Below are 56,536 nucleotides of genomic sequence, written 5' to 3'. Positions count from 1 at the left end.
CGGGGGTCACCCGCGCGGGCCCGCTCCACCAGCATCGGTACGTCCCGACTGCGGCGCACCGATCCGGTGGCCGCGGCCGGGGCGTTCTCGACGGTTTCGCTCACTGTGCCGCCTTAGTTCGCGACTGCGGGGCTCGCAAACCCGGCTCACTCCTCACGCTCACTTTGCCGCCTTAGTTCGCGACTGCGGGGCTCGCAAACCCGGCTCACTCCTCACGCTCACTGGTCAGCGGCACCCGAGGGCACGTGGATGATCAGCGCATCGCCCTGGCCGCCGCCGCCGCAGAGCGCGGCCGCGCCGGTGCCGCCGCCCCGGCGCTTGAGCTCCAGCGCCAGGGTGAGCACCAGCCGGGCGCCGGACATGCCGATCGGGTGGCCGAGCGCGATGGCTCCGCCGTTGACGTTGACCTTGTCCGGGCTGACGGCCAGGTCCCGGGTGGACTGGATGCCGACCGCGGCGAACGCCTCGTTGATCTCGATGAGGTCGAGGTCGGAGACGGTCAGGCCGGCCTTCTTCAGGGCGTGGTTGATGGCGTTGGACGGCTGCGAGTGCAGGGAGTTGTCCGGGCCGGCCACGTTGCCGTGCGCGCCGATCTCGGCCAGCCAGGTCAGCCCCAGCTCCCTGGCCTTGGCCTTGCTCATCACCACCACGGCGGCGGCGCCGTCGGAGATCGGCGAGGAACTGCCGGCGGTGATGGTGCCGTCGGAGGTGAACGCCGGGCGCAGCTTGGCCAGCGACTCGGCCGTGGTGTCCGGACGGATGCCCTCGTCCTCGCTGATCACCAGCGGGTCGCCCTTGCGCTGCGGGATGACCACCGGGGTGATCTCCTCGGCGAAGTGGCCGTTCTTCTGGGCGGCCGCGGCGCGCTGGTGGCTGGCCGCCGCGAAGGCGTCCTGCTCCGCGCGGGTGATGCCGTGCTTCGCCCCGAGCCGCTCGGTCGACTCGCCCATCGAGCAGCAGTCCCAGGCGTCGGTGAGGCCGTCCAGGGCCATGTGGTCCTTGATCGTGACGTCGCCGTACTTGTAGCCGCTGCGCTGGCCGAGCAGCAGGTGCGGGGCGTTGGTCATCGACTCCATGCCGCCGGCCACCACGATGTCGAACTCGCCGGCCCGGATGAGCTGGTCGGCCAGTGCGATGGCGTCCAGGCCGGAGAGGCAGACCTTGTTGATGGTCAGCGCCGGGGTGGTCATCGGGATGCCCGCCTCGACGGCCGCCTGGCGGGCCGGGATCTGGCCCGCGCCGGCCTGGAGCACCTGCCCCATGATCACGTACTGCACCTGGTCGGGGGCCACGCCGGCGCGCTCCAGCGCCGACTTGATCGCGATGCCACCGAGCTTCGTCGCCGAGAGGTCCTTGAGGTTGCCCAGCAGGCGCCCCATCGGGGTCCGCGCGCCGCTGACGATCACCGAAGCCATGCCTGCCTCCGAGGGGGGTGCCGACCTGTACGCCTTAACGATTGTTCGGTCAGACTAGCGCCATGGCTGAGAACTCCCCCGTCGAGCCCGCTGCCGACTATGTCACAGACATCGGCCTGCGCCGCATCGACCATGTCGGGATCGCCGTGGCGGACCTGGACGCCGCGATCGACTTCTACCAGCGCACCTTCGGGATGCGCTGCGTGCACACCGAGACGAACGCCGAGCAGGGCGTACGCGAGGCGATGCTGGCCGTCGGGCCGACCACCGAGGGTGGCTGCGTGCAACTGCTCGCCCCGCTGTCGCCGGAGTCGACGATCGCGAAGTTCCTGGACCGCAACGGGCCGGGGGTGCAGCAGGTCGCATACACGGTGGCCGACATCGACGCGGCCTGCGCGGCGCTGCGCGAGCGGGGCGTACGGCTGCTCTACGAGACCCCGAAGCGGGGCACCGCCGACTCCCGGATCAACTTTGTGCATCCGAAGGACGCCGGCGGCGTCCTGGTCGAGCTGGTCGAGCCGGCCACCCGGTGAGCCGTGGGGGAGGGTCGACCGGCCCTCTCCCACCCGCGGGAACGCGCGGCGGTGCGCGGTTCAGCGGTCCCACGGACGCCTCCACGCATCGGCGGATGCAGTTTTTCACAGGGGGCTTCCGGCCCTAGCTACCGTTCAGTAACGTCCGGCCCCACAGGAGTGCGACCGGTGCCGGATGTGTCGATTGCCGACATGGCGGACCCGTCGCACCGGCGCCGACGATGGCAGCACCCCTGCCCCGGTGTGGGTGCGGACGAACGGGAGGTCACCGTGCAGGACATCCTCGATGCGATCATGGCGGCGGAGGGCTCCGCGCAGCCGGAGCGGGAACTCGCCGGCCTCGCCGGCCTGCCGGTACCCGAGAGCTACCGGGGCGTGGTCGTCCGCGCCGAGGACACCCGGATGTTCGACGGCATGGCCACCCGGGACAAGGACCCGCGCAAGGCGCTGCACCTCCAGGAGGTGCCCACCCCGGAACTCGGCCCGGGTGAGGCGCTGGTCGCGGTGATGGCCAGCGCGATCAACTACAACACGGTCTGGACCAGCATCTTCGAGCCGCTGCCCACCTTCAGGTTCCTCCAGCGCTACGGCCGGGTCTCCGACCTGGCCCGTCGGCACGACCTGCCGTACCACGTGGTGGGGTCGGACGCGGCCGGCGTGGTGCTACGGACCGGGCCCGGGGTGACCAGGTGGAAGGTCGGCGACGAGGTGGTCGCGCACTGCCTCTCGGTGGAACTGGAGGACGCGGCCGGCCACGACGACACCATGCTCGACCCGCAGCAGCGGATCTGGGGCTTCGAGACCAACTTCGGTGGCCTGGCCGAGCTGGCCGTGGTCAAGGCCAACCAGCTCATGCCGAAACCGCGCCACCTGAGCTGGGAGGAGGCGGCCAGCCCCGGCCTGGTCAACTCCACCGCGTACCGGCAGCTCGTCTCCCACCACGGGGCGAACATGAAGCAGGGCGACGTGGTGCTGATCTGGGGCGCCTCCGGCGGCCTGGGCAGCTACGCCACCCAGATGGCGCTGGGCGGCGGGGCGATCCCGGTCTGCGTGGTCTCCTCGCCGGAGAAGGCCGAGCTGTGCCGGCGGATGGGCGCCGAGCTGGTCATCGACCGGTCCAAGGCCACCGGCGAGGGCTACGAGTTTTGGCGGGACGAGGAGACCCAGGACCCGGACGAGTGGCGCCGCTTCGGCGAGCGGATCCGCGAACTGACCGGCGGCGAGGACCCGGACATTGTCTTCGAGCACCCCGGCCGGGAGACCTTCGGCGCCAGCGTCTACGTCGCCAAGCGCGGCGGCACCATCGTCACCTGCGCCTCCACCAGCGGCTTCCAGCACCAGTACGACAACCGCTACCTCTGGATGCACCTCAAGCGGATCGTCGGCAGCCACTTCGCCAACTACCACGAGGCCTGGCAGGCCAACCGGCTCGTCGCGCTCGGCAAGGTCCACCCGACGGTCTCGCGGACCTACCCGTTGGCGCAGACCGGGCAGGCCGCGTACGAGGTGCACCGCAACGCACACCAGGGCAAGGTGGGCGTGCGCTGCCTCGCCCCGACCGACGGCCTCGGTGTCCGGGACGGCGAGCTGCGCGCCCGGCACGAAACGGCGATCAACCGGTTCCGCGGGCACTGACGCGTCCGGGTGGTCCCGGCACCATCCGCATGGTGGAGGCATTGCGCTTTCCATTGCGCCGTGCGCGATTCGGCGATGCTCGACAAAGGGCCGCGGGCCACCGACCCACGGCCCTTTCCGCGCGCGCCTCGCGTCCCGCCCGGCGCGCCTGGGACCTGCCAAGATCGCCGGTTCGGTCCGGTCCCAACCGGCTCCCGAAGTTGACCATGTAAACAGGACACGAAAGCTTCGGACCGCTCTTGCGAAGCACCCTGGGGCGTCTGCCAGTATGTCCCAATGCCCCAGCAGCAGTCCTCCCCTCTTGCGTTCTTCGATAACGCGAACACGCAGCCAGATTTCACCGTTGGCCTGCGCGGATACAACACCAACCAGGTCGACGACTTCATCGGCCGGTTGAGCGCCGCGCTGAGCCAGTCCGAGCAGGCCCGGGCCGAGGCCGAGCAGCGGATGAACGACGCCCAGCGTCGGCTCCGCCAGGCCGAGCAGCGCCAGGGCGCGTTGGAGCAGAAGCTCGCCGACACCAACAAGCAGCTCGAGGAGAACAGCCGGCCGACCCTCTCCGGCCTGGGCACCCGCGTCGAGCAGATCCTCCGGCTGGCCGAGGAGCAGGCCAACGACCACCGCAACGAGGCGAAGCGCGAGTCGGAGGGCATCCTCTCCGCGGCCCGCCTCGAGGCGCGCGAGATCACCGACAAGGCACGCGCCGAGGCGGCCGCCATGAAGGCCACCGCCGAGCGGGAGGCCGGCAGCGTCCGTACCGCCGCCGAGCGGGAGGCCGCCGAGGTCCGGGTACAGGCCCGCCGCGAGGCGGACACCCTGCGCGCCGACGCCGAGCGGGAGACCAAGCAGCTGCGTACGGTCACCGCCCACGAGGTGGCCGAGCTGAAGTCCACCGTCGAGCGTGAGGTCGCCACCCTGCGCGCCACCGCCGAGCGGGAGATCACCCAGCAGCGGGCCAAGGCCGCTCGGGAGGCCGAGGAGAAGCGCGCCGAGGCGACCAAGCTGCTGACCGACGCGCGGGACAAGCGCGACAAGGACCTCCAGGCTCTGGAGCTCCAGCTCGCCGAGCGGCGGGAGAAGGCCGAGCGCGAGGAGTCCGAGCGGCACGCCGCCCAGGTCGCGCAGACCCAGAAGCTGGTCAGCGAGGCCGAGCAGCGGGCCCGGGCCGCCCAGGAGCGGGCCAAGGAGATCGAGCAGCGGGCCGAGGCCCGCCGGGTCGAGTCCGAGCGCACCGCCAACGAGACGGTGGACAAGGCCAAGGCGCTGGCCGACAAGACCCTGAACGAGGCGAAGGCCGAGGCGCAGCGCCTGCTCAGCGAGGCCCGCACCGAGGCGGAACTGACCACCCAGGCGGCCCGCCGCGAGGTCGAGGACCTCACCCGGCAGAAGGACGCCGTCACCTCGCAGCTCGGGCAGATGCTCTCCGGCCTCGCCGGCATCGTGCCTGGCGTGCCGGGCGGCGGCGCCAAGCCGGCGGCCAAGTCCGGTGGCGCCGAGGAGAAGGTGACCGCCGAGTCGGCCAGCTGAGACACCCGCATCGGGGCATGAGCCACGGCGCGGGGTGACACCGGGTAACCGGTGCCACCCCGCGCCGTCATGCATTTCCCGCCCATTTCGACCTGTCAGTGAAGTAGGTCCCAGCAGGGGCGTCCGTATCGCCCCAGCAGAGCCGGATGCGTGTGAGGATGGGAGCATGTCGCACGGCGAGGAACTGTTCGCCCTCGGCGGGGACGTGACCACGGAGCCCAGCTTCGAGTCCGCGCTGCGGGGGTACGACAAACGACAGGTCGACCGATACGTCGCTCGTGCGGAGCACGAGATCACGGCGCTGACGGCCGAGCGGGAGCAGGCGTACACCCAGATCCACAAGCTGGCCGGCCAGGTCGAGGTGCTGCAACGCGACCTCGCCCAGGTGCGCAAGCAGGTGGGCGTGGTGGACCGGGCCTCGTTCCGGCACCTCGGTCCCCGGGTCGAGCAGATCCTCCTGATGGCCGAGGAGCAGGCGGACGAGATCGTCGCCGCGGCCAACGAGGAGATCGAGGCCCGTCGTGCGGCCGCCGAGCACATCATCGAGGAGGCCCGGGAGCAGTCCGCCCAGGCCCTCAAGGACTTCGAGATCGCCCTCGCCGCCCGGCGGGCCGAGGAGGAGCGACTCACCGCCGCTCGCAAGGCCGAGGCGGAGGCCACCCTCACGGCGGCCAAGGAGGAGGCCACCAAGCTCCGCAAGGACGCCACCGAGGAGACCACCAAGCTCCGCAAGGACGCCACCGAGGAGACCACCAAGCTTCGCAAGGACGCCGCCGAGGAGACCACCAAGCTCCGCCGGGACGCGAACGACGAGGCCACCAGGCTGCGCCGGACGGCCCAGACGGCGCTGGCCACGGCGCAGCAGGAGGCGACCCAGCTCCGGGACACCGCCAAGGAGATCCACAGCCGCGCCCAGCAGGAGGCCGCCCGACTGCGCGAGGCCGCCAAGGAGGCGCTGGCCAAGGCCCAGCAGGAGGCGACCCAGCTCCGCGAGGCGGCCAAGGAGGTGCACGGCAAGGCGCAGCAGGAGGCCAAGCGCCTCACCGAATCCGCGGCCGAGGCCGGCCGGGCCACCCACGCCAAGGCGCTCGCCGAGGCCAAGAAGATCGTCGAAGACGCGGAAGAGGCGGCGAAGGCCACCCGGGGCCAGGCCCGCACCGAGGCCAGCCGGCTCACCGCCGAGGCTGCCGAGGCCGGCAAGCGCAACCGCGCCGAGGTCGACGCGTACGTCAAGCGGATGCGCACCGAGACCGAGGCGTACGTCCAGCAGGCCCGCGCCCAGACGCAGCAGGAGCTGGGCGCCTGGCGGGCCGGGGTGGAGAAGGAGGTCAACGCCCGGCGGGACGCGGCCGACAAGCAGTTCGCCCAGCGCCGCGCGACCGCCGAGCAGGAGTACGCCAAGCGCCGCGACGAGCTCGACAAGCAGCACAAGAAGCGGCAGGACGAGCTGGAGAAGACGTACGCCGCCCGCCGCCAGGAGGTCGAGCAGGGTGCCATCAAGATCCGAAAGGCGGCCGAGCAGGACGCACTCAACATGCGCCGGCAGGCCGAGGAGGAGGGTGCCGAGCTGCTGCGCCGGGCCGAGGTCGACGCCGCCGACAAGCGCCGCAAGGCCGACGAGCACGTCGCCGCCTCGCGCCGCCAGTTTGAGGAGTACGCGGCCACCACCCAGCAGCACCTGGCCACCACCCAGCAACACCTCGCCGCCACCCAGCAGGAGGTGGCCGCCGGCCGGCAGCAGCTCGCCCAGGTGATGCTGGAGATCGCCCACGCCCAGCAGGAGCTGGCGGACCTGCGGACGGAGACGTGGAAGTCCCGCCAGGAGTCCGATGACCTCCAGCGCAAGCTCGCCGAGCTGCGGTTGACGGCGAGCAGCGCCGGCCTGGCCACCACCCCGGTGGACCCGGACGAGCTGGCCGCAACGCCCGGGGGCGACTCCGGCGCGACGGCGCCGACGGCCGGTCCGGACACCACGCCGGTCACCGGCAAGGGCACCCCGCCGGGGGCCAGCAAGGCCACCACGCCGGCGGCCGGCAAGGGCACCACGCCGGTGACCGGCAAGGAGACCGCGCCGGTGACCTCCGGGAAGGACACGACGCCGGTGGCCGGCAAGGAAACCGCGCCAGTGACGCCCGACACGGCCACGGCGCCAGCCACCGGCAAGGACACCGCGCCGGTCAGCGCGAAGAGCACCGCGACGGTCTCCCCCGAGGGCGCCGATTCCGCGCCGGCGGCGACCGGGGAGCCGGCGACGGCCCCGGAGCCGGCGGCGGACGGCAGCCCGGCCCGCCCGGTCGGCGAACCGGTGACCACCGTGGACGGAGGTGCCGCCACCGTTGGCGTGGACGGCGAGCCGACCGTGGCCGCCGTACCCGGTGAGGGCGGCCGGGGTGCCACTCCCACGAAGATCACCAGCACCGGCGAGAACGGCAAGCGCCCGACCAAGCCCACCACCGACGAGCGAAGCGCCAAGCCGAGCGCCGTGAAGGTCGAGTCCGACTGACGCAGGCGACGCCCCGCCGAACGGCACGCCCGCCAGGTCGGCGGTCTTGCCGCGGGTAGCCCGCCGGGGCTCACAGTTCGGCGACCTCGCGGTATCCAACCCGCCCGAACCCCGCCGGATTGGCGACGTGGTCACGGCCCCACGCCCGGCATCCGCCCGATCAGCCGCACCGCCGCCGGCACGCCCGGCACCGCCGACCCCGGCGGCCGACTGGCCGCGGCGGTGGCCGCCGGTGGCCGGACCGTTGCCACTGGGACGCTATGGACCTGATGGCGTAAACGATTCAGGCGGGACGTGCCCCGGCCAGCCGGTGGGACGCTGCATCCGGCGGTGAATCGTCTGTGCCATCAGGTCGATAGGCGGGAGGAGGCGACGCGGCGGGCGGACGAGCCGCGCATCCTGGCAGGTACCCAGCGGCTCCTGGCAGGTACCCAGCGGCAGGCCGTCAGCGCAGCCGGCCAAGCGGCGGTAGGCCGCAGCCGTCGCGGGGAAGCAGCGGTGGGCCGCCGGCGCCGCCGGGGTGGCCGACTGCGGGCGGGGCACGGCTGGCCGAGGAAAGCCCGGCCGGATAACCTGCCGAGCAGCGGGCTGCCGCGTGGACGGCGATGCCCGGCTGGCCGACCCGGGTCACCCGGCCGGCCCGGCGAGCTGGACTCCGATCGCGTACGACGGAGCGGGATGCGGGGAGGTCAGGTGGCGCAGGACGGGCGGCCGGGCGACGCCCGACCGGAGGACGAGGACCCGCTGGGCGCGCTCCGCCCCGAGGACGGCGCGACCGACGAATCCGGGCGGCGCACCGTCGAGCAGGTGACCGAACCGACCGAGTTCGAGCCGAGCGGGCGGTTCGGCGTGCCGGGCAAGCCGCTGCGCCGCAGCGCCTTCCTGGTCGGCTTCACCGGGGCGCTCGGCGTGCTGCTGGCGTACGCGGTCTTCCTGGGCATCCGCAACGCCGCCGGCATCCTGGTGCTGGTGGTCATCGCGCTGTTCCTCGCGGTGGGTCTGCACCCGGCGGTGGTCCGGTTGCGCCGCTGGGGGCTGCCGCACGGGCTGGCCGTCGCGGTGGTGACCCTGACCGTACTGCTGCTGATCATCGGTGGGCTGCTGGCGCTGGTGCCCCCGGTGGTGACCCAGTCCGGGCAGTTCATCACGCACCTGCCCGGCTACGTCGAGGAACTGCGCCGCAACCCCACCGTCAACGATCTCATCGAGCGGTACGACGTGATGGAACGGGTCCGCGCGGCGGCGAACGCGGACACCATCAGCCGGGCCCTCGGCGGCGTGCTGGGCGGCGCTCAGCTGATCTTCGGCACCATCCTCCGGGTGCTGACCGTGCTGGTGCTGACGATCTACTTCCTGGCGTACTTCGACCGGCTACGTGACCTCGGTTATGCGCTGGTGCCCCGCACCCGCCGGGAACGCGTCCGGCTGATCGGCGACGAGATCCTCACCCGGGTCGGCGCGTACATGGTGGGCGCGCTCGCCATCGCGGTGCTGGCCGGGGCGAGCAGCTTCGTCTTCGCGCTGGCGGTCGGGCTGCCGTACCCGTTCGCGCTGGCCGTGGTGGTCGCGGTGACCGACCTGATCCCGCAGATCGGGGCGACCCTGGGCGCGGTGGTGGTGTCCCTGGTGGGTTTCGCCACCGACCTGCCCGTCGGCGTCGCCTGCCTGGTCTTCTTCCTGGTCTACCAGCAGGTGGAGAACTACCTGATCTATCCGAAGATCATGCGCCGGGCGGTCTCGGTCAACGAGGTGGCGGCGCTGCTCGGCGCGTTGCTCGGGGTGTCACTGCTGGGCGTCGTCGGCGCGCTGATCGCCATCCCGATGGTGGCCGCCCTCCAGCTCATCCTCCGGGAGGTGGTCCTGCCCCGGCAGGACTCCCGCTGACCGGCCCGGGTGCGCGGGGTCAGCCCGCCTGCCGCTGCTGCGGGCCGGGGACCGGGGTGTCGGCGAACGCGGCCACGGTCCGGTCGGCGTACGCACTGACGTCGCCGGTCTCCATCGGCCCGTCCCAGGTGGTCGGCAGCGGCACCGGCACGGCCGGGTTGACCCGCCGGACGATCTCGTCGAGCACGGTCTCCGCGTCGCCGACCCACAGGTGCTTGGCGCCGGGCACCCCGACCACCTCGGCCTGCGGCACCGCCGCGAACCGCTGCCGGGCCTCCTCCGTGCGGAGGTAGTCGTCGAACTCGGGCACCAGGGCGGTGAGCGGGCGGCCCGACTCGGCCCAGACGGCGAGGTCCGCCGGCTCGGAGAAACGCAGCGGCGGGGAGAGCAGGATCGCCCCGGCCACCGCCGGGTCGCAGCCGTACTTGAGCGCCAGGTCGGTGCCGAAGGACCAGCCGACCAGCCAGATGTTTGGCAGCTCGTGGAATTCGGCGTACTCGATGGCGGCGGCGACGTCGAAGCGCTCGCCGACGGCGCCGTCGAAGGCTCCCTCGCTGGTCCCCCGGACGCTGCTGGTGCCTCGGGTGTTGAACCGCAGCACGGCCAGGTCGGCCAGCGCGGGCAGCCGCCACGCCGCCTTCCGGAAGACGTGGCTGTCCATCATCCCGCCGTGGGTGGGCAGCGGGTGCAGGCAGACCAGCGTGCCGGCCGGTGCCCGGTCCAGCGGCCGGGCCAGCTCACCGACCAGCGTCAGCCCGTCGGCGGTGTGCAGCTCGATGTCCTCCCGGTGACCGGGCAGGATCGACGACGCACGGATCGGGGTGCTCACCGTCCCAGTCTCGCGCGCCGCCGTCCCCGCCGCCTGCCCGGGCGGAAACAGGGTGACGCAGATCGCTCAGCCGTGCCGGGGGGCGCCGCGTCCGCGCTGGAGGTTCGGCCCGCGCCGGTCCCGGGCCCGCCAGCAGCCGCTGTGCCAGTGCCGCCGGTCTGTGAGGTCGCCCCGGTCGTCGGCCGGCCAGGCCACCACGTGCGCCACCCCCGGACGGATCTCCTGGTCGCAGCCGGGACAGCGGTACGTCTTGACGGACGCCCCGCCGGTGATCCCGCGTACCTGCCAGTCGCCGTCGCGCCACTGCTGGACGGTGGGCACGCCCTGGCGAGCCCGCTCGGAGTCCAGGTAGGTGGTCTCGTCCCGGCGGGGACGGTTGCGACGGGGGCTCACGGTCAACAAGCGTACGTTCCGCCGGCCGGACCGGCCCGGGTCGGGCGGCCCGGCCGACGCCCGTCACTCCCAGGTCTCCGGTCGGGTCAGGTCCTTGGACACCCGCGCCCCGGCGAGCAACTTCGTCGCGTCGGCCTCGGTGAAACCCAGCGCCGGCCAGCCGAAGTCGGCGATCAGGTGCGCCTTCGGGAGCCCGAGCAGCTCCAGTTTGGTGCCGTCGGGGTAGAGATAGGCGGGACGACCGCCGACGGTCCGGTTGCTCTCGCTCCGGCTGCTCGCCAGCTGCGTCGCGTACTCGAGGCGGACCCACATGGACGGGCCGTCGCGCGCGACGGCCAGCGCGACGGTCAACGAAGCGGGAAAGGTGGCGGCGTCGACCGAGCAGCTGACCACCCGGGCGCCCGCCGGCTGGGCGGTGAGGCCCAGCGGCCCGCCACACCGGCGTGCCTCGTCCCACCGGATGGCGTAGACCGCTCGGGCGAGGGTCCTGCGATCCCCACCGCGCATGGCCGCCCGGGCGTAGAGGCCGGGAGCTGGCTGCCAGTTCTTGATCAGGCTCTCCACCGGCTCGGACTGCTGCCAGATCTCGCCGTTGAACGACAACTGGTCCTGGACCGGCCGGGGCGAAAAACCCTCGATCTCCGTCTGGTTAATCAGCTGCGCGGACCGGGCCACCTGGACGGTGATCGGCTGCTCACCCTCGAAGCTGAATTGGATCGACTCGACCTGCGACCGGTCGACCGTCCAGCTCAGGTAGCGGGCCTGGCTGGTGTCAAGGCCCAGGTGCAGCACCTGCGGATCGGTACCCACCAGCTCGGGCTGCTGGGCGGCGCCGGGCACCCCGCCGGCCCGGGGTGGCACGGCGTTGACGATGGCCGGGGTGGCGGCCATCCAGGGCAGCCTTCCGGGCAAGCCGGGTAGCCCCGGTGCGGTCACCGCGGCGAAGCCGAGTACCCCGACCAGGGCCAGTGCCATGCCTGTCGCGGCCCGACGGCGCACCTGCCTCCGGCGTCCCCGGGCCCGGGACCGGCTCAGCAGCCGGTCAGTGTCGATGTCCCCCTCGGCGCGCTCCCGCAGCACCGAGGCGATCCGCTCGTCGAGGTCGGTCACGGCCGGCTCCCGTTGGTCGTCGGGACGCCGCAGCGCTCCCGTAGATGGGCGAGCGCCCGCATCGCGTGGGTACGGACGGTGACCGGCGAGCAGTCGAGGATCTGGGCGATCGTGGCGTCGTCCAGATCCTCGTAGTAGCGCAGCACCAGCACGGCACGCTGGCGGTCGGGCAGCGCCCGGATCAGCCGCCACATCTCGTCCCGGGCGGCCGCCTCACCGCCAAGGTCGCCCCGGTGGGCCTGCTCGGCGAAGGTGTCGACAGCCAATTCGCGGTTCGACCGCCGGCGCCACCAGGAGGCGTTGGCGTTGACCAGCATTCGCCGCACGTACACGTCGGGCCGGTCGGCCCGGGCGATCTTCCGCCAGTGCACGTACGCGCGGGCCAGGACGTCCTGGGTCAGGTCCTCGGCGCGGTGCGCGTCGCCGGTCAGCAGCCGAGCCAGGCGCAACAGGGCCGGGCCGCGGCTGCCGACGTACTCCTCGAAGGTCACACCCTCAAGACGCCGTCACCGGCGTCCTTTGTTGACCCGGATCAGCGGTTGGTGTGGTCGCGGAAGCCGCGCCCGCTCTTGCGACCGAGGTAGCCGGCGGTGACCAGGTGCTCCAGCAGCGGCGCGGGGGCGAAGCCCGGCTCGCGCAACTCCAGGTAGAGCTCCCGCTGGATGGCCAGTGCGACGTCCAGGCCGACCACGTCGAGCAGCTCGAACGGGCCCATCGGGTAGCCGCAGCCCAGCTTCATGGCGTGATCGATGTCGTCGGCGGTTGAGTAGCTGGCCTCCAGCATCTTCACCGCGTCGTTCAGGTACGGGAAGAGCAGCGCGTTGACGATGAAGCCGGACCGGTCACCGCAGACCACGCCGGTCTTGCCGAGCGCCGCGCAGACGGCACGGGCGGTGGCGGCGGTCTCCGCCGAGGTGCGGATGGTCCGCACGATCTCCACCAGCGGCATGATCGGCGCCGGGTTGAAGAAGTGCAGGCCGATCACGTCCGCCGGGCGCTGGGTGGCCATCGCCACGTCGATCACCGGCAGGGAGGAGGTGGTGGTGGCGAGCACCACGCCCGGCTTGCAGATCTCGTCGAGGCTGGCGAAGAGGGCCTTCTTGACGCTCAACTCCTCGACCACCGCCTCGATCACGAGGTCGACGTCGGCGAGGTGGTCGAGGGTGGCCGACCAGGTGACCCGGCCCAGCGCGGCGTCCCGGTCGGTCTCGCTGAGCTTGCCCCGGACCACGCCCTTGTTGAGCGAGGTCTTGACCGCCTCGCAGACCTTCGCGGACTTTTCCGCGCCCCGGGTCACCGAGATGACCTCGTACCCGGCCTTGGCGAAGACCTCGATGATGCCGGTGGCCATGGTGCCGGAGCCGACGATGCCGACCTTGGCGATGGCCCGCGCGCCGTCGGCGAGCGAGGCCTCCGTCGCCACCGGCGTCTGCTCGTCCGGTACGACCTTCGGCGAGCCCGGCCGCTCATAGGTGTAGAAGCCCCGGCCGGACTTTCGCCCGAGCAGCCCGGCGGTGACCATCTGCTTGATCAGCGGCACCGGGGCGTGCCGGCGGTCCCGGCCGCCGCGCCGGTACATGGTGTCCAGGATCTCGTACGCGGTGTCCAGGCCGATCAGGTCCATCAGCGCGAGCGGGCCCATCGGCAGGCCGCAGCCGAGCTTCATGGCGGCGTCGATGTCCTCGCGGCTCGCGTACCGCGCCTCGAACAGGCTCACCGCGTGGTTCAGGTAGCCGAAGAGCAGCGCGTTGGCGATGAAGCCGGCCCGGTCGTTGATGGTCACGTCGACCTTGCCGAGCCGCGTGCAGAGCGCCTCCACGTCGGCCACCACGTCGGCGGAGGTGACCACGGTGCGGACCACCTCGACCAGCTTCATGATCGGGGCCGGGTTGAAGAAGTGGATGCCGATGACCTGGTTGGGCCGGGTGGTGGCGACCGAGATCTCGGTGACGCTCAGCGAGGAGGTGTTGGTGGCCAGGATGGCCGCGGGCTTGCAGACCCGGTCCAGCTCGGCGAAGATCCGCTGCTTCAGGTCCAGGTGCTCGGGCACCGCCTCGATCACCAGGTCCACCGAGTGCAGCGCGCCCAGCCCGACCTGGAAGTCGACCCGGCTCAGCAGGGCGTCCCGGTCGGCCTCGGCGAGCTTGCCCTTGGCCACGGCGCGGTCGGTCGATCCGGTGAGGGTGGCCCGGCCACGCTCCAGGGCGGCCGCCGAGATCTCCACGGCCACCACGTCGATGCCGTTGCGGGCGAACACCTCGACGATGCCGGCACCCATGGTGCCCAGACCCACCACACCCACCCTGGTGAACTCGCGCGCCACGACCGGCCTCCCCTTGGTTGACTCCGCCGTTGCCGACATGAACGGCCGCTAAGGTTATGCGCCGGAGTCTGCCACGTGACTCTACGTTGTCGAGACGCCGTGGGATATTTCACGACGTCCGTCACTCTCCGCCCCGGGCACGGCCGCCCCGAGGGTGCTCCGCCACCGCAGGCCGGGCACCGACGCCCGCCGACGCCGCCGGGTCAGGCCTCCGCCGGCGTTGCCGGGTCAGGCCTCCGCGGGCGCCCCGACCAGTGTCAGCAGCTCCGCGACGAACTCGGCCGGCCGTTCCAGATGCGGGCTGTGACCGCAACCGGGCAGCACCACCTCCCGGTACGTCCCGCCGGCGGCCGCGTACCGGTCCAGCACCGCCCGGGTCTGGCCCACCATCGGCTGGGGCGGACAGTCCGCCGCTCCCGGCCAGCCCGGCACCGCCCCCAGCGACCCCAGATAGGCCAGGTCGAACAGCGAGGTGTCCGAGACGATCACGTCGGCGTCGCCGCGTACCCAGGTCACCAGCGGCTTGGCCGAGACGTCGACCAGCTCGTCGGCGACCCGGAACCAGGCGGGGGCCAGCGCGTTCAGCACCCCGCGCTGGCCGGCCGCCGTTCCCGGCCAGTGCGCGGAGGTGACCGCCGTGCCCGGGTAGTTGTCGTCCCCGGTGGCGGTGGTGAGCATACTGTCCAGCAGCAGGTCCTCGTCCTCGCCCAGCGACGCCGGGTCAGCCACGTACGCCGCACGCAGCACGTTCCGCGGGCTGGTCGGGCCCTCCTCGCCCCGGTCCTGCGCGGCGAGCCGGGCGACGAAGTCGGGGTTGGCGGTGCCGCCGCCGGTGCCCGCGAAGTCGGGCGTGGTCGGGGTGCCGTCGAGGTCCCGGGTCCCGCCGAACCCGTACGGGGAGACCGGCGCCTCCAGCAGCAGCCCGGCCACCCGCTCGGGGTGGTCGACCAGCAGCCGCATCGCCACCCCGCCGCCCAGCGAGTGCCCGACCACCACCGGCCGCGCGCCGGGGGCGAACAGCCCGGGGGCATCGAGCAGGGCGGCCACGTCGTCGGCGAAGTCGGCGAGGCCCCGGGTCGCGTCGACCGGGGCGGTGGCGGTGTCCCCGTACCCGCACAGGTCGGGCGCGACCACGCGGAGCGTCTCCGGCAGCCGCCGCAGCAGCGGCTCCCAGAACGCCGACGACGAGACGTTGCCGTGGACCAGCAGCACCGGTACGCCGTCCGGCGGGCCGGCCACCCGCACCGACTGGGTGATGCCGTTGGCCTGGACGGTGTGCCGTGTGCTCCGCATCCGCGCATGCTGGCACACCGGCCCGACCCGGACCATGTGCCCGTTCCCCATCCCGGGCCGCTCCCCGGTGTGGACGGGCCCGGTGGTCAGGAGTGCGCGTCGACCGGGAGCGACAGGGCCTCACGCGGCACGGGCACCCGTGGGGCCGACGGCCGGGGCAGCGGCACGGTCGGCCGGTGGCTCGGGGCCGGGAGGCCGAAGCTCATCCCGACCGGGTCGGTCCGGGCCACGCCCGGGTCGAAGTAGCGCAGGTCGGTACGGCCGAGCCGGACCACGTCACCGTCGGAGAGCGGCACGCTACCGCTGATCCGCTGGTCGTTGAGCCAGGTGCCGTTGGTCGAGCCGAGGTCGGTCAGCCAGGACCCCTCAGGGGTCAGCTGCACCGTGGCGTGCCGCCGGCTCAGATGCGGGTCGGCGAGCACGATGTGGGCGGTCGGCGCCCGGCCGATCACCAGCGGGTCCCGACCGACGCGGAAGCTGAATCCGCGCATCGCCCCACCCGACACCGTCAAAAGCGGCATCAGCTCCGGATGTTCCTCCATTGACAGTCGTCCCTCCGGTCGCCCTGCGGCGTCAGCCTGCCAGCTCACCGTAATCGCCGTCACCACCGGGTGGTCACCCCCGCGACCCCGGCCGGCCAACTTCTGTTCGCCGTTTCGGATTCATTCACCAGTCACTTCCGTCGATCCCTCCGGACTTCCGGCGTCGCAGCCAGGGCAGGTCACGCGGGACGCCGGACCTACCGGCGAGTAACGTTCGGGTCTAGACTTCGGTCATGACGGCTGTGCATGTCCCGGGGACCCCGATCATCGAGGCCGGTCGGCTGGTGTCCACCAGCCCGGCCACCGGCGCCGAGGCCGGACGGCTCCCGGTGGCGACCGCGGCGGACGTACGGGACGCGGTCGAACAGGCGCGCGCCGCCGGCCAGTGGTGGGCCGGGCTGGGCTTCACCGGCCGCCGGCAGCGGCTGCTGCGCTGGCGCGGCGTCCTCGCCGGACGGATCGAGGAACTGGCCGAGCTGGTGCACGCCGAGGGCGGCAAGCCGGTCGGCGACGCGGTCGTCGAGATCCTCACCGCGCTGGAGCACATCGACTGGGCCGCCCGCAACGCCCGCCGGGTGCTCGGGCCGCGCCGGGTGCGCACCCGGCTGATCCTCGCCGAGTTCGCCGGACACCTCGAATACCAGCCGTACGGGGTGGTCGGGGTGATCGGCCCGTGGAATTACCCCGTCTTCACCCCGATCGGCTCCGCCGCGTACGCCCTCGCCGCCGGCAACGCGGTGGTGTTCAAGCCGAGCGAGTACACCCCGGCCGTCGGGCAGTGGCTGGTGGACCGCTTCGCCGAGGTGGTGCCGGAGCAGCCGGTCCTCACCGCCGTGCACGGGTTCGGCGACGTGGGCGCCGCGCTGTGCCGCTCCGGGGTCGGCAAGCTCGCCTTCACCGGCTCCACCGCCACCGCCAAGAAGGTGATGGCGGCCTGCGCCGAGACCCTCACCCCGGTGCTGCTCGAGGCGGGCGGCAAGGACGCGATGATCGTGGACGCCGACGCCGACCTGGACGCCGCCGCCGAGGCATGCGTCTGGGGCGCGCTGACCAACGCCGGCCAGACCTGCATCGGCATCGAGCGGGTCTACGCCGTCGACCCGGTCTACGACGCCTTCCTGGACAAGGTGGTGGCGAAGGCCGGCCGGCTCACCGTCGGCCCGGAAGGTGCCGACATCGGCCCGATCACCATGCCCGCCCAGCTCGACATCATCCGCCGGCACATCGACGACGCGGTCGCCCGCGGCGGCCGGGCGGTGCTCGGCGGCCCCGAGGCGGTGCGACCGCCGTACGTGCACCCGACCGTGCTGGTGGACGTCCCCGAGGACTCGGCCGCCGTCCGCGAGGAGACCTTCGGCCCGACACTGACGGTCAACCGGGTCCGCGACGTCGACGAGGCCGTCGAGCGGGCCAACGCTCTCCCGTACGGTCTCGGGGGTTCGGTCTTCGGCCGGAAGCGGGCGGTGGCGGTCGCGCGGCGGCTGCGCTCCGGGATGGCCGCGATCAACTCGACGCTCACCTTCGCCGGCATGTCCACACTGCCGTTCGGCGGGGTCGGCGACTCCGGCTTCGGCCGGGTCCACGGTGAGGACGGGCTGCGCGAGTTCGGCCGGGCCAAGGCGATCACCCGCCGCCGGGGGCCCTCCCTGCTGCCGTCGATGACCTTCGAACGCACCCCGGCCGACGTCGCCCGCCTGGTCAAGGCCGCCAAGCTGAGGTACGGCCGGGGCCGCTGACGGTCGGCGGACCCGGAATCAGAACAGCGTCAGCTCGTCGCGCTCGATGCCGCGCAGCTTGTCGTAGTCGACCACCACGCAGCGGATCCCCCGGTCGGTGGCGAGCACCCGGGCCTGCGGCTTGATCTCCTGGGCGACGAACACACCGGTGACCGGGGCCAGCAGCGGATCGCGGTTCATCAGCTCCAGGTAGCGGGTGAGCTGCTCCACGCCGTCGATCTCACCGCGCCGCTTCACCTCGACCGCGACCGCACCCTGGTTGGCGTCCCGGCAGAGCAGGTCGACCGGGCCGATCGCGGTCATGTACTCCCGCCGGACCAGCGTGAAGCCGTCGCCCAGGGTCTCCGGGTTGGCGGCCAGCAGCTCCTGCAGGTGGGCCTCCACACCGTCCTTACGCAGGCCCGGGTCGACACCCAGCTCGTACGAGGTGTCCTGGAAGATCTCCTCCAGGGTGATGCGCAGCTCCTCGCCGGCCTTGTTGACCACCCGCCAGACGCCGGGGGCCTCCTCCAACCGGCACGGCGGGCTCATCCAGTTCAACGGCTTGTACGCCCGGTCGTCCGCGTGGATCGACACCGAGCCGTCCGCCTTCACCATGAGCAGCCGGGTGGCCGGCGGCAGGTGTGCCGAGAGCCGTCCGACGTAGTCCACCGAGCACTTCGCAATCACCAACCGCACCCGACGAGGGTAGCCGAGCACCCGGCGCCCGCCGGCGAGCGCCACTGGCGTACCGGTGCGATATTGAGATCGTGCTCGAAGTCCTCACCGGTTCCGGCCTCGCCGCCTCGGCCGGCCTGAACGCCTACATCCCGCTCCTCCTCATGGGTCTGCTGGCGCGCTACACCGACCTGGTCGACCTGCCCGGCGGGTGGCAGTGGCTGGGTAACGGCTGGGTCATCCTGATCCTCGCCGTGCTGCTCACCATCGAGGTGGTCGCCGACAAGGTGCCGGTGGTCGATCACGTCAACGACGTGGTGCAGACGGTGGTCCGGCCGACCGCCGGCGGCCTGGCCTTCGGCGCCGGCTCCAGCTCGGAGACCGTCACGGTCAGCGACCCGGACACCTTCTTCTCCTCGCACCAGTGGGTGCCGGTGGTGGTCGGCGTCCTCATCGCGCTTGGCGTGCACCTGCTCAAGTCAGCGGCCCGCCCGGTCATCAACGCGACCACCGCTGGCTTCGGCGCCCCGGTCGCCAGCACCGCCGAGGACGCCACGAGCGCGGTGATGTCGGTGGTGGCGATCCTGCTGCCGGTGCTGGTGCTGGTGTTCCTGCTCGGTTTCGTGCTGTTCTTCGGCTGGTTCCTGCGGCGGCGCAAGGACCGGCGTCGGGAACGCGCGGCAGCCCGCGCGGCTGGGTTCCGGGTCTGATCCTTCCTGCCGTAGGCGACAGCCAGGACTCGGGTGATTCACACCAGATCGCGTAACCGGCGGTATCCGGCACGCTGCGATACCGCCATATCGCCGACACGGCGTCGATCACGGCCCGGCTAAGGAGGTGCCCGAGGCGTTGACCAGGGAGCCTCTCAGCTCAGGCCGTTGGCCTCGCGGATCACGGTGACGAGGTCGTCGATGATGCCGGTCAGCGCGAAATCCTTCGGGGTGAAGACTCGGGCCACACCGGCCGCCCGCAGCGCCGCCGCGTCGCCGACGGGGATGATGCCGCCGACCACCACGGGCAGGTCGCCCCGCCCGGCGGCGCGCAGCCCGTCCAGCACCGCCGGCACAGCGGCGAGGTGCGAGCCGGAGAGCACCGACAGGCCGACCAGATCCACGTCCTCCTCGACCGCGGCGGCGACGATCTGCCCGGCGGTCAGCCGGATGCCCTGATAGATCACCTCGAAGCCGGCGTCACGCGCGCGTACCGCGATCTGCTCGGCGCCGTTGGAGTGCCCGTCCAGGCCGGGCTTGCCGACCAGCAGCCGCAGCCGGCCGCTGCCCAGTTCGCGTGCCGTCGCGGCGACCCGCTCGCGGACCCCCGCCAGCCCCGCGTCCCCGCCCGCCCCGGCGGCGCCGGAGAGGCCAGTCGGGGCCCGGTACTCGCCGAAGACCTCGCGCAGCGCGCCGGCCCACTCGCCGGTGGTCACCCCGGCCCGCACGCACGCCAGCGTCGCCGGCATCAGGTTCGTCGTGGTCGCGGCGTCCGCGCGCAGCCGGGCCAGTGCCGCGGCCGCCGCGGCCGCGTCCCGGCGGGCCCGCCATGCGCGTACGGCGGTCGCGGCGGCGTCTTCGACGGCGGGATCGACCTGTTCGATCGCCTCGGCGCCGGCCGCGGTCAGCGGCGACGGTTCGGTCTCGGTGAACGTGTTGACGCCGACCACCAGATCGGTGCCGGCCTCCATCCGCCGCCGCCGGTCGGCGAGCGAGGCCACCAGCGCGCTCTTCAGGTAGCCGGTCTCCACGGCGGCCACCACGCCACCCATCTCCAGCACCTTCGCCAGCTCGACCCGGGCGCCGGCGACGATGTCGTCGACCAGCGCGGTCATCACGTGCGAGCCCGCGAAGAGGTCCGGGTATTCCAGCAGGTCCGACTCGTACGCCAGCACCTGCTGCATCCGCAGCGACCACTGCTGGTCCCAGGGGCGGGGCAGGCCGAGCGCCTCGTTCCAGGCGGGCAGCTGCACCGCGCGGGCCCGGGCGTCCCGGGAGAGCGTGACGCCGAGCATCTCCAGCACGATGCGCTGGACGTTGTTCTCCGGCTGGGCCTCGGTGAGGCCGAGCGAGTTGACCTGGACGCCGTACCGGAAGCGGCGCTGCTTCGGGTTCACCACGCCGTACCGGTCGCGGGTGATCTCGTCCCAGAGCGCGCCGAACGCGCGCATCTTGGCGATCTCCTCGACGAAGCGCACCCCGGCGTTGACGAAGAAGGAGATCCGCTGCACCACGTCGCCCATCCGGTCGGCGGGCACCTGGCCGGCGTCGCGCACCGCGTCGAGCACGGCGACCGCGGTGGCCAGGGCGAAGCCGACCTCCTGCACCGGCGTCGCCCCGGCCTCCTGCAGGTGGTACGAGCAGATGTTGACCGGGTTCCACCTCGGCATCTCGCGCAGCGTGTAGGCGATGACGTCCGCGGTCAGCCGCAGCGACGCCGCCGGCGGGAAGATGTACGTCCCGCGGGACAGGTACTCCTTGATGATGTCGTTCTGGGTGGTGCCGGCGCAGCGGGCCAACTCCGCGCCCTGCTCGGCGGCGACCGTGCCGTAGAGGCCGAGCAGCCACATGGCCGGCGCGTTGATGGTCATCGAGGTGTTCAGCTCGGCCAGCGGGAGGCCCTCGAAGAGCGCCCGCATGTCGCCGAGGTGCGCCACGGGCACGCCCACCCGGCCCACCTCACCGGCGGCGAGCTCGTGGTCGGGGTCGTACCCGGTCTGGGTGGGCAGGTCGAAGGCGACGGAGAGACCGGTCTGCCCCTTCGCCAGGTTGCGGCGGAAGAGCGCGTTGGTGGCCGCGGCGGAGGAGTGCCCGGCGTAGGTGCGCATCACCCAGGGCCGGTCGCGCTCCGGCAACCGCCCCGAGGGAGCCTTCTCGTCCATGGCCGGAGTCTAAGTTACCGTTCAGTAAAACGGGCTGTGGAAAACCACACAGGTCCATGGAGCGGACCACCGGGCACGAGCGGCGCGACATGTCCGAGACCACCACCCCCCGCGCCGCCGGTGGGTGTGCCCGAGTCGCACACTGGACGTCATGGAAGACGAGCTGGCGATCTCGGTCCGGGGGCTGCGCAAGGCGTACGGCGACAACGTCGCGGTGGCCGGCGTGGACCTGGACGTCCACCGGGGCGAGGTGTTCGCCCTGCTCGGCCCGAACGGCGCCGGCAAGACCACCACCGTGGAGATCCTGGAGGGCTACCGGCAGTGCGACGCCGGCGAGGTACGGGTGCTCGGCGTCGACCCGGCCCACCCGGACCCGGCCTGGCGCTCGCGGGTCGGCATCGTGCTCCAGGGCACCGGCGAGTTCGACGAGCTGACCGTCGCCGAGGTGATCCGGCACTTCGCCGGCTTCTACCCCGGCGCGGACGACCCGGACAAGGTCATCGAGCGGGTCGGGCTGGGCGCCAAGGCCAAGGCCCGTACGCACACCCTCTCCGGCGGGCAGAAACGCCGGCTGGACGTGGCGCTGGGCATCATCGGCCGCCCCGAACTGCTGTTCCTGGACGAGCCCACCACCGGCTTCGACCCGGAGGCCCGGCGCGAGTTCTGGGAGCTGATCCGGGACCTCGCCGCCGCCGGCACGACCATCGTGCTGACCACGCACTACCTGGACGAGGCCGAGGCCCTCGCGGACCGGGTCGGCGTGATCGCCGCCGGCCGGGTGGTCGAGGTGGCCCCGCCGAACCGGCTCGGCAACCGGCAGGAGGCCCTGATCACCGTCTCCTGGCGTACCCCGGAGGGAACGCTGGAGACCGCGGCGACCGCGACGCCGACGGCGCTGGTCGCGGAGCTGGCCGCGCGCTTCGGCGGCGAGGTCCCCGGGCTCACGGTGACCCGGCCGACCCTGGAAGACGTCTACCTGCGGATGATCGGACACTGATGACGACCACCACGAAGCCGGCGACCCCGGTCGCCGCCGCCGCCGCCGGAGCGCGTCGGCCGGGTGCGGGCACCCTGGCGCTGCGGCAGGGCCGGCTGGAGATCACCCAGTTCCTGCGCAGCCGGGAGTCCGTGGTCTTCACCATGCTCTTCCCGGTCGTGATGATTGCCATCTTCGCGTCGATCTTCACCTGGGAGATCACGCCCGGGGTGCGGTTCACCCAGTACTTCGTCACCGGCATGATCGCGACCGGGCTGATGACGGTGAGCTTCCAGAACCTCGGCATCTGGATCCCGATCGAGCGGGACCGGGGCGTGCTCAAGCGCTACCGGGGCACCCCGATGCCGAAATGGGTCTACTTCGCCGGCAAGGTGCTCATGGTGGTGGCGATCGGCGTCGCCGAGACCGTGCTGCTGCTCGCCGTCTCGGCCGTCTTCTTCGATCTGCACCTGCCCAGCACGGCGGGCAGGTGGCTGACCTTCGGCTGGGTCGCCGCCCTCGGGGTCACCGCCTGCACCCTGTGCGGCATCGCCATCTCGTCGCTGGCGCGGACCGCCCGCAGCGGCTCGGCGGTGGTCACCCCCGTGGCGCTGATCCTGCAGTTCATCTCCGGCGTGTTCTTCGTCTTCACCGGCCTGCCGGGCTGGATGCAGCAGGTCGCGGCGCTCTTCCCGCTCAAGTGGATGTGCCAGGGGCTGCGCGCCGTCTTCCTGCCGGACAGCTTCGGCGCCCAGGAGCCGGCCGGCTCGTTCGAGCTGGGCCGGGTCGCCCTGGTGCTGGCGCTGTGGTGCGTGATCGGCCTGGTCCTCTGCCTGACCACCTTCCGGTGGACCACCAAGCGCGACGGCTGAGCGGACGCCCCCGGCCGCCTCGGCCGGGGACGCCCTCCGCCCGACTCAGTACGGGTAGAAACCCTGGCCGGTCTTGCGGCCCAGGTCGCCGGCGGTCGCCATGCGCTGGAGCAGCTCCGGCGGAAAGAACTTCTCGTCCGCGGTGTCGGTGTAGATGTTCTTCGTGGCGTTGAGCAGCACGTCCACCCCGGTCAGGTCGACCGTGGCCAGCGGGCCCATGGCGTGACCGAAGCCCAGCTTGCAGGCGGTGTCCAGGTCCTCGGCGGAGATCACGCCGAACTCGACCAGCTTGACCGCCTCCATGGCCAGCGCGCAGATCAGCCGGGTGGTGACGAAGCCGGCGATGTCCCGGTTGACCACCACCACCGTCTTGCCCACCCCCTCGGCGAACGCCTTCGCGGTCGCCAGGGTCTCGTCGCTGGTCTTGTAGCCGCGGACCAGCTCGCAGAGCTTCATCATCGGCACCGGCGAGAAGAAGTGGGTGCCCACGACCGACTCCGGGCGCTCGGTGGCGGTGGCGATCTGGGTGACCGGGATGGCCGAGGTGTTGGTGGCCAGCACCGCGTCCGCCTTGCAGATCTTGTCCAGCGCGCGGAACACCTCGTGCTTGAGCTCGATCTTCTCGAAGACCGCCTCGACCACGATGTCCGCGTCGGCCGCCGCCTCCAGATCGGTGGTCGGGGTGATCCGGGCCAGCGTGGCCTCGACCTCGGACGCCTCGATCTTCCCCTTCTCGGCGAACTTCTCCAGCGACTTCCGGATGCCGTCGACGCCCCGCTTGGTGGCCGCGTCGTCCAGGTCCCGCAGCGTCACCTGCCAGCCCGCCTGCGCCGCGACCTGGGCGATGCCCGAGCCCATCAGCCCGGCACCGACGACCGCGAGTCGACCCGCCATCTGCTTCTCCCTCGCCTGATTGAGTGTCTGCCAGCACCCTAGTCGGCGAGCCTGAACGAGTGCTAAGGCACGGCTCCCGGACGGAGGTCTCCGGGGCCGGCGGCGAGGCGGTCGGTCTCGCGGGCGCCGCCGAGCGAGCGCCGCGCGAGCCGTCAGATGGCGAGATCCGGCTCCTCGGGCGCGGTGCCGCGGTCCACCTCCACGCCGAGCGCCCGCAGGTCGGCGACGAAGTCCGGATAGCCGCGGTCGACGTGGTGCACGTGGGAGACCTCGGTGACCCCCTCGGCGCAGAGCCCGGCGATGATCAGGCCAGCGCCGGCCCGGATGTCCGTGGCGCGAACCGGGGCGCCGGAGAGCCGTTCGCGACCGCACACCAGGGCGTGGTGGCCGTCGGTCTTGATGTCCGCGCCCAACCGCATCATCTCGTTGGCGAACATGAACCGGCCGTCGAAGATGTTCTCGGTGATCAGGGACGCCCCGTCGCTCACCGCGGCCAGCCCGATCGCCATCGGCAGCAGGTCGGTGGCGAAACCCGGGAATGGCAGCGTCACCACGTCGACGGCCGCGGGGCGGTCGTCGACGCGTACCCGGAAGGCGTCGGCCCGGGTCTCCACCAGGCCGCCGGCCGAGACCAGCTTGTCCAGCGCGACCTCCAGGAACGCCGGGTCGATGCCGGTCACCGTCACGTCCCCGCGGGTCATCGCGGCGGCGAACGCCCAGGTGCCGGCGACGATCCGGTCGCCCACCGTGGCGTGCCGCACCGGCTGCAGCTCGGGCACCCCGACGATGTGCAGGGTCGAGCTGCCGGCCCCCTCGATCCGGGCGCCCATGCAGTTCAGCATGGTGCAGATGTCGACGATCTCCGGCTCCCGGGCGGCGTTGTCGATCGTCGTGGTGCCGCCGGCCAGCACCGCCGCCATCACCAAATTCTCCGTGGCGCCGACGCTCGGGAAGTCCAGCACGATGTCGGCGCCGTGCAGGCCGTCCGGGGCCTCGGCGATGACGAAGCCGTGCTCGCCGGAGATGTCGGCACCCATCCGGGTCAAGCCGGAGATGTGCATGTCCAGGCCGCGCGAGCCGATGGCGTCCCCGCCGGGGTGGGCCACCCGCACGTACCCCCGACGGGCCAGCAGCGGGCCGAGCACGCAGATCGACGCGCGCAGCCGGCGGACCAGGTCGTAGTCGGCCTCCGCGCCGGGCTGCTCCGGCACGTCGATGACCACCGACCGGGAGCGCTCCACCCCGCCCCGCGCCACCATCGGGTCGACCGGGTCGTCCTCGGCGAACCGGACACCGCAGCCCAGCCGGCGCAACACCTCCCCCATGATGGCGATGTCGGTGATCCGGGGGACGTTCGTGATCACGCTGCGTCCGGGGGCGAGCAGCGCGGCGGCCATCAGCTTCAGCGCCGAGTTCTTCGCACCGACCACGTGCACCGTGCCGGCCAGCCGGGCCTCACCGAGCACCCGGATGACGTCGACGTCGTTGACCGCCGGGTCACCGGCGTCGCCCGGCCCGACCCCGGCCGGCCAGCCGGCCTGGCCCGGCCGCGCCGGGATGGTCAGGTCCGGTATCCGTAGGCTGTGCGTCATGGCCGTCCACCTCACGCGCATCTACACCAAGGCCGGCGACGCCGGCATGACCAGGCTGAGCAACAACGAGCAGGTGCCGAAGACCGATCCGCGAATCGCCGCGTACGCGGACGTGGACGAGTGCAACGCCGCGATCGGCGTCGCGCTCGCCCTCGGGCAGCTCGACGACGAGCTGCGGGCGGTGCTCGGGTCGATCCAGAACGACATGTTCGACGTCGGGGCGGACCTGGCGACCCCCGTGGAGCCGGAGCCGGCGTACCCGCCGCTGCGGGTCACCGAGGCGTACGTCGAGCGCCTCGAGGGGTGGTGCGACGAGTACAACGCGCGCCTGAGCAAGCTCGACTCCTTCATCCTCCCCGGTGGCACCGCTGGCGCGGCGCTGCTGCACGTGGCACGGACCATCGCCCGGCGCGCCGAGCGGGCGGCCTGGGCCCTGATCGCGCACGATCCGGACCGGACCAGCACGCTCCCGGCAAAGTATCTCAACCGGCTCTCCGATCTGCTCTTTATTCTGTCAAGAACGGCAAATCCGAACGGAGATGTGCTATGGGTGCCGGGCGGGAAGCGCTGACCGCCGGGACCCTGCACCACGTGGAGGTCTGGGTACCCGACCTCGCCGCCGCCAGACACAGCTGGGGCTGGCTCCTTGGCGAGTTGGGCTGGACGCCGTACCAGGACTGGCCGGCCGGCTGCTCCTGGCGGCTCGGCCCGACGTACCTGGTGATCGAGGAGTCTCCCGCGCTCTCCGGACGGCTGCACGACCGGCTCGCGCCGGGCCTCAACCACCTGGCCTTCCACGCCGGCCCGCCGGCCGCGGTGGACCGGCTGGTCGCGGCCGCACCCGGGCACGGGTGGGAGCTGCTCTTCCCGGATCGCCACCCGCACGCCGGCGGCCCCGGGACGTACGCCGCCTACCTGGCGGACGGGCAGGGGTACGAGGTGGAGCTGGTCGCCGCACCCGACTGACCGGTCACCCCGGCCCGGCGTTCAGAACAGGGCACCCCGTCGGGCCGGCGCGCTGTGGCCGGCGCCGGGCCGGCGGGAACCACCCCGCCGGCTGCGCCGGCGACCTCCCCGGACCGGACCGGAACAGGCCCGCGCGGCCGGGCGGCGCGCCCGGCGTACCCGGAACCGGTGGCCGACAGCGGCGGCGACCGCCGCCGCGACCAGCACCCCCGCGACGGCCGGCAGCGCCGTCGGCGCCGCGCCGACCGCCCAGCCGAGCAGCACCGTCCCCGGCACCCAGACCGCCACCGCCAGGCCGTCGAAGAGCACGAACCGGCGGTACGGCAGCCCGGCCGCCCCGGCGACCCGGGGCACCAGGGTACGGACGAACGCGGTCCACCGGCCCAAGCAGCACCGCCGGGCCGCCCCGCGCGGCGACCAGGGTCTCGGCGCGCTGCCAACGGCGCTCCCCCACCCAGCGGCCCAGCCGGCCGCGCCGCAGCCGGGGCCCGAGCAGCCGCCCCTCCAGGTAGCCGAGCTGGTCCCCGGCGAACGCGGCGAGCGTGGTGACGGCGAGCGCGAGGCCCAGGTCGAGACGACCGGCCCGGGCCAGCAGGCCGACCGTCAGCATGGTGGTGGCAGCCGGCAGCACCAGGCCGACCAGCAGGCCCACCTCGGCGGCGAGCACCGCCGCGGCGGCGAGCAGCACGTAACCCGGCGGCAGGGTGTCGAGCCGGTCCAGCAGGGAATCCAGGAGGGTCACGTCAACCAGCGTGCCGCGCCGGGGCGGCCCCGCCGTCCTCCCAGCGGCCGGCCCGGATCCTCCAGGTGGCCGGCCACCCCCTTACGGGCTGTTTCCCGAGGCACCCCAGAGGGGGTTGAAGTCGTCGTCGACCAGGCCGAGCCGGTGCGCCAGCACCGCCGCCTGCACCCGGTTACGCAGCTCCAGCTTCTCCATGGCGGCCGACACGTGCGTCTTCACGATGGTCACCCCCAGGTGCAGCCGCGCGCCGATCTCCACGTTCGACAGCCCGGCACCGACCAGCGCCAGCACCTCCCGCTCCCGGGGGCTGAGCAGCCGCAGGCCCGCCGCGCGCGGGTCCGGGTGCGGCCGCCGGTCCCGGTCGTGGGCGGCGAGCGCCCGACGCAGTACGCGGGCCAGCACCGGCGGCGCCAGCAGGGTCTCCCCCCGCGCCGCGCGGCGTACCGAGTCGATCAGCTCCTCCGGGGCGCCGTCCTTCACCAGATAGCCGATCGCGCCCGCGCCGAGCGCCCCGTACACGTTGACGTCGTCGGCGAAGGTGGTCAGCACCAGTACCCGGGCGGACGGCTGCCGGTCCAGGATCCGCCGGGTCGCCTCGATGCCGTCCATCCGGGGCATCCGCAGATCCATGAGGATCACGTCCGGCCGCAGCCGCTCGGCGAGGCGTACCGCGTCGTGGCCGTTCCCCGCCTCGCCCACCACCTCGAAACCATCGGCCGTCCGCAGCAGCAGCCCGACCCCGGCCCGGACGAGCGTCTGGTCGTCGACCACGAGCACCCTGATCATGCGTTCTCCCTGATCGGCAGCCGGGCCTGCACCCGCCAGCCACCACCCTCCGCGCCCGTCGCGGTGAGCGTGCCACCGAGCAGGCCGACCCGCTCCCGCATCCCGCTCAACCCGTACCCGGACACGGGCAGCGCCGGCCCCGGCCGGCCGCGGTCCGGCTCGACGAGCTGGTGCCGCACCGGCCCGCTGTCCAGCACCTCGAGCAGCAGCGCACCGTCGACGCCCCGGACGTCCACCGAGGCGATCGCCCCGGGTCCGGCGTGCTTGAGGGTGTTGGTCAGTGCCTCCTGCACCACCCGCGCGGCCGTCGTCCCCACCACCAGCGGCACCCCGGCCAGCGCGGACGACACGGTCACCTGGACCGCCACGCCCGCCTCGCGGACCCGCCGGGCGGCGTCCCGGATCAGCTGCTCCGGCTCCACTTGCGGGTCGGTCGGCTCCACCGCCTCCGGGTCCCGGAGCACGTCCAGCAGCTCCCGCAGCTCGTCCAGCACCTGCCCGGCCGTGTCGCGCAGTTCACCGAAGGCGGACACCGCCTCGTCGGTGCGGCCGGTGTGCTGCACGGCGTACCTGGCCGCGCCGGCGCGCAGGGCGATCGCCGCGATGTGATGGGCCACGATGTCGTGCAGGTCCCGGGCGATACCCGCCCGCTCGGCGAGGCGGGCCGCCCGGGTCTCCGCCGCGCGGCGCTCCTCCACCTCCCGGGCCCGCTCCTCGGCCGCCGCCGCGGCCTGCCGCACCCCGCGCAGGTACCGGCCGAACGCCACCGGCGCGGCGACGACCGCGGCCAGGACGACCAGGCGGATCACCCCCGTGCCGCCGGAGAGGACGCCCGCGTTCCCCCGGTACAGGACGTCGACCAGCGTCGCCCCGAGGTAGAGGGCGTACGCCGCCACCGTCGCCGACCGGCCGCACCAGTACCCGACGTAGCCCAGCGCGACCGCCCCGGCGAGCTGCGGGACGCCGCCACCGGCCAGCGTCACCGCGCCGCCGACGACCATCAGCGCCGACTCCGCGAGCAGCACCGGCCAGGGCCACCGCCGTACGGCCACCAGGGCGAGCCCGGCGAGGACCGCGAGGACCGCGAGGACCGCCGCCCACTCCTCGCGGGCCACCCCGGCCCGGGCCATCCAGCTGCTGGCCAGCCCCAGTCCGGCTGCGACCAACCCGAGCAGCAGCTCCCGCCACCAGCCGCGCCACCCACCCGTCACCTGGCCAACCATACGGAGGAGCAGCCCCGCCGGCGGCCCTCCCATCGGCCGCCGCGCCTCCTCCGGGTGGCCGGTAAGCCGGCCGCCGGCACGAGGGTTGCCCCGCCGTCCCGCGCCTAGCGTCGACCAGCGTGATCAGCGACGCGCCGACCTTCCTCACCCAGTTCGCCCGACACCCGCTCGCCACCGGCGCGGTGCTGCCCAGCGGGCCGACGCTGGCCCGGGACATCACGGCCGCGGTGCCGCGGGCGGGACATCCGCTGGTGGTCGAGCTCGGCCCCGGGACCGGCGTGTTCACCCGGGCGATCCAGCGACGGCTGGCCGGCCGCGGCCACCACCTGGCGGTCGAACTCAACCCGACGTTCGCCACCGGCCTGACCCGCCGGCACCCCGCCGTCGAAGTGGTCCGCGCCGACGCCGCCGCGCTCGGAAAACTGCTGGCGGAACGCCGGCTGGCGTCGGCCGACGTGGTGGTCAGCGGGCTGCCCTGGGCCGCCTTTCCGGCCGGACGGCAACGGGCGATCCTCGACGCGGTGGTCGGGGCGCTCAACGCCGGCGGGGTCTTCACCACCTTCGCGTACCGCCACGCCCTGCCGACCCGCCCGGCCCGGCGCTTCCACCGGCTGCTGGCCAGTGTCTTCGACGAGGTGACCGTGGGCCGGACCGTCTGGGCCAACCTGCCGCCGGCCCTGGTCTACCACTGCCGCCGCCCGCTCCGCCGTGAACTCTGACCGGCCGGGTGCTGCGCGTCTCGCGGTTGCTCCTTGGTTGCTGTTGGGGGCTGGGGGCGAGGGTGACCGGCTCCGGGCGGTCAGGCTTGATCCCTGCTCTCCGCTCGGGGGCCGGGGGGCGACCGTGCCCGGCTCCGGGCGGTCACGCTTGATCCCTGCTCTCCGCTCGGGGGCTGGGGGCGGTCACGCTTGATCCCTCCTCTCCGCTCGGGGGCTGGGGGCGACCGTGCCCGGCTCCGGGCGGTCACGCTTGATCCCTCCTCTCCGCTCGGGGGCTGGGGGCGACCGTGCCCGGCTCCGGGCGGTCACGCTTGATCCCTCCTCTCCGCTCGGGGGCTGGGGGCGACCGTGCCCGGCTCCGGGCGGTCACGCTTGATCCCTCCGCCGGTCACGGTCGCCCCCAGCCCCGTCGTGTGCCTTCGCCGCCTGTGCGTTGCGGTCTTCCTTTGGTACGTACCGGCGTGCGGCTGATCTTGGGCAGTTTCGTTCGCTGTTGACAGGACGTGTCCACGGTCTGGAGAGGCCAGCATTCAGAGACACTGCTGGCCGGCACCCGTCTTGGGGTGCCGGCCAGCGGCATGTTCACGTTCTTTTGGTTGTCAGCTGTTTGGGGTCAGCTGTGGTGTCAGCTGTTCCAGTGCTGGGCGACGAGGTCGGCGGCCTGCTGTTCCCACTGGGCGTAGGCGTCCGGGTAGGCCGACACCTGCACGGTCTGGGCGGCCTTGGTCAGCGGCATGTCCTGCCAACCGTCGATCTGCTTCAGGCCCTTCTCGAACGCCAGGGTCGCGTACTCCGGGTCGGTGATCTGCTCCGGCGTACCCCAACCCGAGCTCGGGCGCTGCTGGAACAGGCCCAGCGAGTCGTGGTCATTCTTGTCGCCGAGGTGGCCCAGGTTCTCCAGCTTCGACTCCTGCAGACTCGTGGCGATCGAGATCACCGCGGCCCGCTCCGGCAGCCCGGCCTTCTTCGTGGCGGCGATGATCGCCTTCGCGTTGGCGGTCTGCTCGTCGTTCAGGGTGATCTTCGACTGGGCGCCCTGCACACCATGCGGAACCAGCTTGCCCATGTCCGGCTTGTCGGCCTGCACGGCCGCGACGGGCTTGGCAGCGGTGGCCGGGGCGTCGGCGTGGGCGGCGATGGGGCCGGCGAACACACCACCGGTGAAAGCCAGACCAGCAACGCCAAGAACGCTCTTACGCAGGATCGTGTTCATGATCAAAGCTCCATTCGGGGGTTGGCGCACACACCGATGGGGGTCGGCTACATGTGCGCAAGCACCGTCAGGCGCTCAAAGAAGGGGGGGAAAGTCTGTCGACCAGCAGCTCGCGGGGCGGATCGCCTCTTCGCGGCGCCGGGACCATATCCAACGACCGGCGGCCCGCCATCATTCCGGGCCCGACCACCCCACCACACAGGGCGGCTTCCTCGGTCGCGAGTCATGTGCAACGACCGGGGGCCCGCCAACATTCCGGCCTGGCCGACCCCGCCTCACGGGGCATCGGTCGCGTGGTTCATCTACAACGACCGGCGGTCCATCGTCATTCCGACCTGGCCCACCCGGGCGACCCCGGCTCGCGGGGTGCCTTCCTCGGCCGTGCACCCGTGTTCAACGACCCCCGGCCGCCCGAAATTCCGGGCCCAGGACGCCGGCCGTCACCCGCAAACCGGACACCACCCACCACAACCCCGGCCAAGTGGCCGACGCCCTCCGTTGATCCACTCCAGATCCCGCCAACGGCGATATCCATCACCCACGACACCACCACATACCGCACACGAAGTCGATCACCGGGCCCTGCCCCACCACGGAGGCGACACGTTCGGGGAAAGTGGCCCCTCAGAACGCCGCGAGGCCCCACTTTCGGCGAAACTGCGCCCCGGAGCACACGCGGCGAACCGAGGACAGGCCAGCCAAGGCCAACCAACCACGGGGAGTCAGCCCGCGCCAGAGGCACGAACTGCGCAGCCCACACGATCCGGACGGCGAATGCCACGACGTACACCAGACGCGGACCACGCAGGCCGCACATCCGAACGGGCGCCGGACCACGACGCGAGGTGTGGCCCGGCGTGACCGGCGCAGGGATCAAGCCTGACCGCCCGGAGCCGGGCACGGCGGGCCACACCCCACCCCGCAACCACGGTCGGCCATTCACGACGGGTGCATGGCGGGCCATACCCGCACACCGCGACCACAGCCGGCAGCGACCCATGACGGGGCAAGGCGGGCCCACTCGCGCACCGCGACCACAGTCGGCAGCCACTCACAACGGGTGCACGGCGGGCCCACACCCCAAGAGCGACCAGAACCGGACCCGCCGCGACCACCCGAGGCGGCGGCTCAGGCGGCGGGCCAGTCCTGGGAGGCCAGACGCGGCGAGGCCGCCCCGGGCGGGGCGGCCTCGAGCCAGGAGAGGAAGCCGGTGACCGTGGATCGCGCCATGGCGATCTCCACCGGTGCGTGGTTGCTGGTACAGCGCAGGATCACCCAGTCGGCCGGCATGGAGAACCGTTCCTGCTCCTCGGGCAGCCGGCGGCGCTCCACGGCGAGCCGCTTACGGGAGAGCACTCGCTTGGGCCGCAGGGCGAAGCTGAACATGCGGTACCAGCGAAGTTCGTCACCGACGAAACGGCCGAAGCCGGGTGACCAGCCTCGGCCGTCAAGGATCGTGGAGACCCGGACACTGAGCCGGATGATGCCTCCGCTGCGGGTGAACAGGGCCCGCCGAACGAAGAGGATCAGAAGCGCGGCGAGCACGACCGCGACGCCGATTCCGATCCCTTCCACGATCTCCATCGGCGGGTCGGCTCAGCGCGCCGGGGTGGCGGGGGTGGCGCTCTCGGCGAGGACGGTGACGCCCGCACCGGTCACCGACAGGAAGCCGCCGGCGACGTCGTACGCGAGCTGCTGGCCGCCGGCCTGCTTGATGCGTACCTGGCTGGGCTCCGCGAGCTGGCCGAGCAGGGGCGCGTGCCCCGCCAGCACACCCAGCTCACCTTCGGTCGTCCGGGCGACGACCATCTCGGCCTCGCCGGACCAGACCTTCTCCTCGACGGCTACGAGCTCGACGTGAAGCTGCTGTGCCACGCTGTCTCCTTGCTGCGGCGGCGGATTGCCGAAAGTCTAGTCGTGGTCTCGAGCCCCACCCAACGCGGGTGGCGAGAGCTGCGCCACGTCACGGCAACGGACCCCGGCACCCGCTGGGTCCGTTGGCGCTCAGGTTAGCTGGTCTTCTGCTTGAACTCGGGGTGCTCCAGCATGAACGCGTCGATCTGTTCGTTGCGGAGCGCCGCGAAGAAGTCGTCGGCGGCCGGGAGTAGCCGCTCCCCCTTGTACGCGGAGCCGGTGCCGATGCCCGCGCCGGGCAGCTTGATCGTCTGGATGGAGTCCGCGCGGATGTTCTTCAGGGCGAGCGCGAAGTCGACCACGCTGTTGCCGCGGCCGTTGAAGATGAGCGACTCCCCGGCGGCACGCAGCACCTTGTCCAGCTTCACCGGGTTGGTCACCACGTCGGCGCTGAACGCCTGGCTCACCATCGCCTTGATGAACTGTTGCTGGTGCCGCTGCCGGCCGTAGTCGGCGTCCGGCACGCCGTTGCGCGGGTAGCGCTGCCGCACGTAGTCAAGCGCCTGCCAGCCCTTGAGGTGGGCGTTGCCCTTCTTGTACTCGGCCTGCGGGCCGAGGTAGCCGCCGCCGCCCGGCTTGAGCTGGCGCATGCTGCCGTCCGGCTGGCGGTGCTCCGACTTCACGTCCCGCTCGATGTACATGTCGACGCCGCCCATCGCGTCGACGATCTTCCGGAAGCCGGTGAAGTTGATGATCGCGCCGGCGTCGAAGCGCTCGATCCCGGTGACCTGCTGGACGGTCTTCGCGAGCAGTTCGAAGCCCTGGGCGGGGTCCGGGTTCCGCCCCGACACCACGCTGCCGTGCGACATCGCCGCGTTCAGCCGGTCGGTGCCGCCCGAGTAGTCCGCCTTCGGGAAGGCCGGGATGTCGACCCGCAGGTCGCGCGGCAGCGAGAAGAGATAGGCCCGGTCGAGGCCGGCCGGCACGTGCAGGACCATGATCGAGTCGGACAGCGGCCGGGTCTCCGCATTGCGCGGGTCGATGCCGACCAGCAGGATGTTCAGCGGGCCTTTGATGTCGCTCTTCTTCTCGGTGGCACCGGCCGCCTGGTCGCCGAAGAGGTCCCCCTTGCCGACTGCGCCCTCGTAGCGGGCCACCAGCGCGTGGTAGCCCACCAGCACGCTGCCGCTGAGCACCATGAGGACCACGCCGAAGATGGTGCACACCCGGGCCCAGCGGGGCACGCCCCGCCACATGGACCGCTTGCCGCCGCGCGTGCCGGCCTTAGCCACGAGCTTCTCCAATCGTCGCGCCCACGACTGGTAGACGGGCGGGCGGATCCGTTTCGTTGCGAGAGATCAACGTTGATGACGTGAAGGCGTGTCACGAACGGTACCGCGCGGTCGAGCGAACCGCTTGCCGGGCAACCGGACAGCTGGTATGGGCCGGGCCTGAACAGGCGGAGGCCGCCCCGACATCTGTCGGGACGGCCTCCGTGGACTGTGGCAAGGGTCTCAGCCCTCCATCAGCTCCTTGGCCTTGCGCTCCAGGTCCTCAAGACCGCCGCACATGAAGAAGGCCTGCTCGGGGAAGTGGTCGTACTCGCCCTCGCTGATCTTCTTGAACGCCTCGATGGTCTCCTTGATCGGGACCGTCGAGCCCGGCACGCCGGTGAACTGCTCGGCGGCGTAGGTGTTCTGCGACAGGAAGCGCTCGATCCGCCGGGCCCGCTGCACGGTGATCTTGTCTTCCTCGGAGAGCTCCTCGATACCGAGGATGGCGATGATGTCCTGCAGGTCCTTGTAGCGCTGCAGGATCCGCTTCACCTCGGTGGCCACCTGGAAGTGCTCAGGGCCGACGAACTCCGGGGCGAGGATCCGGGACGAGGACGCCAGCGGGTCCACGGCCGGGTAGATGCCCTTGTCGGAGATCGACCGCTCCAGGTTGGTGGTCGCGTCCAGGTGGGCGAACGTGGTGGCCGGCGCCGGGTCGGTGTAGTCGTCGGCGGGCACGTAGATCGCCTGCATCGAGGTGATGGCCTGGCCCCGGACGGAGGTGATCCGCTCCTGGAGCTCGCCCATCTCGTCGGCCAGGGTCGGCTGGTAACCCACGGCGCTCGGCATGCGGCCGAGCAGCGTGGAGACCTCGGAACCGGCCTGCGTGAAGCGGAAGATGTTGTCGATGAAGAGCAGCACCTCCTGCTTCTGCACGTCGCGGAAGTACTCCGCCATGGTGAGCGCGGAGAGGGCGACCCGCAGCCGGGTGCCCGGCGGCTCGTCCATCTGGCCGTAGACCAGCGCGGTCTTGTCGATGACGCCGGATTCGGTCATCTCGGCGATGAGGTCGTTGCCCTCACGGGTGCGCTCACCCACGCCGGCGAAGACCGAGGTACCACCGAAGTTCCGGGCAACGCGGGTGATCATCTCCTGGATGAGCACCGTCTTGCCCACGCCGGCGCCGCCGAACAGGCCGATCTTGCCGCCCTTCACGTACGGGGCGAGCAGGTCGATGACCTTGATGCCGGTCTCCAGCATCTCGGTCTTCGGCTCCAGGTCCGCGAAGGCCGGGGCCTTGCGGTGGATCTGCCAGTGGTCGTCCGGGTTGAGCGTCTCGCCCTCGGTGAGGTTGAGGCACTCGCCGATCGCATTGAACACGTGGCCCTTGACCGCGTCGCCGACCGGCACGCTGATCGGCGAGCCGGTGTCCCGCACCTCGGTGCCGCGGACCAGGCCGTCGGTCGGCTGCATCGAGATGGCGCGGACCAGGTTGTCACCGAGGTGCTGGGCGACCTCCAGGGTCAGCGTCTTCTGGCCGCCGGACAGCGTCACGTCGACGTGCAGGGCGTTGAACAGTTCCGGCATGGCGTCGCGCGGGAACTCGGCGTCGACGACCGGGCCGATGACCCGGACCACGCGACCCGTGGCCGTCTTGGTCTCTACTGGGGCAGTCATCACACTTCACTTCCCGACGCGGCGAGCGCGTTCGCGCCGCCGACGATCTCGCTGATCTCCTGGGTGATCCCGGCCTGGCGGGCCGTGTTCATCTCACGCGTGTACTTCTCGATCATCTCTTCGGCGTTGTCGGTGGCGCTCTTCATCGCCCGTCGGCGGGCCGCCGACTCGCTGGCCGCCGACTCCAGCAACGCCGCGTAGATCCGCGTGTTGATGTACTTCGGCAGCAGCGCGTCGAGCAGCGCCTCCGCCTCCGGCTCGAACTCGTACGCCGGGAGCAGACCCTCGGACCGCGGCCGGTCCTCGACCTGCATCGGGCCGATGATCCGCGTGACCGGCGTCTGGGTCATCAGGGACTTGAACTCGGTGTAGACGATGTGCAACTCGTCGATGCCGACAACCCCGTCCGGCCCGGCCCCGCCGTCCACGTCGTCCGCGCCGGCCGTGAACGCCTTGATCAGCGTCTCGCCCACCTCGCGGGCGTCGGAGAACGCCGGCTGCTCCGAGAAGCCGGTCCAGCTCGCCGCGATGTCCCGGTTGCGGAACCGGTAGAAGGTCACGCCCTTACGACCGATGACGTAGAGCACGGGCTCCTTGCCGTCGGCCGCGAGCCGGGCGATCAGCGACTCCGCGGTCCTGATCGCGTTGGAGCTGTAGCCACCGGCCAGACCGCGGTCGCTGGTGACCAGCAGGACGCCCGCCCGCCGCACCCGCTCGCGCGGGGTGAGCAGCGGGTGGTCGATCCGCGCGTTGGACGCCAGCGCCGTGAGCACGTCCGTGATCGCCTTGGCGTACGGCAGGGACGCCTCCACCCGAGCCTGGGCCTTGGCGATGCGGCTCGTCGCGACGAGCTCCATCGCCTTGGTGATCTTCTTCATCGACTTCGCCGAGCGGATCCGTTGACGAAGAACGCGAACCTGGGCGGCCATCGTCAGCTCTCAGCCGGGCGGTCGGTCGAGCCCTCGCGGAAGCGGGTCACCGTCTCGCGGGTCTCCTCGCCCTCCAGCGGCGTGGCCGGGGCCTCGTTGATCCGGACCTCGTCCTCCTTGCCGAGGAAGAGCTGCTTGAACTCGGTGATGGCCGAGTCCAGCGAGCCGATGATCTCGTCGTCCCACTTGTTGTCGGCGATCCCGGCCAGGACACCCTCGTGCTTGTGCCGGAGGTACTGCAGGAACTCCGACTCGAAGCGCTTGATCTCGCCGACCGGGATGTCGTCCAGCTTGCCCTCGGTGCCGGCCCAGACCGAGACGACCTGCTCCTGCACCGGGTACGGCGAGTAGTTCGCCTGCTTGAGCAGCTCGACCAGGCGGGACCCGCGCTCCAGCTGAGCGCGGGAGGCCTTGTCCAGGTCGGAGGCGAAGGCGGCGAACGCCTCCAGCTCGCGGAACTGGGCCAGGTTGAGCCGGAGCGAACCGGCGACCTTCTTCATCGGCTTCACCTGGGCGGCGCCACCGACCCGGGAGACCGAGGTGCCGACGTTGATGGCCGGCCGGACGCCCTGGTTGAACAGGTCGGTCTCGAGGAAGATCTGGCCGTCGGTGATCGAGATGACGTTGGTCGGGATGAACGCCGAGATGTCGTTCGCCTTGGTCTCGATGATCGGCAGGCCGGTCATCGAGCCGCCGCCCAGCTCGTCGGAGAGCTTGGCGCAGCGCTCCAGCAGCCGGGAGTGCAGGTAGAAGACGTCACCCGGGTACGCCTCGCGGCCCGGCGGGCGGCGCAGCAGCAGCGACACGGCCCGGTACGCCTCGGCCTGCTTGCTCAGGTCGTCGAAGACGATCAGGACGTGCTTGCCGCCGTACATCCAGTGCTGGCCGATGGACGAGCCGGTGTACGGGGCGAGGTACTTGAAGCCGGCCGGGTCCGAGGCCGGGGAGGCGACGATGGTGGTGTATTCCATCGCGCCCGCCGCCTCCAGCGTCCCCTTGATGGAGGCGATGGTGGAGGCCTTCTGGCCGACAGCGACGTAGATGCAGCGGACCTGCTTCTTCGGGTCGCCGGAGCGCCAGTTGTCCCGCTGGTTGAGGATGGTGTCGAGGGCGACCGTGGTCTTGCCGGTCTTCCGGTCACCGATGATCAGCTGGCGCTGGCCACGGCCGATCGGGGTCATCGCGTCGACGGCCTTGAGACCGGTCTGCAGCGGCTCGTCGACCGACTTACGGGCCATCACGTTCGGGGCCTGGAGCTCCAGCTCGCGGTAGCCCTCGTTCGGGATGTCGCCGAGGCCGTCGATCGGCTGGCCGAGCGCGTTGACCACGCGGCCGAGGAAGGCGTCGCCGACCGGGACGGAGAGCACCCGGCCGGTGCGCTTGACGCGCTGCCCCTCCTCGATACCGCCGAAGTCACCGAGGACGACGACACCGATCTCCCGGACGTCGAGGTTCAGCGCCACGCCGAGCGTGCCGTCCTCGAACTCCAGGAGCTCGTTGGTCATGGTCGAGGGAAGACCCTCGACGTGGGCGATGCCGTCGCCGGCATCGGCGACGGTGCCGACCTCCTCACGGGAGACGTCGGCCGTGTAGGAGGAGACGTAGCGCTCCAGGGCGCCGCGGATCTCCTCCGTCGAGATGGTCAGCTCGGCCATCCTCTGCTTCCTTCAAGTATCAGGGGCCCGGGATACCTAGTACCGACCGGTCCGATGGCGTCGAATCAGGGCTGCGGAGACGCTGGTCAGCGCTTCGCGAGCGCGTTACGGGTCTCGTTGAGGCGGCGCAGGACGGTGCCGTCGTACAGGTCGGAGCCGACCCGCACGCTCACCCCACCGAGCACCTCCGGGTTCACCGTCTGCTTGACGGAAACCTCTCGACCGTACATCGCGGAGAGGCGGGCACCCAGGCGTCGCTCCTCCTCGTCACTCAGCGGGGCCGCCACGGTCACGTACGCGACCTGACGGTCCCGCCGGTCAGCGGCCAGCTCGACCAGCCGGGTGAGCGCCCCGACGAAGGAGCGCCCCCCGAAGCCGGCCAGCGCGGCCTCGACGAGACGGACGGTGACCGGCCGGGCCTTGCCGGCGAGCAGCTCGCGGGCCAGGGTGGCCCGCCGCTCGGCCGGGGCCATCGGATCGGAGAGCGCGTTGGACAACTCGGCGGAAGCGGAGACGACCTGGCCGAAACGGAACAGCTCGTCCTCGACCTCGCCCAGCTCGCCGGCCTTGTCGGCGCTCGCCAGGACCGCCTCGATGCCGAGCCGCTCGGTGCCGTCGAGCAACTCCGACGGCGCCGACCAGCGGCCCGCGACCAGCGCGGTGAGCAGGTCGAGCGCGTCCGCGCCGACCTTGCCGCGCAGGATGCCCGTGAGCAGGCCGGCCCGGTCCTCACCTGGACGCGCCGGGTCCGACAGCGCCCGGCGCAGCCGCGGCTCGCGCCGCAGCAGGACGGCCACGGAGAGGATGTCGTCGGCGGTGGCGGCCACCGCCGACGGCTCCGCGCCGCGGGCGTACGCGTCGAGGCGCTCGGCCCCGACCTTGTACGACTCCCGGCTGGCGGCCTGCATCAGCGGGCCCCCGCGCTCTCGAGGCCGCTCAGGAACCGGTCCACGGTGCCCTTGCGACGCGCCTCGTCGGCGAGCGACTCACCGACGATCTTGCTGGCCAGGTCCACCGCGATCGTGCCGACCTCGGCGCGGAGCTCGCGCACGATGGTGGCCCGCTCGGCGGCGAGCTGCTCCTTGCCGGCCGCGATGATCCGGTCGGACTCCTCCCGCGCCTTGGCGAGAATGTCCTGGCGGATCCCCTCGGCGTCGGCCCGGGCGTCGTCACGGATCTTGGCGGCGTCGGTCCGGGCCTCGGCCAGCTGCGCGCGGTACTGCTCGAGCAGCTTGTTGGCCTCGGCCTGAGCGGCCTCGGCGCGCTTGATCCCACCCTCGATCGCGTCGACCCGGGCCTGGAACGTCTGCTCCATGCGCGGGAAGACGAACTTCATCAGCACGAAGCAGAGCACGATGAAGGCGATGCTGCCGACCACCAGCTCCTGCCAGAGCGGCAGAATCGGGTTGTGGGATGCCGCACCACCACCCTCAGCGGCGAGGTAGAACATGGTAAACCTCCCGGTCTAAGGGCGGGATCAGGACGGGGTGCCGGCCCAGATGAAGCCGAAGGCGATGCCCAGCAGCGCGAGCGCCTCGATGACGGCGAAGCCGATCCAGACGTACGGCAGGGTCATCCGGGACGACTCCGGCTGCCGGGCGGTCGACTGGATGTAGGCGCTGAAGACCAGGCCGACGCCGATACCGGGACCGATGGCGGCGAGGCCGTAGCCGATGGCGGCGGTGCTGCCGGAAACCGCGGCGAGAACGTCCATGGGTTTGGTTCCTCCTGGATATCACGCGTGACGATCACGCGGGACGACAACGGTTGGTGCGGTGGATCAGTGCTCTTCGGCGAGCGCGCCCTGCATGTAGCTGGCGGTCAGCACGGTGAAGACGTAGGCCTGCAGGACGATCACCAGGAATTCGAGGAAGGTGAGCGCGATGGTCATCACCCAGGACAGCACCGAGACCGGCGCCAGCCAGGCGTTCGCGCTGATCATCGCGAAACCGCCCAGCGTGAAGACCAGCAGGAGCATGTGGCCGGCGAACATGTTCGCGAAGAGACGGACGGCCAGCGAGAACGGCCGGACCAGGAAGGTCGAGAAGAACTCGATCGGGATCAGCAGCGGCAGGATGTACCAGGGCGCCGGCGGGATGAGCGAGTTCTTGAAGTACTTCACGAAGCCGTGGTGCCGGATGCCTACGTAGTTGAACATCACGTAGGTGATCGCGGCGAGGAACGCCGGGAAGGCGATGTGCGAGTTCGGCGAGATCTGGAAGAACGGGACGATCGCGAAGAAGTTCGTCAGCAGGATGAAGCAGAACAGCGTGGTGAAGTACGGCGCGAACCGCACCCCCGCGTGCCCGATCATGTCCACCGCGATGTTGTTCCGCACGAAGCCGTAGATCGACTCGGCGAACCACTGCTTCTTCGTCGGGACGAGCTGCGGGTTCCGGTAGCTCACCAGGAAGAAGATGATCAGGATGCCGACGGCGACCCAGACCATCGCGGTGATCTTCGTGAACCAGAAATTGTCGTGCGCACCCCAGGGCAGGATGCTGGGCAGGTAGAAGTCCTCCACACTGGGTGGGAATTCCGCCTGGCCCTGAGCCAGGACGTTCGCCTGTCCGAACACCGCGTCCCTTCCTAAGTAGGCGTGCCGAGTCGGCGGACGACCAGGATGATCCCCCCGGCCATGCCGAGCACGACGCCGATCCCGGTGGCGATGCCCCCGGTATCGAGCCACTGGTCGACCAGCCAGCCGATGAAACCCCAGACGAGCATGCCCCCGATGAGGTACGAGAGCGCCGTCCAACCCTGACCGGCACCGGACGGATAGTCCTCCGGGCCGCCAGCGCTGGGGGGTTTCTGGTCACCGGCCATGACGGGGCGAACGATATCAGTCGAGAAGACGAGGCTGTGCCTCACCCCCCGCACAACCTGGTTGTGTGGGACACGGGTGGGCGAAGTCGTCTGGAGGCACGCTACTCCCCTTCCGCCACTGAGAGAATGACCGATCGCGGACACATCGGCGCGCCGTCCGAAACGTGGGACGGCGCGCCGGATCTCCGCAGGTCAGCGCCGGGACCGCCGGGCGTGCACAGTGGTCAGCCACCAGATGTGCGCCCCGGTCCAGACCAGCACGCCGGCGGCGATGCCGAGGCAGAACGGGATCAGTCCCGGCCAGCCGGTCGACGCCACCCCGATCATCACCGCCCCGAGCAGGGTCATCTTGGCGACGTACGCGCCGAGCCCGAAGGGCAGCACGAGCTGCGGGTCGCGGGCGTCGGCCCAGGCCAGCGCGACCGTGGTGAGCGTGTAGCTGAGCGCGGTGACGGCCACCCCGGCGGCCGCGCCGAGCGCGCCGTCCGCGCCCCGGGTCACCCCGCCGATCACCCCGGCCGCCGCCGCCAGCACCGCCGTCGAGATCAGCAGGACCGGGAGATGGCGCAGCCGCCAGCCGCGGTCCTCGAGCGCCTCCGCCGCGCGGGCCCCCGGCTCAGCCACGGGGGTACGCCGGGAACGCGGTGACCAGCTCGGTCACGTCGGCGGCGGTCCGGGTCAGCTCGTCGGCGCCGCCCGGGGCCGCCGGATCGGTGCGGACCGCCCGGGCGATCAGCGTGGCGATCCGCCGCATCTCGCCCTCCCGCATGCCCTGGGTGGTGACGCTCGGCGTGCCCACCCGGATGCCGGAGGCGACCATCGGCTTCTGCGGGTCGTACGGGACGGCGTTCTTGTTCAGGGTGATGTTCGCGGCGTCGCAGCGCGCCTCGGCGTCCGCCCCGGTCACCCCGACCTCGCGCAGGTCGATCAGCGTGAGGTGGGTGTCGGTGCCGCCGGAGACCGGCCGCATCCCCTCGGCGGCCAGCCCGTCGGCGAGCGCCTGGGCGTTGCTCACCACCTGGGCGGCGTACGCCCGGAACTCGGGCTGGGCAGCCTCGCGCAGCGCGACCGCCTTGGCGGCGACGGCGTGCATCAGCGGGCCGCCCTGGGTGAACGGGAAGACCGCCTTGTCGATCCGGGCGGCCAGCGACTCGCGGCAGAGGATCATGCCGCCGCGCGGGCCGCGCAGCGTCTTGTGGGTGGTGGCGCAGACGACGTCGGCGTACGGCACCGGGGACGGGACCGCCCGGCCGGCGACCAGCCCGATGAAGTGCGCCGCGTCCACCATCAGGTAGGCGTCGACCTCGTCGGCGATCTCCCGGAACCGGGCGAAGTCGATCAGCCGCGGGTACGCCGTCGCGCCGCAAATGATCATCTTCGGCCGGTGCGCCAGGGCCAGGTCGCGTACCTCGTCGTAGTCGATCAGCTCGGTGTCCCGCCGGACTGTGTAGCTGACCGGGTGGAACCACTTGCCGGAGAAGTTCACCCGGCTGCCGTGGGTGAGGTGGCCGCCGTGCGGCAGGTCCATCGCCAGCACGGTGTCGCCCGGCTGCACCAGGGCGGCGTACGCGGCCAGGTTGGCGCCGGCCCCGGAGTGCGGCTGGAGGTTGGCGTGCTCGGCCCCGAAGAGCTCCCGGGCCCGGGCGATGCCGATCTCCTCGGCCCGGTCCACCTCGGCGCAGCCGCCGTAGTAGCGCCGGCCCGGGTAACCCTCGGCGTACTTGTTGGTCAGCGTGGAGCCGAGGGCCGCCAGCACCGCCGGGGAGGTGAGATTCTCGCTGGCGATGAGTTGCAGGCCGCCGCGCAGCCGTGCCAACTCCCCCAGCACCACCCCGGCGATCTCCGGGTCCTCGGTGCTGAGCTGCTGGAAGTCCGGCCCCCAGAACGTGTCTCTGGTGTTCTCCACAGCGTAGGAGTCTACGGAGGCCCGCACCGGGAGCTGTGCCATGCCTCGGCACCGGCGCCACGGGCCACCCGGTCAGTTCCCCGAGCGGGGGCTGGTGCGCTCGAAGGCGACGGTCTGGCTGGGCGGCACGAAGTCGCGTACCGGCTGGTCACGCAGCGCGTACGCCAGCAACCGGCCCACCGCGGCGATCTGCCGGGTCTGCACCCCACCGCCGACGGCGTCCCGGGGATTGTCCGGGTTCGCCGCGATGGTGGCGACGGCGAGCTGCGGGGTGAAGGCGACCACCGTCTCGGTCTCGTTCCGCTCCGCGCTGCCGGTCTTGCCGGCCACCGGCCGGTTCAGCCCGGGCGCCAGCTCCTCGGCGGTGCCGCCGTCGCAACGGCGATACATCGACTGGTCGCCGACCGGACAGCGGGCCGCGTCCGCCGCCGCCCGGGCCACCTCGGTGTCGAGCGCCTGCCGGCAGTCCGGGTTTCCGGCGGCCAGCTTCCGTCCCGAGCTGTCGGTGATCGAGGCGACCGGGGTGGGCCGGCACCAGACGCCCTCGGCCGCCACCGTCGCGTACGCGTTGGCCAGGTCCAGCGGGGTGGTGGCGACGACGCCCAGGGTGAACGGACCCCAGCTCTTCGCCCCCTCGCGAGCCAGCCGGGCGTCGTCGGCCGCGCGCAGCACGATGCCGAGCCGCTCGGCCATCTCCACCACCCGGTCCGCGCCCACCCGCTCGGTCAGCCAGGCGAAGTACGTGTTCACCGACCGGCCGAACGCGTTCCACATGGTGCGCGGGCCGTCCATCCAGTCCGGGTTGGCGTTCGCCGGGCACCAGTGGCCGCCGCACGCCGCCGGTCCGGGTCCGGTGGCGTAGCGGGTGACGTAGACCGACGGGGCGTCGAACTCGGTGTCCAGCGGCAGCCCGGACTCCAGCGCGGCGAGCATCGTGAAGAGCTTGAACGTCGACCCGGCCTGGTAGCCGACGATGCCGCCGCCACCGGCGATGAGCTGGTTGACCGTGTTCGGGTAGTTCTCCTGCCCCTCCGGGTTGGCGGCCACGCTGTAGTTCCGGTTCACCGCCATGGCCAGCACCCGACCGGTGCCCGGCTGGACCACGGCGGTCGGCGCGGCCCGTTTGTTGGTGACCGGGTAGATCTCCAGCACCTGCTCGGTCGTCTTGCGCTGCACGTTCGGGTCGAGCGAGGAGACGATCGAGAAGCCGCCGCGCCGGAGGGTGCGCTGCCGCTCCTCCGCGGACGCCCCGAAGGCCGGCTGGTTGTTCCACCACTGGGTGAACCAGTCGCAGAAGAAGCCCCAGTCGTTGTGGTCCTTCGAGATCGCCGCGCAGTCGTTCGGGGTGGCGCTGGGCTTCAGGGCGAGCTGCTCGGCCTTCGCCCGGGCGGCGTCCTCGGCCGCCACCTGGCCGGTCTCCACCATCCGGTCCAGCACGTACGCCCGGCGGCCCAGGGCCGCGTCGGCGTCCCCGTTGATCGGGTCGTCGGTGTCCGGCGAACGGACCAGCCCGGCGAGCAGTGCCGCCTGGGCCAGCGTCAGCTTGGCCGGGGTGGTGGAGAAGTAGCGCTTGCTGGCCGCGCCGACGCCGTACGCCCCGGCGCCGAAGTACGCGATGTTCAGGTAGCGGCTGAGGATCTCGTCCTTGCTCAGCTCCCGCTCCAGGGCCAGCGCGTACCGCATCTCGCGGATCTTGCGGCCCGCGGTGACCTCGGTGGCCCGGGCCCGCTGCGCCTCGGTCAGCCGAGGATCGCTGGCCAGCGCGTTGCGGACGTACTGCATGGTCAGCGTCGAGGCGCCCTGCCGGGTCCCGCCCTCCCGCTGGTTGACGGTGAAGGCCCGCACCACGCCGCGCACGTCGACGCCGTGGTGCTGGTAGAACCGGACGTCCTCGGCGGCCACGATGGCCTGCCGCATCACCGGCGCCACCTCGGCGGCCGGCACGTCCATCCGGTCCTCGACGTAGAACGAGGTGATCAGGGTACGGCCGTCGTTGGCGTAGAGGTTGGAACGCTGGGCCGGTTCCGGCGTCCGCAGCGACTGCGGCAGCTCGGCGTAGGGCACCAGCCCCTTGAAGCCGAGCCCGAAGACCAGCGCGGCCGGCAACGCGGCCGCCGCCAAGGCCAGCCCGGCGAGCACGCCGGCGAGCAGGATGGTGAACAGCTTGTCGAGATGGGCCCGGTTCATCAGCTCTCCCCGCAGGAGCCGGCTGTACGAGACCTCTTCAGAATGACGCGAATAGGGCTTTTCGCCGCCACCTTCCCCAAAACACGCAGGAATTTCGCGAGGAAGGATGAAGGTGGACAGAAACCCCTACACGGAGCGGGCGGGGGGACTCAGGGCAGCAGCGCGGCGGCCAGCGGGTGGACGGTCTCCTCGATCTCGTCGGCCACCCGGCTGAAGCACTGGTCGCCCCGGCCCCACGGGTCGTCGAGGTCGTCGCCAGGCAGCGGGGCCGCGCCCTGCCGGGCCGCCTCCGCCGCCACCACCAGGGCCACCCCGCGGGCGTACACCGCGTCCGGGGTGGCCGCGGCCGGAGGCAGGACGGAGGCCTCCACCCCACCCAGCAGCCGGCCGAACTCCCCCAGCACGAAGGTGCGCGCGGCGGCGTCCGGGCGCAGCGCCACCACGTACTCCTGCTGGTCGGCGGTGGCGGTGAGGACCAGATCGGCGGCGTCGATCAGGTCGGAGCGGAGCTTGCGGGCGGCGAAGCCGGCCACGTCGCCGCCGCGGGAGATCACCTGCCGGGCTGCCGGCGGGTTCATCTCCTCGCCGGCGTGCCAGCCGCCGGTGCCGGCGCTGTGGCTGTGCAACAGCTCGTCGGAGCGCTCCGGGTCGGCACCGAGCCGGCCCAGCCGCTCGCGGACGGCGAGCATCAGCAGCCGCTCCGCCATCGGCGACCGGCAGATGTTGCCCATGCAGACGTGCAGGACGGTGAACGGGGGCACTCAGAACCCCCGCTCGTCGAGCATCTCCGGCACCACGTCGCGCAGCTTCTCCAGCGACACGGCGCCCTGGCGCAGCACCCGGGGCACCTCGCCGGTGAGGTCGACGACAGTGCTCGGCACCGGGTCCAGGGCCGGGCCCGCCTCCAGATAGGCCCGCACGCCGTAGCCGAGCTGGTCGCGGGCCTCCTCGGCGGTGAGCGCGGCCGGCTGGCCGACCTTGTTGGCCGAAGCCACCGCCATCGGGCCGGTCTCCCGCAGCACCTCGAGGGCCACCGGGTGCAGTGGCATGCGTACGGCCACCGTGCCGCTGCTGTCGCCCAGGTCCCAGGACAGGCTCGGCGAGTGCTCCACCACGATGGTCAGCGCGCCCGGCCAGAACGCCTCGACCAGGTCGCGCGCCGCACGCGGCAGCGAGAAGACCAGGCCGTCGAGGGTGTGCCGGGAGCCGATCAGCACCGGGGGCGCCTGCCGGGCGCCACCCTTGGCGTCGGCGAGCGCCTTCACCGCGTACGGGGTGAAGGCGTCGGCGCCGATGCCGTAGACCGTGTCGGTCGGCAGGACGACGAGTTCCCCGTTCTTGACCGCCTCGATGGCAGCGGCGATGCCGCGGTCCCGATCGGCGAGCGACCGACAGTCGTAGAGCATCACGAGGAGCCAGTCTGCCACGCCGCGTCGGGCTCGGCGTGCTGGCCGTCCGCCCGGCGGGACGCGGTGGCGAACCGGGGCCGGCCGACCAGGTCCCGGTGCTCCTCGACCCGCTCGTACCGGCCGTCGGCGGCGAGCAGCGCCGGCACCGCCGCGCCGTGGGTGTCGTCGTGCTCCACGCCGAGCGCGCCGCCGGGCCGGAGCAGCGCGGCGGCCCGGGCGACCACCGGCCGGATCACGTCCAGCCCGTCCGCGCCGCCGAAGACCGCCTCGTCCGGGTCGTACCCGGCCACCTCCGGGGACACGGCCACCGACCGCGGCACGTACGGCGGGTTGCAGAGCAGCACGTCGACCCGGCCCACCAGGTCGGCGAGGAGCTGCGGGTCGGTGACGTCGGCGGCCACCACCTCGATCGGGGTGTCCCCGGCGGCGGCCCGGTCGGCGACGTTCCGGCGCAGCCAGGCCAGCGCCGCCGGGGACCGCTCCACCGCCACCACCCGGGCCTGCGGCAGCTCCTGGGCCACCGCCAGGGCGATCGCGCCGGAGCCGCTGCACAGGTCCACCACCAGCGGCGAGCGGTGTTCCCGGCCCTGGGCCACGCCCCAGCCGGCGAGCAACTCGGTCTCCGGCCGCGGTACGAAGACCCCGGGGCCGACCGCCAGCGCCAGGTGCCGGAACCCGGCGGTGCCGGTGAGGTGCTGGAGGGGTTCCCGGGCCACCCGGCGCGCCACCAGCGCGTCGAACCGGTCACGTTGCCCGGGGGTGAGGCCCTCGGCCAGGGCCAGCCGGCCGCGCGGCACGTCCAGCACGTACGCGGCCAGCTGCTCGGCCTCCGCCCGGGGCGCCTCGACCCCCGCCGCCGCGAGGGTTCGGGCCGCCCGGGCGACCGCCAACGAAGGCCGCTCGCGTTCCGTCCCTTCGGACGGGTGTTGCGGGAGGTGGGTCACGACATAATCATGAAGCGTCGCGGGTCACATCACGAGCGGGTGCGTTCGGGCGCACACCACAGGGAGGTTTCGAGTGGGCTGGCTCGACCGGGTCGACGACCAGGTTGACGCCCTCCGGCGCGCTCGGGCGTTGCAGGAGGCGAGCCGCTCGGCGGAGGCGGTCGCCCTGCTCGACCGGGTCGTCCGGACCACGAGCGATCCCTGCACCCGCGCGGACGCGCTGGTCCAGCGTCTCTGCGCGGTGATCAATCTCGGTCGGACGGCGGAATACACCCGGGCCATCGAGGACGCCTCCGCCGCCGTCCGAGACCTCGCGGAGCCGTACCTGCACGGGCACCTCAACGCCCTGGCGGCGCTCGCCGCGCACCACCAGGGGGCGCTGGACCGATGCGTTACCCACCTGGTCAAGGCCTCCCGCTGGCTGACCGCCGACGACGACCCGGACCGGGACACCGCCTGGGGCTGGCACGACCTGGCGATGGCCTACTCCTACCTCAGCTTCCACGGGCACGCCCTCGGCGCGATCGAGCGCGCCCGCCAGGTGGGGCTCGCCGCCGGCATCCCCGAGGAGACCTTCGCCGCCCCGGGCATCCGGCTGCGCAACGCGGTGGCCCTGGACCACACCGGCGACAGCGACGGCTGCCTTCGGGTGCTGCGCGACGTGGCTGGGGACTTCAACCGCTTCCTGCACAGCGGTCGGGCCAGCAACATCCGGCCGAGCAGCCTGGCCGCGTACGGCTACGCCGTCGCCCGGCGGGCCGCCCTCGGCGACCAGCCGGATCCCGGCGGCGACGCCGACCCCGACCGGCTGCTCGGGCACGGCGGCGACAGTGCCCGCGCGCGGGACATGCGCCAGCTCGGCCAGGTCTGCCTGGCCATCGCCGACGGCCGCCCGATCGAGGCGGTGACCCGGCTGGACACCTCCCGGGTCTCCGTCGAGACGCTGGGCGCGGCCGAGCCGCCCCGGCTACGCAGCATCGCGCTGGCCCGGGCCGGCGACCACGCCGCCGCGCACCGGGCCGATCGGTACGCGTTCCGGCTGGCCGCACAGCGCAACGACCGGCTGCGGGACGTCTACATCGAAGGCATCGCCGCCCGGATCGACCACGAAGAGGTGCGCCGCGAGGCCGCCCGGTACGAGGGCGAGGCGCTCACCGACCCGCTCACCGGGCTGCCCAACCGGCGCCGGCTGGAGCGCTACATCGGCGCCGTGGTGTCCCGGGGCGAGCGGGTGGTGATCGGCGTCTGCGACCTGGACGGCTTCAAGGCGGTGAACACCCGGCACGGCCACCACTCCGGGGACCTGGTGCTGCAACGGATCGCCGGGGTGATCAACCGGGTGATGCGCCGCGGGGACTTCGTGGCCCGGTACGGCGGGGACGAGTTCGTCGTGGTGCTGCCCGAGGCGGGCATGTCCGAGGCGGCCGAGGTGGCCCGCCGGATCCAGGCGGCCGTCCGCACCGAGGACTGGGAGTCCCTGGTCCCCGGCACCCCGGTCGGGGTGAGCATCGGCTTCGCCGAGGTGAGCGGGGGCTCCGGGGCGAGCGTCCGGGAGGCGCTGGGCGCCGCGTTCGAGCTGGCCGACCGGGAGATGCTGCGCGCCAAGGACCGCCTCCGCGCCTCCTGACCCACCCGCACGCCGCCCCCGCGGCGCCGTGCCGCGCCCGTGCCCCCGCGCCGGGCCCCGTGGGGCTAGTTCACGGACAGAGTGGCTATCCGGCGCGGAATGGCCACTCTTTCCGTGAAGCTGGCCCCAAGTCGCGCGCAGCGGCGCGGCGGGCGGCAGGGCGTCAGCGGCGGGTCAGTTCGGTTTCGCCGGCCAGGCGGGCGGCGCGGTCGGCCTCGGTGAGGGCGTCCAGGACCCCGTCCAGCTCACCGGCCAGGGCCAGATCCAGGTTGTACGCCGTGTAGCCGATCCGGTGATCGGTGATCCGGTTCTGCGGGAAGTTGTAGGTGCGGATCCGCTCCGACCGGTCCACGGTGCGGACCTGCGCCTTCCGGGCGTCCGAGGCGGCCGCGTCGGCCTGCTCCTGGGCGGCGGCGAGCAGCCGGGCGCGCAGGATGCGCATCGCCTGCTCCCGGTTCTGCAGCTGCGACTTCTCGTTCTGGCAGGAGACCACGATCCCGGTGGGCACGTGGGTGATCCGGACCGCCGAGTCGGTGGTGTTGACCGACTGGCCGCCGGGCCCGGACGAGCGGAACACGTCGATCCGCAGGTCGTTCGGGTCGATGGTGAGGTCGACCTCCTCGGCCTCCGGCAGCACCAGCACGCCGGCCGCGCTGGTGTGGATCCGGCCCTGCGACTCGGTGACCGGGACGCGCTGCACCCGGTGCACGCCGCCCTCCCACTTGAGCCGGGACCAGACGCCGTTGCCCCCCTCGGGCACGCCCTTGGTCTTGATCGCCAGGGAGACGTCCTTCACGCCGCCGAGGTCGGAGTCCTGCGAGTCGATCACCTCGGTGACCCAGCCGTGCCGCTCGGCGTACCGGGTGTACATCCGGAGCAGGTCGCCGGCGAAGAGGGCCGACTCCTCGCCGCCCTCCCCCGCTTTGATCTCGACGATGACGTCCTTGGCGTCGTGCGGGTCCCGAGGGATCAGCAGCTCCGCCAGCCTCTCTTCGAGCGCCGGCAGGGACGCGGCGATCGCCTCGGCCTCGGCGGCGAAGGCCGGCTCCTCGGCGGCCAGCTCGCGGGCGGCGGCCAGGTCGGCCCGGGCCTGCTCCAGCTCGCCGGCGGCCTTGTGCAGCGGGACCAGCTCCGCGTAGCGCCGGCCGACCCGCCGGGCGGTGCCCTGGTCGGCGTGGATCGCGGGGTCGGCCAGCCGCTTCTCCAACTCGGCGTACTCGTCGAGGAGGGCGGCCAGGCGCTCACTGCTCATGCTGCGGATGCTCCTTGGACGACCGGATGGGGACAGGGACAAGCGGGCGGAAACGGACGAACGCCCGCGTCCGGCACGGAGCCGGACACGGGCGTCGTCGGAGCAGCTACTTTGCCTTCTTGGCCTGAACCTTGGCGTACTTCTGCTGGAACTTGGCGACCCGACCGGCGGTGTCGAGGACGCGCTGCTTACCGGTGTAGAACGGGTGGCAGGCGCTGCAGGTCTCGACGCTGATCTGACCGCCCTTGGCGGTGCTGCGGGTCGCGAACGTGTTGCCGCAGGAGCAGCGGACCTCGGTGGTCACGTACTCCGGGTGGATGTTGGGCTTCATCTCGCCTCGGTCCTTTCGTGGGTGGTCGCCGGGTCGCCGTCGTCGCTCCCCGCCGTCCGCGAGAGGCTCGGGCGTGAACCGGAACCGGTGGCCGATTGACCAGTGTGCCATGGGCCTCCGCCGACCCGGCGAGCGGGCCGCACCGGAGGTCCGGCAGGCGCAACGCTCACCACCCGGTACGCATTCCCGCGCGGCTCGCGGGCATTCGTGAACCGGTCCGGGGATGGACCGGGACGAACGGGAGGTGCGGGATGTTCTGCCTGATCGCGACCCGTGGGCTGCCCGCCTCCGGCAAGACCACCTTCGCCCGCCGGCTCCAGCCCGGCGTGGTCCGGGTCAACCGGGACGACCTGCGCCGGATGATGCACGGCGAGCGGCTCTTCACCCAATGGGCCGAGGGGCAGGTCACCCGGGCCCAGCGGGCCCAGGTGGAGGCGCTGCTGGCGGCCCGGGTGAGCGTCTGCGTGGACGACACCAACCTGCGCTCGCGCACGTTGCGGGACTGGGCCGAGTTAGCTGAGCGGTTCGGCGCCGCGTTCGAGGTGCACGACTTCACCGACGTGCCGCTGGAGGAGTGCCTGCGCCGGGACGCGGCCCGGCCGGAGGCCGACCGGGTCGGCGAGGCGGCGATCCGTCGGCTGCACGAGCGCTACCTCGCCAACCGGCCGTTACCGCTGCCGGTGCCGACCGCCCGCACCGGCACCCCGGCCCGGGTCCACCCGCCCCACCCCGAGCCGCCCGCGATCGTGCTGGTGGACATCGACGGCACGGTGGCGTTGACCGTCTCGCGCAGCCCGTACGACATGACCCGGGTCGGCGAGGACGCCCCGAACGAGGCGGTGATCGCGGCGGTCCGGGCGATGCACGCGGCCGGGTACGGGGTGGTCTTCTGCTCCGGCCGGGACGCGACCGCACGGCCGGCCACCGAGGCCTGGCTGGACCGGCACGTCAAGGTGCCCTACCTGGCGCTGCACCTGCGGGCGGTCGGCGACCACCGCAAGGACGCCGTGGTCAAGCAGGAGATCTACGAGCGGGAGATCCGGGACCGGTACCGGGTGGTCGGCGTCTTCGACGACCGGCAGCAGGTGGTCCGGATGTGGCGCTCACTCGGCCTGACCGTCTTCCAGGTGGCCGAGGGCGACTTCTGACCGAGCACCCGCCGACGGGCTCCTCCCCCAGGTCAAAGGGCCCGTCGGCGGGTGGCGGCCGGCCTCCGGGGCCGCGGACCATGGCCGCGCCCCCGGGGGCGGCTCAGGCGGCGGGCGCCTCCGCCGCCGTCAGGGTGACCGTCGCCTGGGCGGGTACGCCGTTGACGGTCACGGCGAGCACCACCTGACCGCCGGGGCGCAGCGCGGTCAGCTGCCCCGTCGCCGGGTCGAACCGGGCCACGTGCCAGGGCTTCACCCCGTCGGCCCCACCGACGTGCAGGTTCGGCGAACCGGACCAGTCGGCGCTGACCGGTGCGGCGACCGGGACGGTACGGCCGCCGGGCTGGGTGAGCGTGGCCGTGACGGTCGCCGGGGCGCCCACCGCGACGCTGGCCGGAGCCGCCAGGGCGAGCCGGTCGACGTGGGCATGGAACTCCGCCTCGACCCAGCGCGGCCCGTCGGCCAGCGGGTCACGCCGGGCCCGCTCCGCCTCCTGCGCGGTCACCGGGTCGACGCCGAACTCGGTCCAGCCGGTGAAGCCGCCGAGCTGCGGCGGGGTGGACGGGTTCTTGCCCGAGTTGCCGTTGATCACGTACGGGACGCCGTCCACCCGCTCGGCGTGGAACGTGCCGACGTGCCCGTTGACCAGGAGCGCGCCCTTGCCCGTGCGGTGCTGGAAGTCGGCCAGCCACTGCTCCACCAGGGCGGCCTCCTTCCGGTCGCCGAGCTGACTGGCCTTGGCCGGGCTGGGGTCGCGGGGCGGGTGGTGGAAGAACACCGCGACCGAGCCGACGGCCGGGTCGGCGGCGGCCCGGTCCAGCGTGTCCCGCAGCAGCTTCACCTGGTCGAAGCCGCCGCCGCGCAGTGAGCCGCTGGCGGTGTTCAGCGTGACGAACCGGGTGCCCTCGTGGTCGAAGACCCGCGAGGTGTCGCCGAAGACGGCCTTGAAGTTGTCGATCGGGGCGCCCATGATCTCGTGATTGCCCGGGACGTAGTAGTAGGGCAGCTCGCCGCCCAGTTCCTCGTCGAGGATCCGCTTGGCCAGCGCGAAGTCCGCCGGGTACGCGGTGTCCACGAGGTCGCCGTCGATGATCACAAAGTCGGGCTTCGCCGCCTTGATCTCGCGGAGCGTACGGCGGGCCTGGGCGACCAGGTCGCTGTCCGGGTCGGCGGCGACGAACTGGGCGTCGGACATCACCGCGAAGCGCCAGGGCGCGCCGTCCACCGTGCCGTCGTGCAGCACCACCCGGTCGGTCAGCGGTGACTCGGCCGGCGCGTCCAGGGTGGGCGGCACCTTGGCCACCAGGTCGTCGATGACCACCTCGCTCCGGTACTGCTTGGCCGGGTCCGTCTCCGCCACGTAGAACCGGCGCACCCGGACCGGGTACTGCACGCCCGGCGGGACGGCGAACTCGACGTACCGCCACCCGGTCCAGGTGACGTACGGGCCGCGGAGCACGAACTGGGTGTCCTGGGCGTCGTGCAGGTGCAGGCTGGGCCACTCCCCGGCACCGTTGCCCTTGATCCACATGCCGAAGGCCTGCGGCTGGCCGGGCACCGGGATCCAGGCCGGCGGGTCGGCGTACGCGGCGCGGGTGCCGGTCGACTGGCTGAAGTCGTACGACAGCTTCAGGCCAGTGCCGGTGTGGCCCGGCGCCGGCGCGACCGACCCGCTGGCCCGGGCCTGGCTGAACTTCCAGGAGGCGGCGTCGTCGAAGCCGGCCACCGGCGCGTCGGCCAGCCCGACGGTTACCGGCAGCACGGTGGTCCGCGCTCCGACGTGGACGGTGACCAGGGCGGAGCCGGTGTCGCTGAGCGCCTTGACGGAGAGGTTGCCGTCGCCGGTCGGGGTGACCGCGAGGAGGTCGTGGTCGTACTCCAGGCGCAGGTCGGCCGGCTCGATCGGCGCGGTGTTGCCCTCGGCGTCGTAGCCGACCACGCCGAACAGGCCGGTGTCACCCTGCCGGTTGAGGCCGAGCCGGTCCACGGTTGAGTCGATCCGCTCTAGGGAACCGAGCACGGTCAGGTCGAGGGTGCCCCGGGCCGCCTCGTGCCAGGCGGTGACGGTGCTGCGGCCGGGCCGACCGGCCCGGAACACGCCCTCGTCGTCGACCGTGCCCTGGGCGGCTGGGTTGGCCCGCCACTGCGGCGCGCCGGCCGCCGGCCCGTACGTCTCGTCGTAGCCGGCTGCGGTGAGCCGGCGGGTGAGCCCGGGGAAGACCCGGTCCGGCCGCCCGCCGCGGACCGGGGCGACCCCCGGCGCGGCGGTCGGGTCACTCGCCGTCTCCAGCCAGTACCCGGTGAGCCGGCCGCTGCCCGGCGGGGCGTAGATGGCCAGGCCGTTCGGCACCGGCCGCTCGCTGCCGTCCGAGGGGCTGTTCTCCACCTGCACGGTGGCCGCGCCTGGCTCGCGGGCCAGCAGGGTCGAGGAGCCGCCGCCGTCGAGGTTCAGCGCGGTCCACGCGCCGAGCTCGCGCATCATCCGGCCCAGCTCGGTCTGCGTGACGCCCCGGCTGTCCACCTGCCGGCCGTCCACGGTCAGCATGATCATCCTGCGCCCGTCGGCGGAGAAGCCGACCGAGGTACGCGGGGCCAGGCTCTGGTCGGCGATCTGCTGCACCACGCCGTCCCGGATCAGCACGTTGCCGCCGCCGACCGCGGCCCGCAGGCTGCTCCCGTCGGAGGCCTTCGGCCGCCAGCTCAGGTCGACCGGATCGCCCGGCCGCAGCGCCGCGAGCGCGTCCGCGCCCGCCTCCCGGCCCAGCAGCACGGTGGTGCCGGCCGGGATCGGACCCTCGCCCGCCGCGGTGGCCACGGCGGCCACCTTGCCGCCGGTCACCGTCACCTCGACCACCCGGCCGGCGCCCTCCACCGGGCGCTTGCGGGAGTACGTTCCCCAGAGCGGGGTGAAGACGCCGACGCCGTCGCGCTGCACCATGTTGTTGAACTGGGTCAGCGGCACCGACCCGGCCGGCAGGGCGGCGCTGCCCTCGAAGCCGACCTGGATCACCCGGCCCAGCCCCTCGGCGCTGATCGCGGCGGCGTTGGTGTGCCCGGCGACCGGCGACTGGACCAGTTCGCCGGAGCGGATGCCGATGCCCTGCGCGGCACCGGAGTTGTTGATGTCGAAGAAGTCGCCGTTGACCGCGGCCACCGCCCGGGAGCGGTCCACCGCGGCGCGCAGCGGCTCGTCCCGGGTCACCGCACCGGAGTTGACGTAGTCCACGGTGACGCCGCCGGACAGGTCGGCGGTGAGCGCGTCGGCGCGCAGCCAGCCGTCGGCGTCGTACCGGTCGAAGGAGGTCAGGTCGAGTCCGGGGGCGACCGGACGGGTGGTCTTCGCGGCCTCCAGGCCGCCGGCCGGCTCCAGGCCGGCGGCGTCGCCGGCGAGGGCGACGGCGGAGCCAGGGCGGGAGGAGGCCGCCGGGGCGTCCTCGGCCGCGGTGTGCGGCTCGCCTGCGGGCGCCGCGACGCCGGGTGGGACGGGACCGGCCAGGGTGAGCAGCGGCGTCAGCAGCAGGACGCCGGCGAGACGGGCAGATCGACTGCGGATACGCATGGACGACAGTCAACCGGAAACTGAATAGAAGTTTCAATACCTCTAGGCTTAACCGTAGAAAAACTTCATACCGGCTGTTCGCTGCCCGGCCCGAAACGCGGAAGAGGGGCACGACCCGCAGGCCGTACCCCTCTTCGCTCCGTCCCTGGCGGGATCACTCGCCCGGCGTGGACTTCGCGATCTGCATCAGGAACTCGATGTTCGTCCGGGACTGCTTGAGCCGGTCCAGCAGGAGGTCGAGCGCCGCCTGCGAGTCCAGCGAGTGCAGCACCTTCCGGAGCTTGTGGACGATCGCCAACTCCTCCGGCGCGAGCAGGACCTCCTCCTTGCGGGTACCGGAAGGGTTGATGTCGATCGCCGGGAAGACCCGCTTGTCGGCGATCTTCCGGTCCAGCTTGAGCTCGGCGTTGCCGGTGCCCTTGAACTCCTCGAAGATGACCGTGTCAGCCATCGACCCGGTCTCCACCAGCGCGGTGGCGAGGATGGTCAGGGAGCCGCCGTTCTCGATGTTCCGCGCCGCGCCCAGGAAGCGCTTCGGCGGGTAGAGCGCGGTGGAGTCGATACCACCCGACATGATCCGGCCGCTGGCCGGCGCCGCCAGGTTGTACGACCGACCGAGCCGGGTCACCGAGTCGAGCAGCACGACCACGTCGTGCCCCAGCTCGACCAGACGCTTCGCCCGCTCGATCGCCAGCTCCGCCACCGTGGTGTGGTCCTGCGGCG

Annotated in this window: 51 protein-coding genes and 1 pseudogene (1 of these 52 cut by a window edge); 14 read left to right on the top strand and 38 right to left on the bottom strand. The window is 72.4% G+C overall.

Annotation, left to right across the window (positions count from 1 at the left end; translation table 11 throughout):
- Positions 1 to 35 carry the 5' portion of a methylmalonyl Co-A mutase-associated GTPase MeaB gene (gene meaB, locus ACFYM6_RS32195; protein WP_387281242.1) on the bottom strand. 901 nt of this gene lie to the left of the window's left edge, so only the first 35 of its 936 coding nucleotides appear in the window; it begins with the start codon at positions 33 to 35; its stop codon lies beyond the left edge, outside the window.
- A gap of 183 nt (positions 36 to 218) precedes the next feature.
- On the bottom strand, positions 219 to 1,415 hold the full coding sequence (locus tag ACFYM6_RS32190) for an acetyl-CoA C-acetyltransferase (protein ID WP_387281234.1): 1,197 nt from the start codon (positions 1,413 to 1,415) through the stop codon (positions 219 to 221).
- 62 nt (positions 1,416 to 1,477) lie between these two features.
- On the opposite strand from ACFYM6_RS32190, the gene mce reads away from it, so the two are divergent.
- The 5 genes from mce (at position 1,478) to ACFYM6_RS32165 (ending at position 9,497) form a co-directional block, all read left to right on the top strand.
- A complete protein-coding gene (mce, locus tag ACFYM6_RS32185) occupies positions 1,478 to 1,948 on the top strand; it encodes a methylmalonyl-CoA epimerase (protein ID WP_387281233.1) in 471 nt (156 codons plus the stop codon).
- A gap of 270 nt (positions 1,949 to 2,218) precedes the next feature.
- Positions 2,219 to 3,583, top strand: coding sequence for a crotonyl-CoA carboxylase/reductase (gene ccrA, locus ACFYM6_RS32180; protein WP_387281241.1), 1,365 nt, complete (start codon positions 2,219 to 2,221; stop codon positions 3,581 to 3,583).
- A gap of 276 nt (positions 3,584 to 3,859) precedes the next feature.
- Positions 3,860 to 5,110 (top strand): DivIVA domain-containing protein, encoded by a 1,251-nt coding sequence (locus ACFYM6_RS32175; RefSeq protein ID WP_073835950.1) that lies wholly within the window; start codon positions 3,860 to 3,862, stop codon positions 5,108 to 5,110.
- 166 nt (positions 5,111 to 5,276) lie between these two features.
- Positions 5,277 to 7,613 (top strand): hypothetical protein, encoded by a 2,337-nt coding sequence (locus ACFYM6_RS32170; protein WP_387281232.1) that lies wholly within the window; start codon positions 5,277 to 5,279, stop codon positions 7,611 to 7,613.
- 678 nt (positions 7,614 to 8,291) lie between these two features.
- Positions 8,292 to 9,497: an AI-2E family transporter gene (locus tag ACFYM6_RS32165; protein ID WP_387281231.1), complete on the top strand. Its 1,206-nt coding sequence runs from the start codon at positions 8,292 to 8,294 to the stop codon at positions 9,495 to 9,497.
- A 19-nt stretch (positions 9,498 to 9,516) separates the two neighbouring features.
- Here the strand turns inward: ACFYM6_RS32165 and ACFYM6_RS32160 are convergent, their stop codons facing one another.
- From ACFYM6_RS32160 to ACFYM6_RS32130, 7 genes are all read right to left on the bottom strand, one after another.
- Entirely contained in the window at positions 9,517 to 10,326 is an 810-nt protein-coding gene (locus tag ACFYM6_RS32160; RefSeq protein ID WP_387281229.1) for an alpha/beta hydrolase, read from the bottom strand.
- Between the two features lie 66 nt (positions 10,327 to 10,392).
- Positions 10,393 to 10,725 (bottom strand): hypothetical protein, encoded by a 333-nt coding sequence (locus ACFYM6_RS32155; protein ID WP_387281228.1) that lies wholly within the window; start codon positions 10,723 to 10,725, stop codon positions 10,393 to 10,395.
- Between the two features lie 57 nt (positions 10,726 to 10,782).
- Positions 10,783 to 11,829: a hypothetical protein gene (locus ACFYM6_RS32150; protein WP_387281226.1), complete on the bottom strand. Its 1,047-nt coding sequence runs from the start codon at positions 11,827 to 11,829 to the stop codon at positions 10,783 to 10,785.
- The gene (locus ACFYM6_RS32145) at positions 11,826 to 12,320 is read right to left on the bottom strand and encodes a SigE family RNA polymerase sigma factor (RefSeq protein ID WP_387281225.1); all 495 of its coding nucleotides are present in this window, start codon (positions 12,318 to 12,320) and stop codon (positions 11,826 to 11,828) included. Before ACFYM6_RS32145 ends, ACFYM6_RS32150 begins: the two co-directional genes overlap by 4 nt.
- 41 nt (positions 12,321 to 12,361) lie before the next feature.
- Complete coding sequence (locus ACFYM6_RS32140; RefSeq protein WP_387281224.1) at positions 12,362 to 14,152, bottom strand: 3-hydroxyacyl-CoA dehydrogenase family protein; 1,791 nt, start codon at positions 14,150 to 14,152, stop codon at positions 12,362 to 12,364.
- 228 nt (positions 14,153 to 14,380) lie between these two features.
- Positions 14,381 to 15,445, bottom strand: coding sequence for an alpha/beta fold hydrolase (locus ACFYM6_RS32135; protein ID WP_387281222.1), 1,065 nt, complete (start codon positions 15,443 to 15,445; stop codon positions 14,381 to 14,383).
- Between the two features lie 86 nt (positions 15,446 to 15,531).
- Entirely contained in the window at positions 15,532 to 15,987 is a 456-nt protein-coding gene (locus tag ACFYM6_RS32130) for an FHA domain-containing protein (protein WP_387281221.1), read from the bottom strand.
- A gap of 233 nt (positions 15,988 to 16,220) precedes the next feature.
- Here ACFYM6_RS32130 and ACFYM6_RS32125 point away from each other — a divergent pair, with 233 nt between their 5' ends.
- Complete coding sequence (locus ACFYM6_RS32125) at positions 16,221 to 17,723, top strand: aldehyde dehydrogenase family protein (RefSeq protein WP_387281220.1); 1,503 nt, start codon at positions 16,221 to 16,223, stop codon at positions 17,721 to 17,723.
- Positions 17,724 to 17,741: 18 nt separating this feature from the next.
- On the opposite strand, the gene nucS is transcribed toward ACFYM6_RS32125, so the two are convergent.
- On the bottom strand, positions 17,742 to 18,401 hold the full coding sequence (gene nucS / locus ACFYM6_RS32120; RefSeq protein ID WP_387281219.1) for an endonuclease NucS: 660 nt from the start codon (positions 18,399 to 18,401) through the stop codon (positions 17,742 to 17,744).
- Positions 18,402 to 18,472: 71 nt separating this feature from the next.
- On the opposite strand from nucS, the gene ACFYM6_RS32115 reads away from it, so the two are divergent.
- Positions 18,473 to 19,090, top strand: a complete 618-nt coding sequence (locus ACFYM6_RS32115; RefSeq protein ID WP_387281218.1) for a DUF4126 domain-containing protein — start codon at positions 18,473 to 18,475, stop codon at positions 19,088 to 19,090.
- Between the two features lie 155 nt (positions 19,091 to 19,245).
- Here ACFYM6_RS32115 and ACFYM6_RS32110 read toward each other — a convergent pair whose 3' ends face one another.
- Positions 19,246 to 21,252 carry a protein meaA gene (locus ACFYM6_RS32110; protein ID WP_387281217.1) on the bottom strand — a complete coding sequence of 669 codons (2,007 nt, stop codon included), beginning with the start codon at positions 21,250 to 21,252 and terminating at the stop codon, positions 19,246 to 19,248.
- A gap of 151 nt (positions 21,253 to 21,403) precedes the next feature.
- Between ACFYM6_RS32110 and ACFYM6_RS32105 the strand changes: the two genes are divergently transcribed.
- The gene (locus ACFYM6_RS32105; RefSeq protein WP_387281216.1) at positions 21,404 to 22,249 is read left to right on the top strand and encodes an ABC transporter ATP-binding protein; all 846 of its coding nucleotides are present in this window, start codon (positions 21,404 to 21,406) and stop codon (positions 22,247 to 22,249) included.
- On the top strand, positions 22,249 to 23,100 hold the full coding sequence (locus ACFYM6_RS32100; RefSeq protein ID WP_387281215.1) for an ABC transporter permease: 852 nt from the start codon (positions 22,249 to 22,251) through the stop codon (positions 23,098 to 23,100). The genes ACFYM6_RS32105 and ACFYM6_RS32100 overlap by 1 nt, the downstream gene beginning before the upstream one ends.
- Positions 23,101 to 23,145: 45 nt before the next feature.
- Here the strand turns inward: ACFYM6_RS32100 and ACFYM6_RS32095 are convergent, their stop codons facing one another.
- Both ACFYM6_RS32095 and murA read right to left on the bottom strand, forming a co-directional pair.
- Positions 23,146 to 23,994: a 3-hydroxyacyl-CoA dehydrogenase family protein gene (locus tag ACFYM6_RS32095; protein ID WP_387281214.1), complete on the bottom strand. Its 849-nt coding sequence runs from the start codon at positions 23,992 to 23,994 to the stop codon at positions 23,146 to 23,148.
- Positions 23,995 to 24,146: 152 nt separating this feature from the next.
- Positions 24,147 to 25,586, bottom strand: a complete 1,440-nt coding sequence (gene murA, locus ACFYM6_RS32090; protein WP_357440734.1) for a UDP-N-acetylglucosamine 1-carboxyvinyltransferase — start codon at positions 25,584 to 25,586, stop codon at positions 24,147 to 24,149.
- Between murA and ACFYM6_RS32085 the strand changes: the two genes are divergently transcribed.
- A complete protein-coding gene (locus ACFYM6_RS32085) occupies positions 25,585 to 26,157 on the top strand; it encodes a cob(I)yrinic acid a,c-diamide adenosyltransferase (RefSeq protein WP_357440728.1) in 573 nt (190 codons plus the stop codon). The genes murA and ACFYM6_RS32085 overlap by 2 nt on opposite strands.
- Positions 26,133 to 26,552 carry a VOC family protein gene (locus tag ACFYM6_RS32080; RefSeq protein WP_387281213.1) on the top strand — a complete coding sequence of 140 codons (420 nt, stop codon included), beginning with the start codon at positions 26,133 to 26,135 and terminating at the stop codon, positions 26,550 to 26,552. The genes ACFYM6_RS32085 and ACFYM6_RS32080 overlap by 25 nt, the downstream gene beginning before the upstream one ends.
- 4 nt (positions 26,553 to 26,556) lie before the next feature.
- Here the strand turns inward: ACFYM6_RS32080 and ACFYM6_RS32075 are convergent, their stop codons facing one another.
- From ACFYM6_RS32075 to ACFYM6_RS32065, 3 genes are all read right to left on the bottom strand, one after another.
- Positions 26,557 to 27,294, bottom strand: coding sequence for a hypothetical protein (locus ACFYM6_RS32075; protein WP_387281212.1), 738 nt, complete (start codon positions 27,292 to 27,294; stop codon positions 26,557 to 26,559).
- 81 nt (positions 27,295 to 27,375) lie between these two features.
- On the bottom strand, positions 27,376 to 28,080 hold the full coding sequence (locus ACFYM6_RS32070) for a response regulator (RefSeq protein ID WP_387281211.1): 705 nt from the start codon (positions 28,078 to 28,080) through the stop codon (positions 27,376 to 27,378).
- The gene (locus ACFYM6_RS32065) at positions 28,077 to 29,291 is read right to left on the bottom strand and encodes a sensor histidine kinase (protein ID WP_387281210.1); all 1,215 of its coding nucleotides are present in this window, start codon (positions 29,289 to 29,291) and stop codon (positions 28,077 to 28,079) included. The genes ACFYM6_RS32070 and ACFYM6_RS32065 overlap by 4 nt, the downstream gene beginning before the upstream one ends.
- Before the next feature lie 131 nt (positions 29,292 to 29,422).
- Here ACFYM6_RS32065 and ACFYM6_RS32060 point away from each other — a divergent pair, with 131 nt between their 5' ends.
- Complete coding sequence (locus tag ACFYM6_RS32060; protein ID WP_387281209.1) at positions 29,423 to 30,022, top strand: class I SAM-dependent methyltransferase; 600 nt, start codon at positions 29,423 to 29,425, stop codon at positions 30,020 to 30,022.
- Positions 30,023 to 30,647: 625 nt separating this feature from the next.
- On the opposite strand, the gene ACFYM6_RS32055 is transcribed toward ACFYM6_RS32060, so the two are convergent.
- From ACFYM6_RS32055 to prmC, 18 genes are all read right to left on the bottom strand, one after another.
- On the bottom strand, positions 30,648 to 31,235 hold the full coding sequence (locus tag ACFYM6_RS32055) for a hypothetical protein (protein ID WP_387281208.1): 588 nt from the start codon (positions 31,233 to 31,235) through the stop codon (positions 30,648 to 30,650).
- 1,128 nt (positions 31,236 to 32,363) lie between these two features.
- Positions 32,364 to 32,819, bottom strand: coding sequence for a DUF2550 domain-containing protein (locus tag ACFYM6_RS32050; protein ID WP_387281207.1), 456 nt, complete (start codon positions 32,817 to 32,819; stop codon positions 32,364 to 32,366).
- Between the two features lie 12 nt (positions 32,820 to 32,831).
- Positions 32,832 to 33,110, bottom strand: coding sequence for a F0F1 ATP synthase subunit epsilon (locus ACFYM6_RS32045; protein WP_073834631.1), 279 nt, complete (start codon positions 33,108 to 33,110; stop codon positions 32,832 to 32,834).
- A gap of 134 nt (positions 33,111 to 33,244) precedes the next feature.
- Positions 33,245 to 34,345: an LCP family protein gene (locus ACFYM6_RS32040; protein WP_387281240.1), complete on the bottom strand. Its 1,101-nt coding sequence runs from the start codon at positions 34,343 to 34,345 to the stop codon at positions 33,245 to 33,247.
- A gap of 258 nt (positions 34,346 to 34,603) precedes the next feature.
- Entirely contained in the window at positions 34,604 to 36,040 is a 1,437-nt protein-coding gene (atpD, locus tag ACFYM6_RS32035; RefSeq protein WP_387281206.1) for a F0F1 ATP synthase subunit beta, read from the bottom strand.
- Positions 36,040 to 36,969 carry a F0F1 ATP synthase subunit gamma gene (locus tag ACFYM6_RS32030; protein ID WP_357440154.1) on the bottom strand — a complete coding sequence of 310 codons (930 nt, stop codon included), beginning with the start codon at positions 36,967 to 36,969 and terminating at the stop codon, positions 36,040 to 36,042. Before ACFYM6_RS32030 ends, atpD begins: the two co-directional genes overlap by 1 nt.
- Positions 36,970 to 36,971: 2 nt before the next feature.
- On the bottom strand, positions 36,972 to 38,624 hold the full coding sequence (atpA, locus tag ACFYM6_RS32025) for a F0F1 ATP synthase subunit alpha (protein ID WP_387281205.1): 1,653 nt from the start codon (positions 38,622 to 38,624) through the stop codon (positions 36,972 to 36,974).
- Positions 38,625 to 38,710: 86 nt separating this feature from the next.
- Positions 38,711 to 39,532 carry a F0F1 ATP synthase subunit delta gene (locus ACFYM6_RS32020; RefSeq protein ID WP_387281204.1) on the bottom strand — a complete coding sequence of 274 codons (822 nt, stop codon included), beginning with the start codon at positions 39,530 to 39,532 and terminating at the stop codon, positions 38,711 to 38,713.
- Complete coding sequence (locus tag ACFYM6_RS32015) at positions 39,532 to 40,074, bottom strand: F0F1 ATP synthase subunit B (RefSeq protein ID WP_387281203.1); 543 nt, start codon at positions 40,072 to 40,074, stop codon at positions 39,532 to 39,534. Before ACFYM6_RS32015 ends, ACFYM6_RS32020 begins: the two co-directional genes overlap by 1 nt.
- Positions 40,075 to 40,101: 27 nt before the next feature.
- Positions 40,102 to 40,338, bottom strand: coding sequence for a F0F1 ATP synthase subunit C (locus ACFYM6_RS32010; RefSeq protein ID WP_387281202.1), 237 nt, complete (start codon positions 40,336 to 40,338; stop codon positions 40,102 to 40,104).
- Positions 40,339 to 40,404: 66 nt separating this feature from the next.
- Positions 40,405 to 41,202, bottom strand: coding sequence for a F0F1 ATP synthase subunit A (gene atpB, locus ACFYM6_RS32005; RefSeq protein WP_387281201.1), 798 nt, complete (start codon positions 41,200 to 41,202; stop codon positions 40,405 to 40,407).
- Positions 41,203 to 41,213: 11 nt separating this feature from the next.
- On the bottom strand, positions 41,214 to 41,450 hold the full coding sequence (locus ACFYM6_RS32000; protein ID WP_387281200.1) for a hypothetical protein: 237 nt from the start codon (positions 41,448 to 41,450) through the stop codon (positions 41,214 to 41,216).
- 192 nt (positions 41,451 to 41,642) lie between these two features.
- Positions 41,643 to 42,074 (bottom strand): hypothetical protein, encoded by a 432-nt coding sequence (locus tag ACFYM6_RS31995; protein WP_387281199.1) that lies wholly within the window; start codon positions 42,072 to 42,074, stop codon positions 41,643 to 41,645.
- The gene (gene glyA / locus ACFYM6_RS31990) at positions 42,067 to 43,398 is read right to left on the bottom strand and encodes a serine hydroxymethyltransferase (protein ID WP_387281198.1); all 1,332 of its coding nucleotides are present in this window, start codon (positions 43,396 to 43,398) and stop codon (positions 42,067 to 42,069) included. Before glyA ends, ACFYM6_RS31995 begins: the two co-directional genes overlap by 8 nt.
- Positions 43,399 to 43,428: 30 nt before the next feature.
- A complete protein-coding gene (locus tag ACFYM6_RS31985; protein ID WP_387281197.1) occupies positions 43,429 to 45,543 on the bottom strand; it encodes a transglycosylase domain-containing protein in 2,115 nt (704 codons plus the stop codon).
- A gap of 149 nt (positions 45,544 to 45,692) precedes the next feature.
- Entirely contained in the window at positions 45,693 to 46,304 is a 612-nt protein-coding gene (locus ACFYM6_RS31980) for a phosphotyrosine protein phosphatase (RefSeq protein ID WP_387281196.1), read from the bottom strand.
- On the bottom strand, positions 46,305 to 46,949 hold the full coding sequence (locus ACFYM6_RS31975; RefSeq protein WP_387281239.1) for an L-threonylcarbamoyladenylate synthase: 645 nt from the start codon (positions 46,947 to 46,949) through the stop codon (positions 46,305 to 46,307).
- Positions 46,949 to 47,896, bottom strand: a complete 948-nt coding sequence (prmC, locus tag ACFYM6_RS31970) for a peptide chain release factor N(5)-glutamine methyltransferase (RefSeq protein WP_387281195.1) — start codon at positions 47,894 to 47,896, stop codon at positions 46,949 to 46,951. The genes ACFYM6_RS31975 and prmC overlap by 1 nt, the downstream gene beginning before the upstream one ends.
- 73 nt (positions 47,897 to 47,969) lie before the next feature.
- On the opposite strand from prmC, the gene ACFYM6_RS31965 reads away from it, so the two are divergent.
- Positions 47,970 to 49,523, top strand: a complete 1,554-nt coding sequence (locus ACFYM6_RS31965; protein ID WP_387281194.1) for a diguanylate cyclase domain-containing protein — start codon at positions 47,970 to 47,972, stop codon at positions 49,521 to 49,523.
- A 163-nt stretch (positions 49,524 to 49,686) separates the two neighbouring features.
- Here ACFYM6_RS31965 and prfA read toward each other — a convergent pair whose 3' ends face one another.
- Together prfA and rpmE are read right to left on the bottom strand one after the other, a co-directional pair.
- On the bottom strand, positions 49,687 to 50,775 hold the full coding sequence (prfA, locus tag ACFYM6_RS31960; protein ID WP_357440126.1) for a peptide chain release factor 1: 1,089 nt from the start codon (positions 50,773 to 50,775) through the stop codon (positions 49,687 to 49,689).
- Positions 50,776 to 50,881: 106 nt separating this feature from the next.
- Entirely contained in the window at positions 50,882 to 51,106 is a 225-nt protein-coding gene (gene rpmE / locus ACFYM6_RS31955; protein ID WP_357541756.1) for a 50S ribosomal protein L31, read from the bottom strand.
- A 251-nt stretch (positions 51,107 to 51,357) separates the two neighbouring features.
- Between rpmE and ACFYM6_RS31950 the strand changes: the two genes are divergently transcribed.
- Positions 51,358 to 52,254: an AAA family ATPase gene (locus tag ACFYM6_RS31950; RefSeq protein WP_387281193.1), complete on the top strand. Its 897-nt coding sequence runs from the start codon at positions 51,358 to 51,360 to the stop codon at positions 52,252 to 52,254.
- Between the two features lie 103 nt (positions 52,255 to 52,357).
- On the opposite strand, the gene ACFYM6_RS31945 is transcribed toward ACFYM6_RS31950, so the two are convergent.
- Positions 52,358 to 55,813 (bottom strand): phosphodiester glycosidase family protein, encoded by a 3,456-nt coding sequence (locus ACFYM6_RS31945; RefSeq protein WP_387281192.1) that lies wholly within the window; start codon positions 55,811 to 55,813, stop codon positions 52,358 to 52,360.
- Positions 55,814 to 55,967: 154 nt separating this feature from the next.
- Positions 55,968 to 56,536 (bottom strand): annotated as a pseudogene (locus tag ACFYM6_RS31940) (transcription termination factor Rho); the annotation flags it as partial.

The organism is Micromonospora sp. NPDC006431, from assembly GCF_042870725.1.
Classification (GTDB): domain Bacteria; phylum Actinomycetota; class Actinomycetes; order Mycobacteriales; family Micromonosporaceae; genus Micromonospora.
This window is presented reverse-complemented; position numbering and strand designations above follow the sequence as displayed.

Excerpts from the sequence above, each read along its gene's own strand:
- ACFYM6_RS32095 (WP_387281214.1), bottom strand. The coding sequence starts at position 23,994 with ATGGCGGGTCGACTCGCGGTCGTCGGTGCCGGGCTGATGGGCTCGGGC.
- ACFYM6_RS32165 (WP_387281231.1), top strand. The coding sequence starts at position 8,292 with ATGCGGGGAGGTCAGGTGGCGCAGGACGGGCGGCCGGGCGACGCCCGA.
- ACFYM6_RS32040 (WP_387281240.1), bottom strand. The coding sequence starts at position 34,345 with ATGTGGCGGGGCGTGCCCCGCTGGGCCCGGGTGTGCACCATCTTCGGC.
- murA (WP_357440734.1), bottom strand. The coding sequence starts at position 25,586 with ATGACGCACAGCCTACGGATACCGGACCTGACCATCCCGGCGCGGCCG.
- ACFYM6_RS32170 (WP_387281232.1), top strand. The coding sequence starts at position 5,277 with ATGTCGCACGGCGAGGAACTGTTCGCCCTCGGCGGGGACGTGACCACG.
- ACFYM6_RS32070 (WP_387281211.1), bottom strand. The coding sequence starts at position 28,080 with ATGATCAGGGTGCTCGTGGTCGACGACCAGACGCTCGTCCGGGCCGGG.
- ACFYM6_RS32190 (WP_387281234.1), bottom strand. The coding sequence starts at position 1,415 with ATGGCTTCGGTGATCGTCAGCGGCGCGCGGACCCCGATGGGGCGCCTG.
- atpA (WP_387281205.1), bottom strand. The coding sequence starts at position 38,624 with ATGGCCGAGCTGACCATCTCGACGGAGGAGATCCGCGGCGCCCTGGAG.
- ACFYM6_RS32050 (WP_387281207.1), bottom strand. The coding sequence starts at position 32,819 with ATGGAGATCGTGGAAGGGATCGGAATCGGCGTCGCGGTCGTGCTCGCC.
- glyA (WP_387281198.1), bottom strand. The coding sequence starts at position 43,398 with ATGGCACAGCTCCCGGTGCGGGCCTCCGTAGACTCCTACGCTGTGGAG.
- ACFYM6_RS32020 (WP_387281204.1), bottom strand. The coding sequence starts at position 39,532 with ATGCAGGCCGCCAGCCGGGAGTCGTACAAGGTCGGGGCCGAGCGCCTC.
- ACFYM6_RS32010 (WP_387281202.1), bottom strand. The coding sequence starts at position 40,338 with ATGGACGTTCTCGCCGCGGTTTCCGGCAGCACCGCCGCCATCGGCTAC.
- ACFYM6_RS31945 (WP_387281192.1), bottom strand. The coding sequence starts at position 55,813 with ATGCGTATCCGCAGTCGATCTGCCCGTCTCGCCGGCGTCCTGCTGCTG.
- rpmE (WP_357541756.1), bottom strand. The coding sequence starts at position 51,106 with ATGAAGCCCAACATCCACCCGGAGTACGTGACCACCGAGGTCCGCTGC.
- ACFYM6_RS32110 (WP_387281217.1), bottom strand. The coding sequence starts at position 21,252 with ATGGACGAGAAGGCTCCCTCGGGGCGGTTGCCGGAGCGCGACCGGCCC.
- ACFYM6_RS32100 (WP_387281215.1), top strand. The coding sequence starts at position 22,249 with ATGACGACCACCACGAAGCCGGCGACCCCGGTCGCCGCCGCCGCCGCC.
- ACFYM6_RS32105 (WP_387281216.1), top strand. The coding sequence starts at position 21,404 with ATGGAAGACGAGCTGGCGATCTCGGTCCGGGGGCTGCGCAAGGCGTAC.
- atpD (WP_387281206.1), bottom strand. The coding sequence starts at position 36,040 with ATGACTGCCCCAGTAGAGACCAAGACGGCCACGGGTCGCGTGGTCCGG.
- ACFYM6_RS31950 (WP_387281193.1), top strand. The coding sequence starts at position 51,358 with ATGTTCTGCCTGATCGCGACCCGTGGGCTGCCCGCCTCCGGCAAGACC.
- ACFYM6_RS32080 (WP_387281213.1), top strand. The coding sequence starts at position 26,133 with ATGGGTGCCGGGCGGGAAGCGCTGACCGCCGGGACCCTGCACCACGTG.
- ACFYM6_RS32000 (WP_387281200.1), bottom strand. The coding sequence starts at position 41,450 with ATGGCCGGTGACCAGAAACCCCCCAGCGCTGGCGGCCCGGAGGACTAT.
- ACFYM6_RS32135 (WP_387281222.1), bottom strand. The coding sequence starts at position 15,445 with ATGCGGAGCACACGGCACACCGTCCAGGCCAACGGCATCACCCAGTCG.
- mce (WP_387281233.1), top strand. The coding sequence starts at position 1,478 with ATGGCTGAGAACTCCCCCGTCGAGCCCGCTGCCGACTATGTCACAGAC.
- ACFYM6_RS32130 (WP_387281221.1), bottom strand. The coding sequence starts at position 15,987 with ATGGAGGAACATCCGGAGCTGATGCCGCTTTTGACGGTGTCGGGTGGG.
- ACFYM6_RS32055 (WP_387281208.1), bottom strand. The coding sequence starts at position 31,235 with ATGAACACGATCCTGCGTAAGAGCGTTCTTGGCGTTGCTGGTCTGGCT.
- ACFYM6_RS32030 (WP_357440154.1), bottom strand. The coding sequence starts at position 36,969 with ATGGCCGCCCAGGTTCGCGTTCTTCGTCAACGGATCCGCTCGGCGAAG.
- ACFYM6_RS32175 (WP_073835950.1), top strand. The coding sequence starts at position 3,860 with ATGCCCCAGCAGCAGTCCTCCCCTCTTGCGTTCTTCGATAACGCGAAC.
- ACFYM6_RS32085 (WP_357440728.1), top strand. The coding sequence starts at position 25,585 with ATGGCCGTCCACCTCACGCGCATCTACACCAAGGCCGGCGACGCCGGC.
- ACFYM6_RS31985 (WP_387281197.1), bottom strand. The coding sequence starts at position 45,543 with ATGAACCGGGCCCATCTCGACAAGCTGTTCACCATCCTGCTCGCCGGC.
- prfA (WP_357440126.1), bottom strand. The coding sequence starts at position 50,775 with ATGAGCAGTGAGCGCCTGGCCGCCCTCCTCGACGAGTACGCCGAGTTG.
- ACFYM6_RS32015 (WP_387281203.1), bottom strand. The coding sequence starts at position 40,074 with ATGTTCTACCTCGCCGCTGAGGGTGGTGGTGCGGCATCCCACAACCCG.
- ACFYM6_RS31975 (WP_387281239.1), bottom strand. The coding sequence starts at position 46,949 with ATGCTCTACGACTGTCGGTCGCTCGCCGATCGGGACCGCGGCATCGCC.
- ACFYM6_RS32125 (WP_387281220.1), top strand. The coding sequence starts at position 16,221 with ATGACGGCTGTGCATGTCCCGGGGACCCCGATCATCGAGGCCGGTCGG.